The organism is Arthrobacter sp. ISL-85 (assembly GCF_018613675.1).
GTDB lineage: Bacteria > Actinomycetota > Actinomycetes > Actinomycetales > Micrococcaceae > Arthrobacter.
This window is the reverse complement of sequence record NZ_JAGGPQ010000034.1, coordinates 1-57,671: the sequence shown is the minus strand read 5'-3', so window position 1 is coordinate 57,671 and position 57,671 is coordinate 1. Positions and strand designations below refer to the sequence as shown.

At 62.6% G+C, this 57,671-nt stretch carries 53 protein-coding genes (1 of these 53 running past the window's edge); 39 read left to right on the top strand and 14 right to left on the bottom strand.

Annotated features, from left to right (window positions below; all coding sequences use genetic code 11):
* A protein-coding gene (locus tag J7I84_RS21095; protein ID WP_214946476.1) for a NosD domain-containing protein crosses the window boundary here: on the bottom strand, positions 1-287 show its beginning. Its footprint begins 1,060 nt before the window's first position; 287 of the gene's 1,347 nt are visible here — the first part of the coding sequence; it begins with the start codon at positions 285-287; the stop codon falls past the left edge of the window.
* 292 nt (positions 288-579) lie between these two features.
* Between J7I84_RS21095 and J7I84_RS21090 the strand changes: the two genes are divergently transcribed.
* The 7 genes from J7I84_RS21090 to J7I84_RS21060 all read left to right on the top strand — a co-directional run bounded on the left by J7I84_RS21090 (position 580) and on the right by J7I84_RS21060 (position 8,823).
* Positions 580-1,857: a sugar ABC transporter substrate-binding protein gene (locus J7I84_RS21090; protein ID WP_214946469.1), complete on the top strand. Its 1,278-nt coding sequence runs from the start codon at positions 580-582 to the stop codon at positions 1,855-1,857.
* A gap of 65 nt (positions 1,858-1,922) precedes the next feature.
* Positions 1,923-2,810, top strand: coding sequence for a carbohydrate ABC transporter permease (locus J7I84_RS21085; protein ID WP_214946468.1), 888 nt, complete (start codon positions 1,923-1,925; stop codon positions 2,808-2,810).
* Positions 2,810-3,742, top strand: a complete 933-nt coding sequence (locus tag J7I84_RS21080) for a carbohydrate ABC transporter permease (RefSeq protein ID WP_251046914.1) — start codon at positions 2,810-2,812, stop codon at positions 3,740-3,742. Before J7I84_RS21085 ends, J7I84_RS21080 begins: the two co-directional genes overlap by 1 nt.
* Before the next feature lie 70 nt (positions 3,743-3,812).
* Positions 3,813-4,856, top strand: a complete 1,044-nt coding sequence (locus tag J7I84_RS21075) for a LacI family DNA-binding transcriptional regulator (RefSeq protein WP_214946467.1) — start codon at positions 3,813-3,815, stop codon at positions 4,854-4,856.
* Positions 4,857-4,894: 38 nt separating this feature from the next.
* Positions 4,895-6,478: a glycoside hydrolase family 32 protein gene (locus tag J7I84_RS21070; RefSeq protein WP_214946466.1), complete on the top strand. Its 1,584-nt coding sequence runs from the start codon at positions 4,895-4,897 to the stop codon at positions 6,476-6,478.
* A 27-nt stretch (positions 6,479-6,505) separates the two neighbouring features.
* Positions 6,506-7,456: a carbohydrate kinase gene (locus J7I84_RS21065; protein ID WP_214946465.1), complete on the top strand. Its 951-nt coding sequence runs from the start codon at positions 6,506-6,508 to the stop codon at positions 7,454-7,456.
* 26 nt (positions 7,457-7,482) lie between these two features.
* Positions 7,483-8,823 (top strand): right-handed parallel beta-helix repeat-containing protein, encoded by a 1,341-nt coding sequence (locus J7I84_RS21060; RefSeq protein ID WP_214946464.1) that lies wholly within the window; start codon positions 7,483-7,485, stop codon positions 8,821-8,823.
* Positions 8,824-9,103: 280 nt separating this feature from the next.
* Here J7I84_RS21060 and J7I84_RS21055 read toward each other — a convergent pair whose 3' ends face one another.
* Positions 9,104-10,168, bottom strand: coding sequence for a medium chain dehydrogenase/reductase family protein (locus J7I84_RS21055; RefSeq protein WP_214946463.1), 1,065 nt, complete (start codon positions 10,166-10,168; stop codon positions 9,104-9,106).
* Positions 10,169-10,885: 717 nt separating this feature from the next.
* Here J7I84_RS21055 and J7I84_RS21050 point away from each other — a divergent pair.
* The 13 genes from J7I84_RS21050 to J7I84_RS20990 all read left to right on the top strand — a co-directional run bounded on the left by J7I84_RS21050 (position 10,886) and on the right by J7I84_RS20990 (position 26,694).
* A complete protein-coding gene (locus J7I84_RS21050; protein WP_214946462.1) occupies positions 10,886-12,397 on the top strand; it encodes a glycoside hydrolase family 32 protein in 1,512 nt (503 codons plus the stop codon).
* Positions 12,397-13,395 (top strand): aldo/keto reductase family protein, encoded by a 999-nt coding sequence (locus J7I84_RS21045; RefSeq protein WP_214946461.1) that lies wholly within the window; start codon positions 12,397-12,399, stop codon positions 13,393-13,395. The genes J7I84_RS21050 and J7I84_RS21045 overlap by 1 nt, the downstream gene beginning before the upstream one ends.
* A 263-nt stretch (positions 13,396-13,658) precedes the next feature.
* Complete coding sequence (locus tag J7I84_RS21040) at positions 13,659-14,729, top strand: LacI family DNA-binding transcriptional regulator (protein WP_214946460.1); 1,071 nt, start codon at positions 13,659-13,661, stop codon at positions 14,727-14,729.
* 77 nt (positions 14,730-14,806) lie between these two features.
* Positions 14,807-16,480 carry an ABC transporter substrate-binding protein gene (locus J7I84_RS21035; RefSeq protein ID WP_214946459.1) on the top strand — a complete coding sequence of 558 codons (1,674 nt, stop codon included), beginning with the start codon at positions 14,807-14,809 and terminating at the stop codon, positions 16,478-16,480.
* A 126-nt stretch (positions 16,481-16,606) separates the two neighbouring features.
* Complete coding sequence (locus tag J7I84_RS21030; RefSeq protein ID WP_214946458.1) at positions 16,607-17,584, top strand: ABC transporter permease; 978 nt, start codon at positions 16,607-16,609, stop codon at positions 17,582-17,584.
* Between the two features lie 32 nt (positions 17,585-17,616).
* Positions 17,617-18,543, top strand: coding sequence for an ABC transporter permease (locus J7I84_RS21025; protein ID WP_214946457.1), 927 nt, complete (start codon positions 17,617-17,619; stop codon positions 18,541-18,543).
* A complete protein-coding gene (locus tag J7I84_RS21020; RefSeq protein ID WP_214946456.1) occupies positions 18,540-19,493 on the top strand; it encodes an ABC transporter ATP-binding protein in 954 nt (317 codons plus the stop codon). The genes J7I84_RS21025 and J7I84_RS21020 overlap by 4 nt, the downstream gene beginning before the upstream one ends.
* Entirely contained in the window at positions 19,490-20,572 is a 1,083-nt protein-coding gene (locus J7I84_RS21015; RefSeq protein ID WP_214946455.1) for an ABC transporter ATP-binding protein, read from the top strand. Before J7I84_RS21020 ends, J7I84_RS21015 begins: the two co-directional genes overlap by 4 nt.
* A 272-nt stretch (positions 20,573-20,844) precedes the next feature.
* Positions 20,845-22,269: a glycoside hydrolase family 32 protein gene (locus J7I84_RS21010; protein WP_214946454.1), complete on the top strand. Its 1,425-nt coding sequence runs from the start codon at positions 20,845-20,847 to the stop codon at positions 22,267-22,269.
* Between the two features lie 96 nt (positions 22,270-22,365).
* Complete coding sequence (locus tag J7I84_RS21005; RefSeq protein WP_214946453.1) at positions 22,366-23,337, top strand: PfkB family carbohydrate kinase; 972 nt, start codon at positions 22,366-22,368, stop codon at positions 23,335-23,337.
* Between the two features lie 62 nt (positions 23,338-23,399).
* Positions 23,400-24,860, top strand: coding sequence for an extracellular solute-binding protein (locus J7I84_RS21000; RefSeq protein WP_214946452.1), 1,461 nt, complete (start codon positions 23,400-23,402; stop codon positions 24,858-24,860).
* Positions 24,857-25,786: a carbohydrate ABC transporter permease gene (locus J7I84_RS20995; RefSeq protein WP_214946451.1), complete on the top strand. Its 930-nt coding sequence runs from the start codon at positions 24,857-24,859 to the stop codon at positions 25,784-25,786. The genes J7I84_RS21000 and J7I84_RS20995 overlap by 4 nt, the downstream gene beginning before the upstream one ends.
* An 8-nt stretch (positions 25,787-25,794) precedes the next feature.
* Positions 25,795-26,694: a carbohydrate ABC transporter permease gene (locus tag J7I84_RS20990; RefSeq protein WP_214946450.1), complete on the top strand. Its 900-nt coding sequence runs from the start codon at positions 25,795-25,797 to the stop codon at positions 26,692-26,694.
* 505 nt (positions 26,695-27,199) lie between these two features.
* On the opposite strand, the gene J7I84_RS20985 is transcribed toward J7I84_RS20990, so the two are convergent.
* The 3 genes from J7I84_RS20985 to J7I84_RS20975 all read right to left on the bottom strand — a co-directional run bounded on the left by J7I84_RS20985 (position 27,200) and on the right by J7I84_RS20975 (position 28,627).
* Entirely contained in the window at positions 27,200-27,739 is a 540-nt protein-coding gene (locus tag J7I84_RS20985) for an SRPBCC domain-containing protein (protein ID WP_214946449.1), read from the bottom strand.
* A gap of 88 nt (positions 27,740-27,827) precedes the next feature.
* Positions 27,828-28,166 (bottom strand): helix-turn-helix domain-containing protein, encoded by a 339-nt coding sequence (locus tag J7I84_RS21840; RefSeq protein ID WP_214946448.1) that lies wholly within the window; start codon positions 28,164-28,166, stop codon positions 27,828-27,830.
* Positions 28,163-28,627 carry an SRPBCC domain-containing protein gene (locus J7I84_RS20975; RefSeq protein ID WP_214946447.1) on the bottom strand — a complete coding sequence of 155 codons (465 nt, stop codon included), beginning with the start codon at positions 28,625-28,627 and terminating at the stop codon, positions 28,163-28,165. The genes J7I84_RS21840 and J7I84_RS20975 overlap by 4 nt, the downstream gene beginning before the upstream one ends.
* 397 nt (positions 28,628-29,024) lie before the next feature.
* Between J7I84_RS20975 and J7I84_RS21690 the strand changes: the two genes are divergently transcribed.
* The 5 genes from J7I84_RS21690 to J7I84_RS20950 all read left to right on the top strand — a co-directional run bounded on the left by J7I84_RS21690 (position 29,025) and on the right by J7I84_RS20950 (position 32,539).
* The gene (locus tag J7I84_RS21690) at positions 29,025-29,219 is read left to right on the top strand and encodes a hypothetical protein (protein WP_251046913.1); all 195 of its coding nucleotides are present in this window, start codon (positions 29,025-29,027) and stop codon (positions 29,217-29,219) included.
* Between the two features lie 54 nt (positions 29,220-29,273).
* Entirely contained in the window at positions 29,274-30,272 is a 999-nt protein-coding gene (locus tag J7I84_RS20965) for an NADP-dependent oxidoreductase (RefSeq protein ID WP_214946446.1), read from the top strand.
* A 48-nt stretch (positions 30,273-30,320) separates the two neighbouring features.
* Positions 30,321-31,187, top strand: coding sequence for an alpha/beta fold hydrolase (locus J7I84_RS20960; protein WP_214946445.1), 867 nt, complete (start codon positions 30,321-30,323; stop codon positions 31,185-31,187).
* A 240-nt stretch (positions 31,188-31,427) separates the two neighbouring features.
* On the top strand, positions 31,428-31,610 hold the full coding sequence (locus J7I84_RS20955) for a hypothetical protein (protein ID WP_214946444.1): 183 nt from the start codon (positions 31,428-31,430) through the stop codon (positions 31,608-31,610).
* Positions 31,611-31,936: 326 nt separating this feature from the next.
* Complete coding sequence (locus J7I84_RS20950; RefSeq protein WP_214946443.1) at positions 31,937-32,539, top strand: TetR/AcrR family transcriptional regulator; 603 nt, start codon at positions 31,937-31,939, stop codon at positions 32,537-32,539.
* 587 nt (positions 32,540-33,126) lie between these two features.
* Here J7I84_RS20950 and J7I84_RS20945 read toward each other — a convergent pair.
* Positions 33,127-33,468 (bottom strand): ribbon-helix-helix protein, CopG family, encoded by a 342-nt coding sequence (locus J7I84_RS20945; protein WP_214946442.1) that lies wholly within the window; start codon positions 33,466-33,468, stop codon positions 33,127-33,129.
* A gap of 411 nt (positions 33,469-33,879) precedes the next feature.
* Here J7I84_RS20945 and J7I84_RS20940 point away from each other — a divergent pair, with 411 nt between their 5' ends.
* The 6 genes from J7I84_RS20940 (at position 33,880) to J7I84_RS20915 (ending at position 41,248) form a co-directional block, all read left to right on the top strand.
* Positions 33,880-34,935, top strand: coding sequence for a LacI family DNA-binding transcriptional regulator (locus tag J7I84_RS20940; RefSeq protein ID WP_214946441.1), 1,056 nt, complete (start codon positions 33,880-33,882; stop codon positions 34,933-34,935).
* A 121-nt stretch (positions 34,936-35,056) separates the two neighbouring features.
* Positions 35,057-36,427, top strand: coding sequence for an ABC transporter substrate-binding protein (locus tag J7I84_RS20935; RefSeq protein ID WP_214946440.1), 1,371 nt, complete (start codon positions 35,057-35,059; stop codon positions 36,425-36,427).
* A 91-nt stretch (positions 36,428-36,518) separates the two neighbouring features.
* Complete coding sequence (locus tag J7I84_RS20930) at positions 36,519-37,355, top strand: carbohydrate ABC transporter permease (RefSeq protein WP_251046912.1); 837 nt, start codon at positions 36,519-36,521, stop codon at positions 37,353-37,355.
* Positions 37,349-38,260 carry a carbohydrate ABC transporter permease gene (locus J7I84_RS20925; RefSeq protein WP_396020099.1) on the top strand — a complete coding sequence of 304 codons (912 nt, stop codon included), beginning with the start codon at positions 37,349-37,351 and terminating at the stop codon, positions 38,258-38,260. The genes J7I84_RS20930 and J7I84_RS20925 overlap by 7 nt, the downstream gene beginning before the upstream one ends.
* Before the next feature lie 32 nt (positions 38,261-38,292).
* Positions 38,293-40,419: a beta-galactosidase gene (locus J7I84_RS20920; RefSeq protein ID WP_214946439.1), complete on the top strand. Its 2,127-nt coding sequence runs from the start codon at positions 38,293-38,295 to the stop codon at positions 40,417-40,419.
* A gap of 502 nt (positions 40,420-40,921) precedes the next feature.
* Complete coding sequence (locus tag J7I84_RS20915; protein ID WP_214946472.1) at positions 40,922-41,248, top strand: ParB family protein; 327 nt, start codon at positions 40,922-40,924, stop codon at positions 41,246-41,248.
* A gap of 77 nt (positions 41,249-41,325) precedes the next feature.
* Here the strand turns inward: J7I84_RS20915 and J7I84_RS20910 are convergent, their stop codons facing one another.
* The gene (locus tag J7I84_RS20910; RefSeq protein ID WP_214946438.1) at positions 41,326-41,802 is read right to left on the bottom strand and encodes a helix-turn-helix domain-containing protein; all 477 of its coding nucleotides are present in this window, start codon (positions 41,800-41,802) and stop codon (positions 41,326-41,328) included.
* A 126-nt stretch (positions 41,803-41,928) separates the two neighbouring features.
* On the opposite strand from J7I84_RS20910, the gene J7I84_RS20905 reads away from it, so the two are divergent.
* The 3 genes from J7I84_RS20905 to J7I84_RS20895 are packed head-to-tail and all read left to right on the top strand — an operon-like array spanning position 41,929 to position 44,289.
* Positions 41,929-42,660 (top strand): SDR family oxidoreductase, encoded by a 732-nt coding sequence (locus J7I84_RS20905; protein WP_214946437.1) that lies wholly within the window; start codon positions 41,929-41,931, stop codon positions 42,658-42,660.
* Positions 42,661-42,691: 31 nt separating this feature from the next.
* Entirely contained in the window at positions 42,692-43,216 is a 525-nt protein-coding gene (locus J7I84_RS20900; RefSeq protein WP_214946436.1) for a PaaI family thioesterase, read from the top strand.
* Positions 43,213-44,289, top strand: coding sequence for a TDT family transporter (locus tag J7I84_RS20895; RefSeq protein WP_251046911.1), 1,077 nt, complete (start codon positions 43,213-43,215; stop codon positions 44,287-44,289). Before J7I84_RS20900 ends, J7I84_RS20895 begins: the two co-directional genes overlap by 4 nt.
* A gap of 282 nt (positions 44,290-44,571) precedes the next feature.
* Here the strand turns inward: J7I84_RS20895 and J7I84_RS20890 are convergent, their stop codons facing one another.
* Entirely contained in the window at positions 44,572-47,472 is a 2,901-nt protein-coding gene (locus J7I84_RS20890; RefSeq protein WP_311381189.1) for an alkaline phosphatase family protein, read from the bottom strand.
* A 637-nt stretch (positions 47,473-48,109) separates the two neighbouring features.
* Between J7I84_RS20890 and J7I84_RS20885 the strand changes: the two genes are divergently transcribed.
* Positions 48,110-49,771: a phosphodiester glycosidase family protein gene (locus J7I84_RS20885; protein ID WP_214946435.1), complete on the top strand. Its 1,662-nt coding sequence runs from the start codon at positions 48,110-48,112 to the stop codon at positions 49,769-49,771.
* 109 nt (positions 49,772-49,880) lie between these two features.
* Here the strand turns inward: J7I84_RS20885 and J7I84_RS20880 are convergent, their stop codons facing one another.
* Both J7I84_RS20880 and J7I84_RS20875 read right to left on the bottom strand, forming a co-directional pair.
* A complete protein-coding gene (locus J7I84_RS20880; protein WP_214946434.1) occupies positions 49,881-50,300 on the bottom strand; it encodes an STAS/SEC14 domain-containing protein in 420 nt (139 codons plus the stop codon).
* Positions 50,301-50,504: 204 nt separating this feature from the next.
* The gene (locus J7I84_RS20875; protein ID WP_214946433.1) at positions 50,505-52,067 is read right to left on the bottom strand and encodes a CehA/McbA family metallohydrolase; all 1,563 of its coding nucleotides are present in this window, start codon (positions 52,065-52,067) and stop codon (positions 50,505-50,507) included.
* Positions 52,068-52,283: 216 nt separating this feature from the next.
* Here J7I84_RS20875 and J7I84_RS20870 point away from each other — a divergent pair, with 216 nt between their 5' ends.
* On the top strand, positions 52,284-52,802 hold the full coding sequence (locus tag J7I84_RS20870; protein ID WP_214946432.1) for a DUF1772 domain-containing protein: 519 nt from the start codon (positions 52,284-52,286) through the stop codon (positions 52,800-52,802).
* Between the two features lie 200 nt (positions 52,803-53,002).
* Here the strand turns inward: J7I84_RS20870 and J7I84_RS20865 are convergent, their stop codons facing one another.
* Positions 53,003-53,308 carry a hypothetical protein gene (locus tag J7I84_RS20865; protein WP_214946431.1) on the bottom strand — a complete coding sequence of 102 codons (306 nt, stop codon included), beginning with the start codon at positions 53,306-53,308 and terminating at the stop codon, positions 53,003-53,005.
* A 553-nt stretch (positions 53,309-53,861) separates the two neighbouring features.
* Here J7I84_RS20865 and J7I84_RS20860 point away from each other — a divergent pair.
* From J7I84_RS20860 to J7I84_RS20850, 3 genes are all read left to right on the top strand, one after another.
* Positions 53,862-54,119, top strand: coding sequence for a hypothetical protein (locus tag J7I84_RS20860; protein WP_214946430.1), 258 nt, complete (start codon positions 53,862-53,864; stop codon positions 54,117-54,119).
* A 255-nt stretch (positions 54,120-54,374) separates the two neighbouring features.
* Positions 54,375-54,671 carry a hypothetical protein gene (locus J7I84_RS20855; RefSeq protein ID WP_214946429.1) on the top strand — a complete coding sequence of 99 codons (297 nt, stop codon included), beginning with the start codon at positions 54,375-54,377 and terminating at the stop codon, positions 54,669-54,671.
* A 653-nt stretch (positions 54,672-55,324) separates the two neighbouring features.
* Positions 55,325-55,588: a cupredoxin domain-containing protein gene (locus J7I84_RS20850; RefSeq protein WP_214946428.1), complete on the top strand. Its 264-nt coding sequence runs from the start codon at positions 55,325-55,327 to the stop codon at positions 55,586-55,588.
* A gap of 746 nt (positions 55,589-56,334) precedes the next feature.
* Here J7I84_RS20850 and J7I84_RS20845 read toward each other — a convergent pair.
* The 3 genes from J7I84_RS20845 to J7I84_RS20835 all read right to left on the bottom strand — a co-directional run bounded on the left by J7I84_RS20845 (position 56,335) and on the right by J7I84_RS20835 (position 57,667).
* Entirely contained in the window at positions 56,335-56,871 is a 537-nt protein-coding gene (locus tag J7I84_RS20845; protein WP_214946427.1) for a hypothetical protein, read from the bottom strand.
* A 90-nt stretch (positions 56,872-56,961) separates the two neighbouring features.
* Positions 56,962-57,192, bottom strand: coding sequence for a hypothetical protein (locus J7I84_RS20840; protein WP_214946426.1), 231 nt, complete (start codon positions 57,190-57,192; stop codon positions 56,962-56,964).
* Positions 57,193-57,547: 355 nt separating this feature from the next.
* Positions 57,548-57,667: an ATP-binding protein gene (locus J7I84_RS20835; RefSeq protein ID WP_285291259.1), complete on the bottom strand. Its 120-nt coding sequence runs from the start codon at positions 57,665-57,667 to the stop codon at positions 57,548-57,550.
* Between the last annotated feature and the right edge of the window lie 4 nt (positions 57,668-57,671).

Genomic DNA, 57,671 nt, shown 5'->3' with positions numbered 1-57,671 from the left:
GCTCCAGGTTTCGTTTGGGGGCTCGCCTGCCGCCGCTTGATGTCTCCGATGATGTCGTTGATGACGGCACCGATATCGGACTGGGCCGTGATCTCGGGATGGCCCTTGATTTTCCAGGCGGTCACATCGTAGGTGTTGGGCGCGTCTAAGAGCACTCCTTTGCCGGCGTCGTCGGCCTTCGCGTTTTGCTGGACTCCGAGCGTGAGTGCCGCCGCCAGCGTGCCTGCGGCACCGGCTCCGAGCATTCGACGGCGGCTCGGGTCAGCCGCGCGCAGGTTCTTTTCCATCGATCGTTCCACTGGTTCTCCTCCATGGGGTCAAAGATTGTTTCATTGGCTTCCAAGGCGCCACGGTGCAAAAACGATTTGCCTTCGAAGCCTCGCCCAACGCTATGAGGGGCCGCGCAGGACTGTCAACGCCAAAATAACTGCGCCGGATTTTGTCAAGCATTGGCGGATTGTGGCCCTTGACACCCCTCGCGGGGAGGTCCTAATCTGTTGCCAAGTCGTTTTAGCAAAACGGTTTTTCACCCCGTTCCAGTTCCCGCCTTTCCGTTCAAGAGAAAGGGAGTCGACAGCGATGTCCTCTCGAAAGACAACCTCCAAGCTCGCCGCCATCGGCGGCATTTGTACCGCCGTCGCCCTGGTCGCAACCGGCTGCGGCGCAGGGGGCCCCGCACCCGCAGAAAGCGGCGGCAGCTCCATCAACGTCCTGGTTGAGGCCGGTGGACATGCCGAATTGCAGCCCATCGCCGATCAGTGCAAGAAAGACACCGGCGTCAACGTCAACTTCGTCGAACTCCCTTACGACGGCCTGTTCAACCGCCTCTCCAGCGAGTTCTCCTCCGGCACCGTCTCATTCGATGTAGCCGCGCTCGACTCGGTCTGGCTGCCAAGCTTCAAGGATGCCCTGCAGCCCATCGATGAGCTCTTCACTGACGAGGCAAAGAAGGACATCTTCCCTTCGCTGGTCAGGGAAGCCAATGTCGACGGACACTTCATCGGGATGCCCGCATGGACAAACGCCGAGATTGTCCTTTACCGCAAGGACCTGTTCGAAGACGCCAAGAACAAGGCGGACTTCAAGGCCAAGTACGGCTACGACTTGGCCGCACCCAAGACCTGGCAGCAGTATCAGGACATCTCTGCCTTCTTCACCAAGGACGGCATGTACGGAACCGATGTGAAGGGCGGTGTTGAAACCGAGTACCTCGCACATGTGCTGCAGGCCGGCTCGCCGATGGTCCTCGACAGCAACAACAACGTCATCATCGACAACGCAGCCAGCAAACAAGCACTGGATTTCTACACCAGCCTTGTAAAGGATGCCCCTCCGGGCGCGGCGCAGGTTGACTGGGCCGCCGCCCAGAACCTCTTCAACCAGGGCAAGACGGCCATGACCCAGTTCTGGGCCCACGCGTACCGGCAGATCCCCAAGGACTCCCCTGTCTACGGCAAGGTGGGAACGGCTGCAATGATCGGCGGCTCCGCCGGCGTGGCCGGTGTTCCCGGCCCCTGGTACCTTTCCGTGCCAAAGGCAACCAAGAACACGGACGCTGCAAAGAAGTTCGTCAAGTGCGCCTTCGACCACAACGATCTGGCCATCCAGTCAAGCCTTGGCCTGGCGGCCAGGGTCTCAGCCTTCCAGAAGTACCAGGACCAGCCCGGCTACGAGAGCTTCAAGCCGCTTATCGAAACCCTTAACGCCCCTGCGACCGCGACGCGCCCTGCAACGGCAAAGTGGCAGCAAATCGTCGACACCGTTCTGGTGCCGATGCTCCAGAAGGCTGTGGCAGGCGGAGACAGCGCGGCCCTGCTGGCTGACGCCAAGACCAAAATCCAGGCCCTCCTCAAGTAAGACTCCGCGGCCGGCATCAGCAATGGCAGTGCCGGCCGCGGCCCCAACCAGTGGAAGAGAACCCCGTGCGTATCCCTGATCGCCGCTTTGCCCTCTACCTCATGACTCCGGCGGCGCTGTTCCTCGCAGTCTTTGTTGCTTATCCGCTGTTCCGCCTTATCTCGGACAGCTTCTTCAAGATCTCCCCCATCGTCGGTGGTCCCCGCGACTTCGTGGGCCTGGACAACTACGTCCACGCCTTCACATCCCCGGATTTCATCGGCGCCGGGTGGCGGACGCTCGCCTACACCCTCATGGTGGTGACACTTGAGTTCGCGCTTGGCCTGGGCATGGCGCTCCTGTTCACCATGCTTGGCAAGGCATCACAGGTCTGGCGGACCATGTTCCTGTATCCGCTGATGATCGCGCCCATCGTGGCCGGTTTGCTCTGGAAGTTCCTCATGATCGACAACTTCGGGCTGCTCGGCTCGCTGCTGAACCAGGCGGGCATCCTGCAGAACCCGAACCAGATCGGCTGGCTCTCGAATCCGGACATCGTCCTGTTCTCCGTTGCCATCCCGGACATCTGGCTCACCACCTCATTCATGTGCCTGGTGCTCTTCGCCGGACTGCAGAACATCCCGGGAGACCTCATCGAGGCGGCACGGCTCGACGGGGCGCGGGCACCCGCCCTGCTGTTCCGGATCATCCTTCCGCTGCTCCGGCCGGTGATCGCAGTGGCCCTGGTGGTCCGCGGCATTGACGCGGCCAGGGCTTTTGACACCATCCTGATCCAGACCAACGGCGGGCCACAGTCCGCCTCCGAAACCATGAGCCTGCTCATCTACCGGACCATGATCCGCTTCGGCGATCCCGGCCTCGCGAGCGCCATGGGCACCATTTACCTGTTGGCCATGCTCGCCATCGCCTTCGTCGCGGTCAGCACCATCTGGCGGCCAGGAAAGGACACCTGATGAGTACCATTCAAAGGCCAACAATCCCTGCACGGAAAACCAGCACGGGGTCCTCGCCGGCAGACATCGGCCGCAGGCGCCGGGGTGTCAACCGCGAAGGACTCGAGGCCGGGAGGCGCAGCACCAGGACCATACTGTGGATCCTGCTTACCGCCGCCTTGGTCCTTTACGGGTTCCCGTTCCTCTACCTGCTGTTCACGTCTTTCAAGACCCCCATCGACACGATCGCTGTCCCGCCCACCATCCTTCCCAAGGAATGGACCATGGCGAACTATGTAAATGCCCTCAGCCGAAGTGGCGTGCCGGCGTCGTTCATTAACAGCGTCCAGACGGCCGTGATCAGCACAGCCCTCTCGCTGGTCCTGGCCGTTCCCGCGGCGTACGGGATCACCCGGTACAAGACCCGCAGCGGCAGGGTTTTCATCATGGCCGCCCTGGTCACGCGCATGGTCCCGCCGGTGGCCATCGGTATCCCGCTGGCATCCATGATGGCCTCCGTGGGCCTGGCGGACACGCCCATCGCCCTGTCCATCGCACACACCACCATCTCCCTCCCGCTGTCCATCTGGCTGATGTCCAGCTTCTTCGAAGCGGTGCCGAAGGACTTGGAAGAGGCGGCGACCGTCGATGGCTGCAGCAGGCTCGGCGCATTGTGGCGTGTGGTGATCCCCGTAGTGTCCGGCGGCATCGCGGTCACCGCGATTTTCGCCTTCCTGGCCTCGTGGAACGAATTCCTGTTCGCGCTCCTCATGACCGCTGTCCGGTCCCAGACCACCCCCGTGGTGATCGCCAACTTCCAAACCCAGTTCGGCCTGGACTGGGGGTCGATGACTGCCCTAGCGGCTGTCTACTCAATCCCGGTCATCCTTCTCACCCTTCTCCTGCAGCGCAAAATTGTTGCAGGCATGACGCTCGGCGCCGTCAAGGGCTGAGCCCAAACGAACGAGTAGCCTACTGGTAACCCCCAGGGGCCATGACCATCCATAAGGACGTGGGAGACAAATGAGCAACAAGAACATCGGCATCAAGGACGTGGCCGCCGCCGCCGGGGTCTCCGTGACAACGGTCTCCCACGTCCTCAACGACGTCTCCTATGCCCGGATCAGCCCCGAAACCCGGGACAAGGTGCGGACCATCTCAGAGCAACTGGGCTATGGCCCCAACCGACTTGCGCAGGCGCTCCGCACCCAGCGGACCGGGATGCTTGGACTGGTCAGCGAGGACATCGCGACCACACCCCACGCGGGCCGGATCATCCTCGGCGCGGACGAAGCGGCTAAAGCCCGGGGATACAACCTCATGATCATCAACACCTCCGGCTCAGCAAACCTGGAAGCGCGGCGGGCCGACGTCGAAGCCCTCCTGGAACGGCGTGTGGATGGAATCCTCTATGCCACCATGTACCACCGCAACGTGGAGCTGCCCGCCAACCTCGGCAGCGTCCCCTCCGTCCTGGTGGACTCGGTGGCCACCGGCGGAAACATCACGGCCGTGATCCCGGACGAAGAAGGCGGTGCACGCGCCGCCGTGGGCGCGCTCCTTGAGGCCGGCCACACCCGGGTGGGCTTCATCAACAACACCGACGATGTCCCCGCAACCCGGCAACGGCTCCAGGCCTTCCGGGCCACGCTGATAGAAGCAGGGCTCGACGGCGACGCGGCACCTGTCGAGTCCGAGGTCTCCGAAGTGCAGGGCGGCTATGAAGCAGCCCGGCGGATGCTGGCTCGCGAGGACCGGCCGACCGGCCTGTTCTGCTACAACGACCGAATGGCCATGGGCGCCTACCGTGCCGCGGCCGAACTGGGACTCGCCATCCCTTCGGACCTATCAATCGTGGGCTTCGACGACCAGCAGCTGATCGCCGCCAACCTCCACCCGGCCCTTACAACCGTGGCCCTTCCGCACTACGAAATGGGCGCCTGGGCCACCGGGCACCTGATTGACGCCATCGAGGGCAAGACCGACCTTGCCCTTATGGCACTTCACCCGACCATCCTGGACTGCCCCCTGGTGAGCCGCGATTCCATCGCAGCTCCCAGGCGATAGCCAGCCAGACCCTTCCACAACCAAGAGGACCGCCAGACATGTCCAGCTGCCTTGATGCCGCACGCCCGGAAACAGCCCAAGCAGAAACAACCAGGTTCCGGCCTGCCATCCACTTCACGGCACGGGATACCTGGCTGAACGACCCCAACGGCCTTGTTTTCCACAACGGCCTCTACCACCTCTTCTTCCAGAACAACCCTCACGGAAGCGTCTGGGGCAACATGTCCTGGGGCCACGCCACCTCACGCGATCTGCTGCACTGGACGGAGCACCCTGTTGCCATTGCCTGCGACGAGGCTGAGGATATCTACTCCGGGAGCGTGGTGGTGGACCACGGCAACACGTCAGGTTTCGGCACGGCGGACGCACCTGCCCTCGTAGCCATCTACACCAGTGCCTACAAGGCGGCATCCCAACACAGCGGCACGCAGGCGCAGTCCCTGGCCTACAGCACCGACGCAGGAATGACGTGGAAAAAATACGACGGAAACCCAGTCCTCAGCAGGCACTCCCCTCACTTCCGCGATCCCAAAGTCTTCCGCTATCAAGGGGACCAGGGTGCCTGCTGGGTTATGGTCGCCGTCGAAGCGCAGCACCAAAAGGTGGTCTTTTACCGTTCGGATGACCTTAAGTCCTGGGTATTCCTCAGCGACTTCGGCCCGGCCAACGCCGACGCCGGCGAATGGGAGTGCCCGGATCTCTTCCCGTTGCCGGTGGACGGAGACCCGGACAACATCAAATGGGTGCTGATCGTCAACGTGAACCCAGGCGCCGTAGCGGGCGGTTCCGGCGGCCAGTACTTCATCGGGAGCTTCGACGGCATTCGGTTCTGTCCTGACGCCGGTTCACTCGCAGCACCCGCCGGAGTGAGCGCACTTGGTGACTCCGCCGCGGCTGCGACGGCCCTGCAGCAATGCCTGTGGCTGGACTGGGGACGCGACTGCTACGCCTCCGTGTCCTTCAGCGACGCCCCGGATGGCCGGCGCATCATCATCGGCTGGATGAACAACTGGGACTATGCCAACCAGTTGCCCACTGCACCCTGGCGGTCCTCGATGACCATCGCCCGCGAGGTGCGCCTCACGGCCAATAGCGGCTCCGCCCGCCTGATCCAGCAACCAGTCCTGGCCGGAGGCTGCGCGGGAGCAGATCTACCTGCTGCCAAGGACCACGTGAACGCAGACCCCTTTGAGCTGGAACATTCAGCCTTCCGCTTGCCGGATGCGGTGCCCGGCAGCGCGCACATTATCGAGGCGGAAATACTGCCGGGAAGCGCCGAACGAATTGAATTCCGGCTTTTCGGAAATGTTGATGGAAGTGCTGGAACGGTGCTGAGCTACAACGCCGCCGCCGCTGTGCTCCTCCTGGACCGCCGCCGGTCAGGCAGCACGGGCTTCCACGAAAAGTTTGCATCCGCGGAGTCGGCCCCGCTGGTCCTCGAGGATGGCCTGCTCAAGCTGCAAATCGTCGTCGACCATTGCTCGGTGGAGGTCTTTGCGCAGGGCGGCAAAGTGGTTCTGACCGACCTCATCTTCCCGGAAGTCGGCAACCGGGGGAACTGGCTCTCGGCGGGCAACGGCTCAGCAAGAATACTGAAGCTCACAACCTCAACACTCACCTGACCACACTGATTCCAGGAAAGGCCCAGAATGCCAACAGTCCAGCACCCCTACGCTGACCCCACACCGAGCAGTGATGTGCTTGTTGTGGGTGAAGCGCTGGTGGACATCGTTGTCTCTCCGCGAGGCACTGTGGAACACCCGGGTGGATCACCGGCAAATGTTGCCTACGGACTCGGGCGGCTGGGGGTCGACACAGCATTGCTGACCTCAATCGGCGACGACCACCATTCCACCGCCATCGAGGAGCACCTTCGGAGCGCCGGCGTCAAGCTCATTCCCGGTTCGAAGCTCAGCGGCCCAACGGCAACAGCCACTGCCATTCTGGCTTCCAACGGTTCGGCACAGTATGACTTCGACATCCACTGGGACCTTCAACGGATCGCTCCCCCGACCCTTCCCAAAGTCCTGCACACCGGCTCGATCGCCACCTTCCTGGCGCCCGGAGCGGCAGTGGTCAGGGAGCTTCTGGAGCAATCGCATAAGCGTTGTGTGGTCACCTACGATCCCAATATCCGCCCGGCGCTCCTTGGCAGCCATTTTGAGGCAAAGTCCATCTTCGAGGAACTCGTTCCGTTAACAGAGGTAGTGAAACTCAGCGACGAGGATGCACGGTGGCTTTATCCGGGGCTGTCCTTGGACGATATTTCGAAGCGGATCCTGCACCTTGGGGCCGGACTCGTTGCCGTCACCCTGGGGGCGGACGGATCGCTGCTTACCACGGGAGACGCGCAGGTAGCCGTGCCATCGGTGAAGTCTGCCGTGGTGGACACCATCGGGGCCGGCGACTCGTATATGTCGGCCCTGATCTACGGACTCCTCATGCGTGGGGCTGATGGGATGGCACCGTCGGTCCTGGAATCGCTGGGTTGCATGGCAGCCAAAGCAGCAGCCATCACCGTACGCCGCCCCGGCGCCCAACCTCCAACGTCTGAGGAACTGGCGGGGGAACTGCCGCAACATCAACCGGCCCAGGGCTGAAAACCACAACACAAAGGGAAAGACCTATGTCAAGCAACAACTACTACGACGTGACTGCCTGGCACGTCGGCAATCCCGCCAAGGACGTGGGAGAAGTCATCAACAGCATCATCGCTGACATCAAGGAACGGCAGTCCGCCAGCGATGTGGACAACGGCGGAAAGCCGGGAGCGGTGATCAACATACCGCCCGGGGATTACCACCTTCGCACGCAGGTGGTAATCGACGTCAGCTTCCTGCGGATCCAGGGATCGGGACACGGCTTCACGTCGTCCAGCATCCGGTTCAACGTTCCAGAAGGCGAATGGCCGGACCTGCATGAGCTGTGGCCCGGAGGCAGCCGCATTCTCGTCGACCTTTCGTCCGCGGCGGAAGGGGAGGAATCCAAGGGAGCCGCGTTCTACATTGAGCGGGACGGGAGCCCACGGATCAGCTCTATCGAGTTCTCGAACTTCTGCATCGACGGGCTGCACTTCAATCCGGACGGTTCGGATTTGTTCCAGGAGAACACCTACGTCAACGGCAAGACCGGCATCTATGTTGCCAGCGCCAATGACTCATTCCGTATCACCGGCATGGGGTTCGTCTACCTTGAGAACGCCCTCACCATCTACAACGCCGACGCGCTGTCCATCCACGGCAACTTCATCGCCGAATGCGGAAGCTGCATCGAACTGCGCGGCTGGGGACAGGCATCAAAAGTCACCGACAACCTGATCGGAGCAGGCTTCAAGGGCCACTCAATCTACGCCCAGAACCACGGCGGGCTCCTGATCACCGCGAACAACGTCTTCCCACGCGGTGCGAGCAGTGTGCATCTCGAGGGTGTCACGCGGTCAAGCGTCAGCAATAACCGGTTGCATTCGTTCTATCCCGGGATGGTGGTCCTCGCAGCGGACAGCTCCGAGAACCTCGTGGCAACCAACCATTTCCTGCGGGACCTTGAACCCTGGACGCCCTTCCTGGGAATAGACAATGGACTGGATGACCTTCACGGTCTTCTCTGCGTCAGCGGAAACAACAATTCGGTCATTGGCAACCACTTCTCCGAGGTCGTTGACTCGCAGGCTATCCGGCCGGCAGGCGCCACGCCCGTCATCATCCGGCTGCTGTCAGGGGTGGGCAACTTCGTCACCAACAACCATGTGGTGGCGACGGACGTTCAGGCCACGTCGAGCGACTCCTGCTTCGCGGCCCAGGTGGACGCCCTGCTGACCACTGAGGCTTCGGCCGGCCTTGCTGTTACGGCCGTCATGGTGGAGCCGGAATCGGCCCGGAATACCATCCTTGATTCCGGAACTGACCCGCAGGTGATCGCAGACAGGGCTGCCAATGCTATCCGGGCAACACCCGCTGTGGGGTCCTAGGCCGGAACGGGGCCGTGTGGCCCGCTTGAGGGCGGTGGTTGGGGGTGCTACGGGCCTGCACGCTGGCCATCACAGGGGGCAGCCTCAGCATCCTTGCCGAGGCCGCCCTTCGCCTGATCGACCGCCACAAATTCGGCACTTCCGCCGGGGGCGCCTCCCGGCCCTGCTCCACGATGCCTACAGGTCAGCCCCCGACGGACCTGAAGAGAGCCGCGTCGATGCTGCCCTCGCCCGGCTTTTGGCCTACTGCGTCCCAGGATGGCGCGCGGCGGAACTTTCGTCAGAGGCGCCGCCCGCCTTCCGGGATCAGCACCAGCTTGCCTTGCTCCGCTGAATGCTCAAGGAGTTCGTGCGCGTGCCGGGCTTCGGCAAGCGGCAGGCGACCGGCTACAACCGGATGGATCTGCCCACGGCGGAGCAGTTCGAGCAATACGCGGAAGTCCTCCCGGTACCACTCCGGAACCCGGGGTCCTCCTCCCACGGCCAGCGGTGGGGCTGGCTCATGCAGTTTCTGAACACGGTAGGCGAGGACGCGACGGCGGGGCGAAAGCAGGCCCCGGGCGGCAACAGCGGCCGTCGCAACGTACCACCTAAACCACCCCCGCATGCTCCTGCGCCCGTGGGACAGCGTTTCGTAGTGGCCGAACACTACGAGTCTGCCGCCCGGGCGTAGCGCGCGGAATGAGCGGACGGACAGCGGACCGCCGATCCCGTCCAGCACCACATCCACTCCTTTCCCGGGGAGGGCCCGCATGCGAGCCAGGAAGTCCTCGCTCCGGTAGTCGATCGCCACGGCGCCGAGCTTCTCGACGGTCGCGCGGTCCTTGGCGGAGACAGTGCCGTAAAGCTGGACTCCGGCCGCCGCTCCGAGTTCAAGAACGGCGACACCCACCCTGCCAGCTGCCCCATGCACCAGCACGGTCTCGCCGTGTTGCGCTTTCGCCACCCGATGAAGCACCTGATAAGCAGTCATGTACGGCAGCACCAGGCAGACAACCTCCGCCGGGTCAAGGTCCGCGGGCACCTCGGCTGCCTCTGCCTCCGGCACACAGACTCGTTCCGCGTAGGCACCCCAGACTGTCAACGCGGCCACCCGGTCACCTACCTGCAGCCGCGAGCATGCCGCGCCCAGCTCCTCCACAACCCCCACAAGTTCATAACCAGGGGTAAATGGCGGCGTAGGGACATGGAAGTAGGTACCGGCGCGAAGTTGCGAATCTGTGAAAGACACCCCGGCGGCCAATACCCGGACAGCGACCTCGCCGGGTGCAGGCCGAGGCTCCTTGTCCTCCACCACCTTGATGACCTCCGGGCCCCCGAATTGCTCGACAACGACGCGCTTCATAGCGTCAGCCTGACGCACATCCACCAGGTGAAACAGGGGCTTTCTACCCACGTGAAGATGATGACAATGGGGCACCTATGAACAACTTGGACACTTTGATAATCCTGGTGGCGGCGTAATTTCACACTGATGGCCGCAGTCGTGCTGCGAAGAAGAGCCTGATCCTTGCGGCCATCAGGAGGCAACGGCGATGGTGAACACCCAGTGGCCGGCTTCGGTTAAGGAGCGGTCATAACCCGGCTTTAGCGAGGGAGAGTCTGCGGATGTCTCCGATCACGGGTAAAAACCTTTTGACAGCGAGGAAGTAACGCGGGTAACTTAGATCACATACTCAAAGGTAACGCGAGTTACCACGAGTGCAGCTGCTGGCCGCATGCGTGCACCCAGGAGTCCCTGGTCGACGCGGGTCTGGCAAAAATTAGGACCCGGCGGTCCATTCGTCCCTGCAGCAGGACAGCCGGTCACTGCCAACCGGCAGTTGGTCGACTGTCCGCCGCTGGAACGCTCTTCGATCTGACCGCGAAATCAACGTCGAAGAGCAAATCCCCACCACTTTTCACCTTGCTGATGAAGACAGGAAGAGATAACCCATGATGACACAAACCAAATTCATTCTTCAGGTCGGCCCCGGCGTTCACGCAATGCAATGAACCCGTGCAAAGCACACGCCTCCTCTATAGGTCCTCGGACCTCACGCACGGCCATGAAAAGAGAACAATGAACAGCGTCACCTCCACCCTTGAGACCTACAGGCCGGCTATGCACTACGCCGCCAAGGATACTTGGCTCAACGATCCCAACGGGTTGGTCTTCCACGAGGGCATCTACCACCTGTACTACCAGAACAACCCCTTCGGAAACGTGCACAGCAACATGTCGTGGGGCCATGCCACCTCAACAGACCTGGTCAGCTGGAAGGAACAACCGGTAGCGATCCCCTGCGATGACGCCGAGGAAATCTACTCCGGCAGCATTGTGGTGGACACTGCCAACTCCAGCGGATTCGGCGTGGACGGGAAGGCTCCCCTGGTGGCCATCTACACCAGCGCTTACAAACCGGGTTCACCCCATGAGGGCACTCAGGCCCAGTCCATCGCGTGGAGCACCGACGGTGGCTACACCTGGACCAAGTACGCAGGCAACCCGGTCCTGACGAGGAACTCACCGGAATTCCGGGACCCCAAGGTCTTCCGCTACAACGGCCCGGCCGGCAGCTACTGGGTCATGGCGGCCGTGGAAGCACATGCCTTCACTGTCCTGCTCTACCGCTCCGAGGACCTCAAGAAGTGGGAATACCTCAGCACCTTCGGCCCTGCAAACGGAACCGGCGGAATCTGGGAATGCCCGGACCTCTTTGAGCTGCCTTTGAACGATGACGCGGCGGCCATGAAATGGGTTCTGACCGTGAACATGAACCCCGGGGGCCCGAACGGCGGGTCGGCAGGGCAGTACTTTGTGGGTGAGTTCGACGGCGTCACGTTCAGCTCCGAGACCACCCTCACCGAGGGGATGCAGGATCCGGAGCGCGTACCCGACTACCAGTGGCTTGACTGGGGCCGGGACTACTACGCCGCGGTCTCCTTCAGCAACGTTCCGGACGGACGGCGGTTGATGATCGGCTGGATGAACAACTGGCAGTACGCCAACCACATTCCTACCTCTCCCTGGCGCAGTCCCATGAGCCTGGTCCGGGATGTTTCCCTCGTTTCCGTGAACGGTCAACCCCGGCTCGTTCAGCAACCCGTGCCGGAAGTGAGAGCCGCTTCAATATTTACTGCTCCCCTGCAGCGGGTGACCGTAAACGGCCAGGTGCCAGTTGAGGGCGGCACAGCAGTGCAGCTCATTGACATCACCATCACACCCGGCAGTGCCGAGGAAGTCGGCCTTGTGGTCAGGGGGTCAGCCAATGGCACGGTCGGGACACGGATCGGGATCCGACCCGGCAACGGAGAACTCATCGTGGACCGCACCCGTTCCGGTGACACCCGGTTCCACGAAGCCTTCCCCTCCAGCAGTCGCGCCCCGATTGCCGCCGGGCAGGACGGCAGCTACACCCTCCAGATATTCGTCGACCACTGCTCAGTGGAAGTCTTCGCGAACGGTGGGCTCGTCACCGTGACCGAACTGATTTTCCCGGATCGCACCCAAACGTCCCTCGTCCTGTACTCCACTGGCGGCACAGCCGACGCTGCGCTCCAACTCACCAACATCGGAAAGAAAGAAGCCTGATGGAACACCGCAAGCTAGGCTCCTCTGGCCTGTACATCAGCGAAATCGCCTACGGAAACTGGTTCACCCACGGTGAGCAGATCGACCAGGCCGCTGCGACGCAATGCGTCAAGCAGGCGCTGGATTTGGGCATCACCACCTTCGACACCGCCGATGCATATGCTGGAACCCGGGCCGAGGAAGCCTTGGGTGAGGCGCTCAAAGGAACACGCCGTGAAAGCGTCGAGATTTTCACCAAGGCCTACTTCCCTACCGGGGATGGCTGGAACGACCGTGGCCTGTCCCGCAAACACGTCATGGAGTCCATCAACTCTTCGCTGCGCCGGCTCCAAACTGACTACGTCGATCTCTATCAGGCCCACAGGTACGACTACGAGACCCCGCTGGAAGAGACGGTGCAGGCCTTTGCCGATGTTGTCAGGGCGGGGAAAGCGCACTATATCGGGGTGTCTGAGTGGACGACGGACGAAATACGGTCCGGTGTCGCCCTTGCCAAGGAACTTGGCGTCCAACTCATCTCCAACCAGCCGCAGTATTCCATGCTCTGGCGCGTCATTGAACAGGAAATCGTTCCCCTGAGCGAGGAACTGGGCCTTGGCCAGATCTGCTGGTCTCCGCTCGCCCAAGGAGTGCTCACCGGCAAGTACACCCCTGGTGCGGCGGCCCCGCAAGGCTCCCGCTTCCGGGCCGGGGACGGCGGGCTCAAGAACGACCACCGCTTTCTCAACCAGGACATCCTCACCCGCGTCCAGCAACTGAAACCCCTGGCCGAAGAGACCGGACTGTCCATGGCAGCTTTCGCCGTCGCATGGGTACTGCAAAACCCCAACGTCTCGGCGGCCATCGTCGGAGCATCCCGGCCCGAGCAGCTCGTCGACAACGTCCAGGCATCGGGAGTCAAACTTGACCCGGAACTGCTCCTGAGAATCGATGACATCCTTGGCCCGGTGGTCGAAAGAGACCCGGGAAAGGTCGAATCCTTCAAGAACCGGCCCTGAACCACCCTTGGAGCCCAGCAGCAACGGCGGCGCTGGGCGTTCCGGCTTAGCCACGCGCCGTCCGGGGCGCTGCCGGCAGCATCATGGACGGAGCCGGAACTCCCGCCCAACAGCTCCGGAAGAACTTGTTGACACCCGGAAGTAACGCGGGTAACTTGGATCACAGCCTGAAGGTAACGCGAGTTACTACCCCGCGGAGCCTACAGACTGAATCCGCATCAGTACTGGCGTCCCCAGCTCAACGAAGACCTCTGGAGCATTCAATGGCGAAAAACGCCTCCTCAAGTAAGCCCGTCGCTGTCCGGCAGCGCGGCGTCACCATGAGTGACGTGGCCAAGCATGCCGGAGTTTCCCGGACGGCTGTTTCGTTCGTACTGAGCAACCGCGAGAACGCCAGCATCTCGGAAGAGACGCGGGCACGTATCGCAGAGGCGGTCCAGGCACTGGGCTACCGTCCAAATGCCGGAGCGAGGGCGCTGGCATCCCAGCGCAGTGATTGGTATGGAATCGTCACTGAGATTGTCACGGCCCCGTTCGCCGTCGACATCATCAAAGGGGCGCAGGACCAGGCTTGGCTTGACCGTCGGTTCCTGCTCATCGCGCCCTCCGACCAGGCCGATGCCCTAGGACCCAACCAAGGCATGGAAGATGCCGCCACTGAAAAACTGCTGGAACAACGCGTGGAAGGCCTTCTCTATGCGGCAACATACCACCGGGGCGTACACGTCCCGGAAAGCGCCAACGAAGTCCCCACCGTCCTGATCAACTGCTTCGATGCGGACGGAAGGCTGCCCTCCATTGTCCCTGACGAGCGAGCCGGCGGCCGCGTCGCCGTCGAACGTTTACTCCAAGCCGGCCACCGCCGGATCGGAGTAATCAACCTGGACCCGGATATTCCGGCAGCAGTCGGACGCGTGGCAGGTGCCCGGGAAGCACTTGCCGACGCAGGCCTGGAGCTGGATCCGGAGCTAGTGGTGGCCGGGTATGCAACGGCCGACGGCGGTTACGACGCCGCCTGCCAAATCCTCGACCGGTACCCGGCCAAGGAAAGGCCCACCGCCCTTTTTTGCCTCAACGACCGGATGGCCATGGGTGCTTACGACGCCATCAAGGAACGTGGCCTGGCCATCCCCGGTGACATCGCCGTGATCGGCTTCGACAACCAGGAACTCATCGCGGCCTACCTCAGGCCCAAGCTGACCACGGTGGCGTTGCCGTTCGAAAAGATGGGCGCTCTGGGAGTCCAGACGCTCGCCGCCCTCACAGCAGGACAGCCGATCACTGCCGACCAGCAGTTGGTCGACTGTCCGCTGCTAGAACGCTCTTCGGTCTGACCGCGAAATCAACGTCGAAGAGCAAATCCCCCACCCACCCTTCACCTTGCTGATGAAGACAGGAAGAGATAACCATCATGACACAAACCAGGTTCCTCAGGTCCGCCCGCGTTGCCGCGGCCGGACTGGCCGTAGGCGCAATGCTGCTGACCGGCTGCTCAGCCACCGCCAACAAGTCCGGCGGCACCGACGCCGCGGCTAACGCCAGCGCGTTCCTCACCATCCCCCGCGAAGACATGGGCACATTCGTTCAAAACTTCAACCCGTTCGCACCGACCGTCAACCCCATGGTCCAGCAGTCCATTTACGAGTCCCTGCTGGTCTTCAACCCGGCCCAGGGGAACACGGTGCCGTGGCTGGCCACCGATTGGAAGGCTGCAGACGACGGCAAGTCCATCACCTTCACCCTGCGTGATGGTGTGAAGTGGTCCGATGGCCAGCCGTTCGTTGCCGACGACGTGGCTTACACGTTCGAACTCCAGAAAAAACTTAAGGGCGGCTACGAGTACCTCGACGGCGTCACGGCACAAGGCAACAAGGTCACGTTCAACTTCAACAAGCCGTGGTCCCCCGCCCTGTACGACGTCGGCCAGCTAAGCATCCTCCCCAAGCACATCTGGTCCGCACTGGCGGATCCGGAAAAGGACGCCAACGCTAAGCCGGTGGGCACCGGACCGTACACCGAGGTGGACAACTTCCAGGCCCAGTCCTTCGTGCTGAAGAAAAACCCCAACTACTGGCAGCCCGAAAAGCAGAAGATCGCAGGCATCAAGATGCTCGCGTTCGCAGGGAACGACGGCGCAAACCTCGCCGCCGCCAACGGCGACGTGGACTGGGCCCCGCAGTACATCCCGAACATCGAAAAGACGTTCGTCTCGAAGGACAAAGACCACCGGCACTACTGGTTCCCCCCGACCGGTGCCATGATCAACTGGCAGCTCAACACCACCAAGGCGCCCTTCAACGATGTGGATGTCCGCAAGGCGCTAAGCATGGCCGTGGACCGGGACCAGGTCACCAAGATCGGCATGAGCGGATACGCCCAGCCGGCCGACTGCACCGGCCTCTCGGGCAACTACGAGACCTGGAAGAACACCCAGGTCAAGGACAACTGCACCTGGACCAATCATGACGTCCAGAAAGCCAACGACCTGTTGGATAAGGCCGGCTACCCCAAGGGTCCCGATGGCAAGCGCACGCTCAAGGACGGCAAGCCGTTCGAGTTCAAGATCTCCGTGGGTGCTACCTCGTCCGACTGGCTCTCCGTTGCCAACGTGATCTCGCAAAACCTCGCCGAGGTCGGCGTGACCGCGAAGGTGGACTCCCCGGACTGGGCTGCCGTGGTGGCAGGATACGAAACGGGTGACTTCGACTCCGGCATCGTCTGGAGCGCCAACGATCCGAGCCCGTACAAGTACTTCAACACCACCATGGGCAGCACATCGGTGAAGCCGGTCGGCACTAAGGCGTCCGACAACTACCACCGTTTCGGCGACCCCAAAGCCGATGCCCTGCTGACGGAGTTCGCTGCAGCCACGGACCAGTCCAAGCAGAAGGACGTTGCCAACAAGCTGCAGGAAGAATACAACGACGTCGCACCACTGGTGCCGCTCTTCTCCGGCCCGGAATGGGGGGCCTACAACGACACCCGCTTCACCGGCTGGCCCACCCAGGACAACCCCTACGCCACCCTCTCGGTGCGCGCACCCACCACGGTTCTCGTGCTGACGAGCCTGGAACCGCGCAAGTAAACGTCCCGCCGGGCATAAGGCCGAACCGCCCTCGTGCCACCCACGCCCGACGGCCTGGCCGATTCTATAAGCCGGCCGTCGGGCGTACCCCCGCAACTTTGAACACTCCCGAATTGGAGGGAAACCGTGCGCTTCATCCTGCGCCGCCTGGGTTTCTACCTGATCGCCTTTTGGGCATCCATTACCCTGAATTTCCTGCTCCCGCGCTTCATGCCCGGGGACCCCGTATCACGCATGTTCGCCCGCTCCCAGGACAGAATGCAGCCCGAACAGCTCGAGGCACTGCGCAAGCTGCTTGGCGTGGACAACCGGCCCATCTGGGAGCAGTACGCCGGCTACCTCCAGAACGTCCTCACTGGACAGATGGGGGTATCGATTACACGCTTTCCCACCCCCGTCACCGAAGTCATCTCGTCCCAAATCGGCTGGACCCTCCTGCTCGGCGGGACCGCACTGGTAATTGCCGCCGTCGTGGGTAACCTGCTGGGCATCCTGGCAGCATGGCGCCGCGGCGGGGCGATCGATTCGGCCCTGCCTCCCGTACTGGTCTTCATCGGATCGTTCCCCTACTTCTGGCTCGCGATGGGCGCCCTGTACCTGTTCGGCGTGGTGCTGGGCTGGTTCCCCATCCGCCACGCATTCACCGACGGCCTGGAGCCGGCGTTCACCACCGAGTTCATCGGCGATGTCGGCGCCCACCTGGTGCTGCCGGCGCTCACAATCGTGCTGGTCTCTATTGGCGGCTGGATGCTGGGCATGCGGAACACCATGATTGCCACCAACTCCGAGGACTACATCACCATGGCTGAAGCCAAGGGTCTCCGTCCCGGACGCATCATGCTCCGCTACGCCGCCCGGAACGCGATGCTTCCTTCTGTCACCAGTTTCGGCATGGGGCTGGGCTTTGTAGTGGGCGGTGCGCTGCTCACCGAGGTCGTGTTTGCGTACCCCGGCGTGGGCTACCAGCTCCTCAACGCCGTCCAGGGTCTTGACTACCCGCTCATGCAGGGCCTGTTCCTGACCATCACCGCCGCCGTGCTGCTGGCGAACTTCCTGGTGGACATCCTCTACGTCCGCCTCGACCCCCGCGTGCGCAGCAACTGAGCCTTGCGTACCCAGTAACCAAGGGACCGACCATGACCAGCGTTATCCTCCAGCAGCCAACCGAAGCAAAAGCTGCCCGCAAAACCAACCGCGGCTTCATCCACGGACTTATCACCAACAAGAAGGCCATGACAGGCATGGCCATCATGCTCGTCTTCATCGTCATGGCGCTGGCCGCGCCGGTACTGTTCCCGGGCGACCCCTCCCGGATCACCGGGATGGCCTCACTGGAACCGGACGGCGAGCACTGGCTCGGAACAACCGCCAAGGGCCAGGACGTGCTCGCCCTGACCATCTATGGCGCCCGAAGTTCCCTGCTGGTGGGCCTTACCGTCGGGTTCGCGTCCACCTTCGTCGGGATCCTCGTCGGGCTGGCATCGGCCTATTTCGGCAAATTCATCGACGAAGCACTGTCGCTGCTGACCAACGTCTTCCTCCTCCTTCCCGGCCTGCCATTGCTCGTCATCCTGGCGGCCTTCCTGCCACCTGGGCTGGGCACCGTTATCCTGGTCCTCACCGTTACCGGATGGGCCGGATCAGCGCGCGTACTCCGGTCACAGGCCCTGTCCATCCGCTCGAAGGATTTCGTGGCCGCCGCAGTCGTGTCCGGAGAGCGCGCCGGCCGCATCATGTTCCGCGAAATCCTGCCGAACATGGCATCGATCGTGATGGGAACACTGCTTGCCTGCGTCATCTACGGCATCGGGGCCCAGGCCGGCCTCGAATTCCTGGGGCTGGGCGACGTCAGCACCGTCTCCTGGGGCAACAACCTCTTCTGGGCCGGAAACGAAGGCGCCCTGCTCACCGGAAGCTGGTGGGTCTTCATCCCCTCCGGCCTCTGCATCGCCCTGGTCGCCTTCGCCCTGGCCCTCATCAACTACGCCGTCGACGAAGTAACCAACCCGCGGCTGCGGAAGATCCGCAAACCCGCCAACACCGAAAGGAGCGCCGCACAGTGACCGTCTCCCAAACCTCCTTCGGCTCCCACGAACCGGTCCTCGACGTCAAGAACCTCACCGTCAAGTACATCGGCGACACCCGCTCGACCACGGCCGTTGACAACGTCTCCTTCAGCATCGGTGCCGGCGAGGTGTTCGGGCTGGCCGGCGAATCCGGTTGCGGAAAATCAACCATTGCCAACTCAATAATGCGTCTGCTCAAGGACCCGGCGAAGATCGCCGCCGGCAGCATCTCCTTCGGCGGCAAGGACGTGCTGGCCATGAGCCAGGGCGAGCTGCGCCGTTTCCGCTGGCAGGATGTCGCCATGGTGTTCCAGTCCGCCATGAACTCGCTGAACCCCGTGCTGACCATCGGTGAACAGATGGCAGACATCTTCACCACTCACGCCGGCTACTCACGCAAAGAATCCCTTCGCCGGGCAGCACAGCTGCTGGAGCTGGTAAGGATCGATCCGGCCCGGCTGAAGTCATACCCGCATCAACTCTCCGGCGGGATGCGGCAACGCGCCGTGATCGCCATGGCCGTAGCACTGAAGCCATCACTGCTGATTCTGGACGAGCCCACCACCGCGCTGGACGTGGTGGTGCAGCAGGAAATCATGGCGCAGATCAAGGACCTCCAGCGCGAACTGGGCTTCTCCGTCCTGTTCATCACCCACGACATGTCCCTGATGGTGGAACTCTCCCACCGCATGGCCGTCATGTACGGCGGGCGGATCGTGGAGACCGCCAAAGCCCACGACGTCTACGCCACGCCCGGGCACCCCTACACCCAAGCCCTCATGGGCGCGTTCCCTCCGCTTACCGGCCCGCGGATTCCTCTGATGGGCCTGCCCGAAGGCGTGAAGTTCCAGAACATCCCAGACCTCGCCGAAGTTGCGCCGGGCCACTTCGTGGCCCCGTTTGATGCCGACGCCGAAACCGCCGTCTTTGAAGGAGCAGCACAATGAGCCACGCCGTCCACTCCCCTGCACGGCCAAATGTTTCGGCCCATACCCCGGCCCTTGAGGTGCGCGGACTGGGTAAGTCATTCCATACCGGCGGCCTGTTCTCCAGCCAGGCAGTCCGGGCGCTGCACCTTGTCGACCTGACCATCGGCCGTGGGGAGATCGTGGCACTGGTCGGGGAATCCGGTTCAGGCAAGAGCACCTTGGCCCGCTGTGTCGCCCGGCTCGAAAAACCCAGCGAAGGTGAAATCCTGCTCGACGGCGTCGACGTCCTCAAACGCGACCGTTTCCAGGCCTCACGGGCGTTCCGGTCCCAGTTGCAGATGGTCTTCCAGGACCCGTTTGGCTCCCTCAACCCCGTACACCGGGTCGAGCACTTCCTCCGACGGTCCCTCATGATTCACGGCAAAGGCGGCACCGGCCAAGGTTCCGAAGAGCAGACCAGGCACCGTCTCGAAGAGCTCATGACCACCGTCGGGCTTCAGGTCGACATGCTCAACTCCTACCCCCACGAACTCTCCGGCGGACAGCGTCAACGGGTCGCGATCGCGCGCGCCCTCGCCGTCGAACCAGAAGTCATCCTCGCCGACGAACCGACATCCATGCTGGACGTATCGGTCCGCATCGGCGTGCTGAACCTGATGCGGAAACTGCGCGATGAGCAGGGCATTTCCATGCTCTACATCACCCACGACCTCGCCTCCGCCCGGTACCTCGCGGACCGGACGGCCGTCATGTTCGCCGGTGAAATCGTGGAAGAGGGCGAATCCCTGGACCTGCTGGCCAATCCAGCCCACCCCTACACACAATTGCTGGTCTCAGCCGTCCCCGACCCGGCCCGGGCCGGATCCTACGACCCCGTTCACCGCGCCACGCTGAGGCAGGCCGTCATGGCTTCCACCACCTGCGCCTTCGAAAACGACCCGGACCAGCGCTGCTCATCTGGGGAACCCGTCCGTCATCAGGTGGGCGACCCCCTCAACCGCCACTGGGTCCGCTGCCACCTCTACCGCCCGCGCGCCGGTGCCGGGGGCCATGCACTGGCGACAGAACCCCTACCGGAACCTCAGCCTGCGGACTGAAGTTTCTGTTATTCACCCCAAAAGTGGCACTGCCCTGTGCTGCCCAAAAACATCAACATGCACCCGTAGCAGCACCGAGGCTGCCCACCGAAAGGTAACCGATGGAAGATTCACCCGCCGTCTCCCGGCGTGCCCTCCTGACCGGGAGTGGGGCCGTCGCCCTGACCGGATCGCTCGCACTTTCAACGTCATTCGCCCAGCCAGCGGCAGCAGCGCCCCCAAACACTCCTGACACCGCACCGGCCAAACCGCCCTCAAAAGGACCAACCCGCATGCGCCCGACCTATCACTTCAGCGTCCCGGACAACTGGAAGAACGACCCTCAGCGGCCCATCTTCATCGACGGCGAGTACCACTACTACTACCTCTACAACGCCGATTACCTTCAGGGCGGTGGAGGCACATCGTGGCGCCGTGCGACCACCACCGACCACGTCTCCTTCCGCGACCGCGGCGTCGCGATCCCCAAGTTCAGCAACGGCAACGGCGACTGCTGGTCAGGAAGCCTTGTCATTGATGAACGAAACACCGCCGGATACGGTGAGAACGCTGTTATCGCCCTCGTTACGCAGGCACCCCAGGGCCGCCAGGCCCAATACCTCTGGTACTCAACGGACCGTGGGCGCTCGTTCCAACCCGGTGACACCGCCCCGGTACTGCCAAACCCAGGCGTTCAGGACTTCCGCGACCCGAAAGTAATCTGGGACGCCGACCGGGGGAACTGGTTCATGGTCAACGCCGAAGGGCAAAAGCTCGGCTTCTACACATCTTCCAATCTGCGCTCCTGGCAGCGGGTAGGCGAATTCATCCGCACGGATTTAGGGGTGCTTGAGTGCCCGGATCTTTTCCTTATGACGGCCGACGACGGTACTTCGCACTGGATCCTTGGCACCAGCGCCAACGGCAAAGGCCGTGGCCTGCCGGCAACCTACGCATACTGGACAGGGGCCTTCAACGGCACCACATTTACTCCCGACCATGCCGAACCGGAATGGCTGGACTACGGCTATGACTTCTACGGAGCGGTGACCTACCCCCATCACGACTCCTCCGGCGCGGAGGATGCCACCCTGCGCAGGGCGCTTGGATGGGCGAACTTCTGGGACTACCCACACAACACTCCGACCCTGGCGACCGACGCGTACAACGGCGACGACATGATCGTGCGCGACATCCGCCTCAAGAAGGGAAGCGGAAACTACCACCTCGTCTCAACCCCCACCGCCGGCCTGGGCAACCACGTTAAGCGCACCCAGCGCCTTGGTGACGTGACTGTAACTGGCACCCATGACCTCGATATCAGTTCACTGGCCTACGACCTGAACTGTGAGCTGGCATGGGATCCGGCCAGCCCGCCGGCCAACATAGGTCTAGAGATCTGTCGTGCAGCCGGCGGAGGGCGGCACGTCGCCGCCGGGGCATTCCTCCGCGGCCCCTTCGCATACGTCAACCGGCGACCCACCATCAACCCCACCGGCGGGGAAAGCCAGACGCCCATCGACCCCTCGGCAGGGCGCCTCGCGCTCCGAATCCTCGTGGATCGGACAAGCGTCGAAATGTTCGTGGGAGACGGACGGGTGGTGCATTCACACCGGGTGTTCCCCCTTGAAGGGGACAACGGCATCCGGCTTTACGCACACGAAGGCACGGCCACTTTCGGCAACCTCACGATCAACGAGATGAACGCAGCGCCTTAGCCCAACCCGACACCCTTCCTTCAGGTCATTCTGCCGCCGCCCCGGGCGGCAGAATGACCTGCCCGCTCCCCTGCCAGCACTGCCCGAGAGACAAACATGGAAAACTTCAAAGCAGCACGGCATGAGGCCCAACAGCCCCTGGACGCCGTCGTTGTGGGTGAAGCGCTGATCGATGTGGTCACCACTCCAAACAGCCAGGTAGAGCACCCCGGGGGATCGCCCGCCAACGTTGCCTACGGCCTCGGGCTCCTGGGGGTCACCACGGGTCTGCTCACGGCCATCGCACCCGATGCCCGGGGAATATCAATAGAGAACCACCTCCGCCGGGCAGGAGTAACTCTCCTGCCCGGATCAAAATCCCTCACCCGCACGGCAACAGCCACAGCAGCCATGGGGCCCGACGGGTCCGCCACGTACGACTTCGACATCCACTGGGACCTGCCAACACCAACGCCGGCATACTTCCCCAAAGTCCTGCACACCGGTTCCATAGCCACCTTCCTGAACCCTGGGGCCGGTGCAGTCAAAGCCCTGCTCAAACGAGCCCACACGCAGTGCACCGTCACCTACGATCCGAACATCAGACCATCCCTGCTCGGCAGTCACACCGAAGCGAAAGCAACCTTCGAAGAACTCGTCTCCCTGACAGACGTCGTCAAACTCAGCGACGAGGACGCCCACTGGCTCTACCCTGGAAAAACACTGGAGGAAACCGCGGCCCACATCCTCCGGCTCGGCACCGGGCTGACAGTAATAACCAAGGGGGCCGAGGGCTCCCAACTCACCTCTGCCGACGCAAGCGTCAATATCCCCGCTGTCAGAGCCAGGGTCGCGGACACTATAGGTGCCGGAGACTCCTACATGGCCGCACTGATCCTGGGCCTGCTCACCCGCGGTACCGGAGGGTTCGCCCCTGCAGTCCTGGAGCAGCTGGGACGTACCGCAGCCACCGCAGCGGCCATCACCGTTCAGCGCGCAGGGGCAAACCCGCCAACCCTGGACGAGCTGACATCTGCAGTCGAAGCACCGACGTCCGCGCCTCGAGCTTTCGCGCACGATCAGGCATAAACAAACCAATTCTGTGGGCAAAAAACAACGGACCCCGTTTACCCTGTTAGGAGGAGCCGACAATGACGTCTGAAAAGACACCGGGGCAACAAGCCCTTTCGCATTCGCTGCAGTCCAACAGCAAGCTTTCACAACTCACCCGGCGTTCCTTGCTGGGCCTGGCCGGGATCGCGGTGGCGGGAGCCACCGTGGGGGCGTGGCCGCGACTGACTGGCGCTGATATTCCGGGCCGTGGCAGCAAGGCCCTGCATATCGCCATTTTGGGGACGGCAGCCGATGCCGCAGGACGCCAAGGCCTGATTCAGGCCTTTACCGCCGCGCACCCCGATATCCCAGTGCAGCTGCAGGCGATTCAGGGTGCGGACTGGAAGGACTTCTTTTCCAAGATTCTGACCATGGTTGCTGCTGGGACGCCCCCGGATGTCGTCTATGTCGCTACCGAGGGCGCCCAGCTCTTCGCCGACAAGCTGGCCGAGCCTCTGGATAGTTATGTCCGCCGTGACGCTGCGGCGATGAGCGATTACTTTGATGACGTTCATCCGAGCCTGTTGGAAGCCTTCATGTACCAGGGCAGCCTGTACCAGCTTCCGCTGGACTGGAACGCGGCGAACATGTACCTGAATACCACAACCTTCGCCCAGGCCGGGCTTGACCGGCCAAGGGAGGACTGGACGAAGGACGACTTTAGCGCCACCTTGAGGGCCCTCCGCAAGGCCCGCCCGGCGGATTTCACCCCGTACTACTGGACCAACCGGCTTTTTGGCGGAGTTGTGCCGTGGCTCTACGCCAATGACACCAGCTTCCTGTCCGAAACGAAGGCTCCCGGAGGGGACTGGCTTTGGGACCGCTTTTACCCTGACGACCCTGCCCGGGCGACCCGCGGCGGCGGGTATCAGTGGCTGAGCCCCAACGCCGAGGATGGGCGCGTGATCGAAACCTTCGACTATCTGCGAGAACTGGTAGCCGAAGGACTGGGCGTGCGTCCCGAATCCGGGGGCGGCAACGCCTTGGTCGGCCTGTTCGGCAACAACCGCATCGGCACCACTCCGGCAGGCGGCTACTGGGCGCAGGGCCTGCACGAGGCCGGGATGACCGCCGACCAGTTCGACGTGCAGTTCTTTCCCCGGTGGCGTACCCAGCGGCATCAGTTCGGAGCCGCCGGTTACGCAATCATGCGCACGGCGAAAGACAAGGACGCAGCATGGGAATGGGTCAAATTCTGCTCCAGGCGCGAAGCGATGCAGCTGGCCATTCCCAAGCCGAACACCACACCCACCCGCCGTTCGATGGTGAACGAGTCATTCTACGCCGCCACTGGGCCCCGGCACTGGAAAGTCTTCTACGACACCCTCGACAGGTTCCCCACCTCCGGGCCCATCCCCGCACCGCCCCAGCAGGCCGCCGTCGAAACTGCCCTGATGAAAAACGTTTCCACCGCTGTCAGCGGCAGCTCTGCTGATGTGCGGGCCGCGATGGGCACCCTGCAGCGCGATCTGGAACTGGCTCTGAGGAGGAACTCATGACCACCACGTCCACCGTTCCACGCCAAACCATAGAGCCATCGGCCGCGCGCCGCACGTTCGTCGAGCGATGGTTGGTGATGATTTTCCTTGCTCCCACAGTGCTGGGGATGGCCCTTTTCACCTTCCTGCCGATCATCGGCTCACTGGTCCTGGCCTTCTTCCGCTGGGACATCATTTCAGCGCCCCAGTTCGTCGGTTTCGCCAACTTCGCCTCCCTGGCACAGGACCCCACCGTCCGCGTGTCGTTCCTGAACACCATCGTGTTCGTCGTTGTCGCGGTAATCCTTCAACTGGGCATCGCACTCAGCCTGGCTTCCATGCTGCAGGCCAGGATGCCGGCCTGGCTCAGGGTATTCCTGCGTTCCACCTTTTTCTTTCCCCTGGTGCTGTCCGCCGCGTCGGTGTCCATTTTCATGCGGTACATGTTCAACGAACAGTTCGGCGTGGTGAACTGGCTCCTGTCGCTCGTCGGCATTCCCGCTGTGCCTTGGCTGACCAGCCCCACGGCGTCCGCCGCCGTCGTCGTCCTGGTCTATGTCTGGCAAAACTTCGGATTCTCCTTCCTACTGTTCCTCGGCGCCCTGACCAACATCCCGAAGGAACTGCACGAGGCAGCGAGCCTGGATGGCGCCACAGGCTGGAAACAGTTCAGCAATGTCACCCTTCCGCTGATCAGCCCAACGGTTCTCGTCGCCTCCGTCGTGGCAATCATCAGTGCACTGCAGGTCTTCGACCAGCCCTATGTCCTGACCAACGGCGGTCCGGGCGATTCCACCCGCACCGCCGTCATGGTGATCTTTGAATCCGCCTTCCAACAACTGGAGTTCGGCAAAGCCTCAGCCATTGGCCTGGTACTGACCGTGCTGATCCTTGCCGTCACCGCCCTGCAATTCCGCCTTAGCCGCCGCTTCGTCTTTTACCAGTGAGGTCCCTCATGTCCAGCCAGACCCTGCACACCGGGGCCGACAAGCATCCCGGATCCACCACCACCAGCAGGCCCTACCGTAGCCGCCGCCCGCCCGCTGCAGGGACCGTCGGCACGTACGCGGGGCTGGCCATGGCCGCGGCGCTGACCCTCGGCCCTGTGCTGTGGACCTTATCCACCTCGCTGCGAACGCCGTCGGAATCATTCAATCTGCCACCATCCTTCTTGCCCCTCAACCCTGACTTCACCGCTTACCAAGAAGTGTTCAAGCAAATAAACGTCGCTCTCCTTGTCCTGAACAGCGCCCTGGTCACCGGGCTGATTGCCCTTGGCCAAATGGCATCGGCCACACTGGCCGGCTACGCCTTCGCCCGCCTGGACTTCCGCGGCAAGAACGCCATCTTCTCGCTGGTGCTTGCCACCATGATGGTCCCAGTGCAGGTCACCATCGTCCCGGTGTTCATGCTGATCCGTGGGATGGGTCTATCCGACACCCTTCTGGCCCTGATCCTGCCAGCCATTCCCACAGCGTTCGGAACCTTCCTCATGCGCCAATACTTCCTGGGCCTGCCAAACGACTTCGCAGAAGCGGCCGCCCTGGACGGTGCCGGACCGTGGCGGATCTTCCGATCGGTGTACGTCCCCCTGGCGGTCCCCGGCATGGCTATCGTCGGGATCCTGGCCTTTAACTTCCACTGGAACGAGTTCTTCCGGCCACTGATCCTCACCATCAGCGAACAGAACTTCACCCTTCCCCTCGGCCTGGTGACACTCCAAGGCAACCTCGGCACAGGCAGCATATCCGTAGTGCTCGCCGGCGTGATCCTGTCCATGCTGCCAGCACTGGTCGTCTTCATCTTCGGCCAACGAACCCTGCGGGAAGGCCTCACGGCCGGCGCCAGTAAGTAACACAGATTTTGTAAAGGAATACGGACATGGGGCGGGGTGCAGTAGGGCACCCGTAGACGACGGCCCCTGGACGTGCGAACTATGGATGCTCCCAAGGCCTTTGAACTGCCTTGCATAAGCACGCGGCAACGAGCGGATACTTACCTCCACAGATGCGTCGCGTCCTGCCCTTAGGAAGTAGCGTCAAGCGCTCCAGAGACAAACACCGCGACCTTGGTCCTGCGTGCCATGTCAAGTTTCAGCAGCACCGACGAGACCATGTTCTTTACTGTCACAGGCTATTGTCGAAAAAAGCGACGGACTTGCCGACTCGCTTGCTAGCCCCGGAAGCAGCATCCGGACACCCGCCCGGGTTCCAATGCAGGACAGCACGTCGCTGCCAGCGCAGTCGACCTGGCAGCCAGAGAGGGCGTCCAGGGCCCCCGGCCGGGGTGCTGTGGGCCTGCCGGTTTGGGTCAGTGCCGGCTGGGCAACCAGGACACCATTGCCTCTAAGGGCGATCAGCTCAATCTTTCTCCTCCCCGGTGTCCGCCCGGCCGATGGCCGGACGGCTGCTCCCGCCGCGCAACTCAGCGGCCATGTGCTGGTGCGTGGGAGTGTTGCCAATTCCCTTCAGGTTGGGCTGCCCTTCCCCGGTGTTGATCAGGTTCCGCAGGCTGCCGCCCAGGTAGCCGCCCCACGCGTTGGAGCAGACCTCGAAACACTCATACTGCGGAACCAGGCCCACATGGGTAAAGTGGACCTCCGCTCCGCCCTCTATTTCAGAGATCTCGAAGACTACCCGGGTGTCCTTCCATTCGGCCTGGTCTTGAATGAAGTTGAAGTAGTTGTCCAGCACGAGCCATGCAACTTTCCGTCCGGGCACGAGTTCCGTGACCCGGATGCGGCAGTGGTGGACGTCCTGGTAGTGGTAATTGAACTCACCACCGACCTGGTCGGTGACGCCCTCGACCTCTTTCGACCACCAACCCCGGACGTTTGTGATGGCCTCAAATGTTTCCAGGGGAGTCCGCTCCACGGCGAAAGTGGCGGTGAAGTCCAACATCTTGTTACCTCATTCTCCTGTGCCCGCTCATATGTCGGGTATGTTCGACAGCACCGCCACGGATGTGGCGTCGTTCAGCCGTGAGACGTCAGCCTTCGCGACTATGCTGGATTGCTTCAGCGATTCCCTTGATGCGCTGCAGTCTGGCGTCCCAAGTGGCCCCGACCGACGACAGTTGCGCGACCGCTCGGGCGAGCTGGGCCTGGCTCACCTCGTAGATGCGCTCCCGTCCCAAACTCGTGACGTGGACCATTCCGACGCGGTGGAGTACCCCGAGGTGTTTCGCTACGGCCTGCCGAGTAATCGGCAGCTGCCTGCTCAGCGTGGTTGCGGTGCCTCCGCCGTCGTTCAACAGCAGGTCAAGCATCCGACGCCGGGTCGAATCCCCCACCGCCGACCAGAGCTCGTCGTCGATGGTCACGCTCACGGCGCCGATACCAGCCGCGCGACGTAGGTAACGAGTCGCGGCAGGAAGTAGTCCCAGCCGCGCACGTGATCCCGGTAATGCTCCTCGAGCACGGCCGACTCCCAACCCTTCTCCCGGAAACCCGTCTCGGTAAAGCGCAGGAGCGTGCCCCTACCCGACGGGATCAGGTCAAAGGTCACCAGGAGCGAGTTGGAGGACGTCGCGGTCGCACCGTCGTCGTACACCCACCGGAAGGAGAACCGGCGGGACGGACTGGCTTCCACCACCGTGAGAGTAACGATCTTTGCCTCCGGCGCAGACCTATCGCCAAACGAGATGACCCCGGTCGCCCCGGGCACCGGTTCGAACTCCGCCTCATCCGGCCACCATTCCTGCAGGTGCTCGGGCATGGTGATTACCTCGTACACCACCTCCGGCGTGGCCTCAATGTGGACCTCCCGCTCGATGCTGCCGTACTCCATCCTGAACCCCTAACTATTAGCAACCATTCGTTGCACAAACTATAGGGCACCACCCAAGGTATGTGCAACGATTGGTTGCTCTTTGATTTCGCAGGCATAGAGCCACTCTCCAAAGGCAACTGCAGCGTCTCCGTTCGAATGGCCAGACGATAGCTGGGCGGGCCGTCCGCAACCAGGCCCACTCGGCCCGACGAAGTTTCCGAACCCCGACGCCGGTTCCCCAAGTTGCACTCCATCCCCTCAGCCCGCAACTGGTCCCCTAAGGGCAACCCCGGGCATCCTTAATCCCGAACCAATGTCGAGACGAACTTCCTCGGCCCAATCTTCCTCGCCCGCCCGTTCGCACCGACCCTGTCCGCCAAGGACAAATCCGTGATCATCGATATCCACTCCGGTATTGGAAGCCGTCCAGGCCGGCGAGTACGAAGTTCTCGCCGACGAGGCGTCCGTGCAGCTCAAGGCCGGGCTCGGCGGCCCCATCGAGGCGCTCTACCCCAACTTGCGTCCGCCAAGTCTTAATACCATCTGCCCCGTTGTGGTGATGGATCCGACCCGTCGCCAAGGCGCCTTTTCATTAGCCCTTGACATTTAGCTGAGTACAGTCATAATTGATTGCAGTCACTTTAATTAGAGGGAGCATCACGGCATGCGGGCGTTCGTTATCAACAAGTACAAGGAACCACTGCGCGAAGCCGAGGTTGCTGAACCGACCGTCGGCGAACGGGACGTGCTGGTACAGGTGCAAGCCGCCGGCCTGAACCAACTGGACGAGAAGATCCGTTTGGGCGAGTTCAAGCAGATCCTTCCCTACAAGCTCCAGCTGGTCCTCGGCAACGACCTGGTCGGCACCGTGCTGAGCGTCGGGGGAAAAGTAACGGGGTTCAAACCCGGCGATGAGGTCTACGCCCGCCCCAACCAAGACCGCATCGGCACATTTGCTGAACGCATCGCCGTCGCGGAGGAGGACCTTGCGCTCAAGCCCGTATCGGCCAGCATGGAGGAGGCCGGCTCGCTGCCGCTGGTAGCGCTGACGGCATGGCAGGCCCTCGTGGAGCAGGGCAATGTGCACCCCGGGCAAAAAGTCCTTATTCATGCCGGTGCAGGCGGGGTCGGCTCCATCGCCATCCAGCTCGCCAAGCATCTGGGCGCGACCGTTGCAACTACCGCCAGCAGCTCCAACGCCGGATTTGTCCGGGACCTGGGCGCTGACACAGTTATCGACTACCGCACCCAGGACTTCGAACAGCTTCTGAGCGGATACGATCTGGTGCTCGACAGCCTCGGAGGGGAAAACCTGCAGAAATCACTGCGCATCCTCAAGCCAGGTGGGAAGGCGATTGGGATCGCAGGCCCGCCCGACTCGGCCTTCGCCCGCACAGCAGGCCTCAACCCCGTGCTGCGCCTGGCGCTCACCGGGCTCAGCAGCAAGATTCGGTGGCAAGCCAGGAAACTCGGCGTCAGCTATGAGTTCCTCTTCATGCGTGCCAACGGAGACCAGCTACGTCAGATCAGCGCACTGGTGGACGCTGGAGTACTGCGCCCCATCGTCGGGAAGATCTTCAGCTTCGGCCAGGCTCCAGAGGCACTGCAATCCCTGGCCGCAGGAGGCTTCCGGGGCAAAGCAGTGCTCACCATCACCAACTGACCCAGCGCCAGCCACCGTTCAATCAGGGAATCCAGGAGGAGAACAATCATGGACACAACCGACGCCCGGAACGAACCAGTCGTCACCTCATACGCAAAAGCACCAGCCAGTACTGTCACCGCCGGAGGTGTCAGGTACGCATATCGCGAGCTTGGGCCGAAAGGCGGCATCCCCGTGGTGTTCTTCGTGCACTTGACAGGAACCCTTGATAACTGGGACCCCCGTATCATCGACCCCATCGCCAAGAACCGCCACGTGATCACCTTCGACCAGCCCGGAGTCGGCGGTTCCACGGGACAAGTTCCCAACAACATCGAAGCAATGGCCGATGACGCCTATACCTTCATCAGGGCACTCGGGTTCGAAAAGATAGATGTATTCTCCTTCTCGTCGGGCGGAATGGTTGCCCAGGACCTGGTCATCAAACATCCCAATCTCGTCCGAAAGCTCGTACTCACCGGAACCGGCCCGCGAGGAGGCAAAGACATCGACAAGGTTATCGGCACCACCTATTGGGACATCCTCAGGGCAACCCTCACCCGGTCCGACCCCAAGGAATTCCTGTTCTTCAACCGCAACCCCACCGGCAAACCAGCTGCTAAAGCCTTCATTAAGCGCCTTCAGGAACGGACTGAGAACCGTGACAAGCCAATCAGCACCCGAGCATTCCAGACGCAGCTGAAAGCAATCAAGAACTACGGCCGGTCGGCCCCGTCGAACCTGTCCACCCTCACTCAATCCACTCTGATCGTCAACGGCGACAACGACCGCATGGTGCCATCGGCTCTCTCCGAGGACCTGCACCGCCGCATCAAGGGATCCGAATTGATCGTCTACCCCGACTCCGGCCACGGCGGTATCTTCCAGTACCACACCCAGTTCGCACCCGCCGTCGTCGACTTCCTCGCCCCTTGACCACCATGTCCGCGTGAAGAAGGCAGCCATGGGCACCCCACCTGCAACAACCGGGCCGCACCTGGAAAAACACCTGACTTCCTCAGTCCTGCTATGGGTACGACGGGATCAGCCCCGCCAAACCGGCATGGACTACTGGAAGGGCCCGCACTCGGGCATCATCGCCGCCACACCGGGACGGAAGAGTACCGGCAGATCCATCTCGCCGAACACCGCCGCCTATGGCCCCCAACCACAGACGTGGAAACCGCCATCCCGGCAGATCGGAAGATCGACGGCGTCGCGGAAGTCACCTTCCAATCGGCCCTTTCGCCGCTCAAGGGTCGCAAGCAGACAGCATTGGCCTACAAGGACGAGGTCAAGGTGTTCCGCGCACCCTTCTCTATGCCGGCCCGCCCAACACCTCGCGCTGGTACGACATAGCCTCCCCGGCAGAGGCTGTCTGGGCCCGCGCAATCATTTACCTCCGGCGCCGCCCCAATGTTCGCCATGGCGAGTTCCGGCGGAGCGTGAAGAAAGGGCTCGTTCCCGCCCTGGTTGACACTGGAATTCTGACGGAACTCCCTCATCGGCCGACCCCACTTGTTTCGGCCATCCACGCCTATGAAGTTGAAGCAGCCCTGACGTATGTCAAGCGAGGCCGGATCCTCCCGCTACCAAGAGTAGGGCGCCGACTGAAGAGCGTGACTCTCCGCGGCGTCGATATACTCATTATTGAGCCCAGTCAGTTTACGTACCGAGGGAACCATATGCCTGTCACATCCCAGCCGCTCGGACGGCGCGAGCGGAACAAGCAGGAAAAGCTGGACCGCATCACGGCCGCAGCCTCTGAACTGTTCGCCAAATACGGGGTCCAGGACGTCACCACCCAGCAGATCGCCGACAAAGCCGACATCGGCACCGGAACCCTTTTCCTCTACGCCAAGACCAAGGGAGAACTCCTCCTCCTCGTTCAGAACGCCCACTACGCCGACGCTCTGGAGCGGGGCAGGGCTGATGCGGAAACCATCCCGGACGCCCTGGATGCGGTGATGGCCATCGTGCGGCCAATTGTGGAGTGCAATCGAATCCAGATCGATAACGGGCGCTTCTATCTACGGGAAATGGTCTTCGGTGACCCCACGGAACCACACCACAGCGTTGCCCTATCCATCGTGGGGCAAACCGAGGAAGCCATTGCCGCCATCCTGGACCGGAAAGAACTGGCTGGTGAGTTTCACGCCGCGATGACGGCGCGCATTGTCTCGGCGATAATGTTTGTGAGTATGGCGGCAAGTGTGAACGCTGGATTGGACATTGAGGCACTGGTGACGGACATCAGAACACAAATCAGCCTCCTGATACCCCGCTGAGGCCGCCGGCAAAACTCAACCCGACCGGTAGCCGGTGTTGGAGTACTTGCGTCCGTTCTGCAAACTGCGCCGAGCAGTCCAGGCGGGTTGGTTGTCATCATGCTGCGTTTCAGCCCACGGGCCCGGATTCCCCGCGCCCAAGCGAGGACGCTAGTGAAGGTGTGTACTTCGTACCCGAGAAAGGGCCAGTCGCTGCCGAATACGAGTCCTTCTGCGCAGGAGCTCTGTGAACATCATTCCGCCTCGTATGTCAGTTTCAGGAGCCGGGTACCTACGGGATAAAGACGGGCGACGGGCGGGCTCTGCCCCTTTTCGAGACGAGACGGGGCAGAACCGATTGGGTAACGCCAACCTGACGTTGGGCTGAAGCGTCGGCGCGTCAGCTCGGCTCAGTTTCTTCCGATTCTGACCCCGCCAGCAGGAACCCAAGATATGAACCTGACGTTCGACAGCGTCGCCTACCGCCCCCTCTGGTAAAGCAGACGTACACAGCCAACACCCTCTTTCACGGGACAAACATCGGCACACCGCTTCCACGCCGGCCTTGTAACAGCTCACCAGAAAGCCCTGCATTCATTCCGCAACGGTCATGTCGTTCCTGCTGCCCTGAACCATGAACTGGTGTTGGCCAACCGGGGCAACCCGACCGCACCGGAATGAGGTACCGGCATACCCGCGCCGGTCAACGACCTGCAACGCGTCCTCAATCTCAAGGTACGCGGTCGCGCATCCTCAAGGCGCGTCAAAAGCTCAGCATCATGGCTCATCACGAATCCAAGCCCCTCGCCGATCTCGTGGCTTCGGCGGTGGCGCTGCAGTACAAGCTCTGCACCTTGGAGCAGCAACGCCGATTTGGAGGTGTGTTCCTCGGCCGCGAGCTGGTCCAAACGACGATCCACGTCCTCGGGGACGCGCAAATTCTTATCCATGACCCCAAGGTTCCAAAACAGTTCCAGGCACCCATGCGGGCCGCCGTGGTGGCCAAAGGCACGCCCTGGTCAACGGAGACGACAAAATATCAATTATCGGCGCTGAGAGTAACTGATATGCGTCCCATTCTTGTGGTGGAGTCGTCGATTGACGTGAGGTCGGCGTACAGCGAGCTCCCCACCGAGACGTGGCTGAACGTTGCCTATAGGCTTGCTCGGCGCGCTGTGCCCGTCGCGAACAGACCGTCAGCTCGCCCCCGACGCGGCTATGGACGAGTGGTTGGTGGAGGTGAAGCCCCAGGCTGGCGCAGGAACGGGTGTGTCCGCGGCAACAACGCACTGTAACGGATTGGTCACGAATGCCAACCACGTGGTTGACAGCGCTGTCAGTAAGCGAGTTAGATCACATTCATGAATGACAGCGCTGTCGGAACATCCTCCAAAGAAGCATCGAAACAGGCGTTGCCCCGACTTGCGGACGTCGCAGCTCATGCCGGGGTTTCGTCCAAGACGGTGTCCCGCGTCGTAAACAACGAAGCGAATGTGCGGCCACAAGTCCGGGCCCAGGTCCTTCGTTCGGTGGCGGCCTTGGGGTATCGCCCGAACGCAGCCGCTCGCGCCCTAGTTACGCAACGGACCCATCAGATCGGACTAGTCGCAACCGCGAGCTCGCTTTACGGTCCGACCGCGGGGTTGTTCAGCCTGGAGCAGGCCGCTTGGAAGGCTGGCTACGGCCTGACACTCACCACGGTCAGAGAGGCATCCGAGGCGCAACTTGAAGAAGCCATCCATTACCTGATGGTGCGTGGCGTCGAGGGAGTGATCGTTTCCGGCGTGGCGGGAATTCTCCATCTCGAAACGTCGGCCCTGGCCGAGATGCCTCTGGTCAGCACCAGCCCCATTACGACGGAGTCGGTAAAGCACGTGCTGGTCGACTCTGATCAGGTAGCTGGCACAAGAGCTGCCGTGCGCCATCTTTACGATTCTGGGCACCGTCGGATTGCGCACCTCGCTGGCCCGTTGAGCTGGGACTCGGCAGCCAGGCGCCGCGACGGATGGCTGCTAGAGCTGGAGGACCTGGGACTCCACCCTGGACCCCTCCTTGTGGGTGACTGGTCCCCCAAGTCGGGATATGAAGCGGCGCTCACCCTCGATCCAACAACTGCGACTGCAATCGTAGTCGCGAACGACCACATGGCGATGGGCGCTATCCGCGCCTTCACCGAGCAGGGCCTCCACATCCCGGATGACATGTCAGTGGCCGGCTTCGACGACGTCCCCGAGGCTGCCTATCAGATGGTTCCCCTTACGACGGTTCGCCAAAACTTTTCATCCGTCGCCGAGCGTTCCGTCCGCGAATTGATTCACTTGATTGAAGGACGCGCGGCGGAAAAGACGAGCATTCATCTTCCTACTGAGCTGATCGTGCGGGCATCCACGGCACCTTGTCTCGGCAACCCGCGCTGAGTGATCAGCTTCTTAAACTCCCGTAAGAACGAACATCATCCACGTTCCCCGGCGCAGCGGCGCGCCGACCTTACGGGCGAATTGCCGCATCCACATCACCTCCCATTCGAAAGCAGAAGCCATGTCACGAGATATTTCACGTCGCTCCATCCTGGCCGCGTTTCCTCTTGCTGCCTTAAGTGTTAGCGCTCTCACTGCCTGTGGCGGCGGGACGTCCTCGGCGTCGGGCGGCGCCTCCTCCCCCGTCTCGCAGGCTGATATTGACGCGGCCATGAAAAAGGACACCAAGCTGACTTTCTGGACATGGGTGCCAGACATCCAGAAAGAAGTCGACTTGTTCCAAGCCAAGTACCCTGCCATGAAGGTCGAGGTGGTGAACGTCGGCCAGGGCGGGGCCCACTACCAGAAGCTCCGGGCGGCAATCCAGGCCGGAAAGGGAGCCCCGGATGTGGTGCAGATGGAGTTCGACAAACTGCCATCGTTCACCCTTACGGACAACCTCCTGGACCTCACGGCTTACGGTATTGGCGACTTGAAGTCCGACTACCCGGCCTGGGTTTGGGACGGGGTGTCGCCCGGTGGCAAGGGTATCTACGGAGTACCGCAGGACACAGGCCCGATGGGCATGCTGTACCGCGAAGACCTGTTCACGGCCGCCGGACTCACCGTCCCCAAAACGTGGGACGACTTCGCGGCCGCGGTCTCCACATATCGGGGCAAGAACCCCTCAAGCATGCTTGTCAACTGGGCCCCCAGCTCGGAAGCGAACATGCTCGGTCTCTTCTGGCAGGCCGGCGGCCGACCCTTCTCCTACGACGGAACCAAGAACGTCAAGATCAACCTCACCGGAGACGCCGCCTGCAAGAAGGTCACCTCCTTCTGGAACGATCTCTTCCGGTCCGGGAACATAGGGAACGAACCCGACTTCGCCGACGCCTGGTACCAGGGCCTGAACAGCGGAAAGTACGCGTCGTGGCTGACAGGTGCATGGGGGCCGGTCTTCCTCCAAGGAACAGCAAAGAGCACGGCTGGCAAATGGCGTGCCGCACCACTGCCCCAGTGGGACCCCTCCAAGCCGGCCAGCGGCAACTACGGCGGTTCCACCGACGCCGTCCTGAAGTCCAGCGAGAACCCCATTGCCGCGGCAATGCTGGCCCGCTTCGTCAATACCGATGACAAGGCCGCGCTGACCCTTGCCAACGAACAGTTCCTCTTCCCGCCATCGACGAAAACCCTCAAGAACCCCGCTTTCGCTGACGCCCCGTCAAGCTTTTATGGTGGCCAGAAGGTCAACCAGCAGTTCACCGACATCTCCTCGACTGTCCAGGAGGGCTTCCAGTTCCTGCCCTTCAACGACTACGCCGCCAGCAGCTACGACAAGACCATGGGCAAAGCCATCGGTGACCGCGGGGATCTCAACGCCGCATTGTCGGCCTGGCAGGATGACCTGGTGCAGTACGCCAAGGGACAGGGCTTCACCGTTGCAAGCTGAGACTTCTTCCCGACAAGCACAGCGGACCCCGCCCAGGAAGACAGCGAACATCGCGCGGCGGCGCCAGTACGTGGCGGCCTATGCATTGTCCATGCCGTTTATGATCGCCTTCACATTGATGATTGCTGTACCTCTCGCCTACGCCGGCTATCTCTCCCTCTTCAAGAAGCAGCTCATCGGCGGCGTCTCATTTGTCGGGATGGACAACTACGCGCGTGCCCTGACCGACGCATCGTTCCTCGGTGGGGTCGGCCGTATGGCCCTCTTCCTTGTCATCCAGGTTCCGGTCATGCTTGGCCTGTCTCTACTCTTCGCCCTCATTCTGGACAGCGGAATGCTGCGCCTGCAAAAGTTCATCCGTCTTGGCGTGTTCCTGCCGTACGCAATCCCAAGCGTGATCGCCACCTTAATGTGGGGCTACCTGTACGGAAAAGACTTCGGCCCGTTCGCACAACTGGCCAAGTCACTTGGGCTTCCGGCGCCCGACTTCCTCGCCGGGGGCAACGTCCTCTTCTCGATCATGAACATCGTGACCTGGGGATTCGTCGGCTACAACATGATCGTTATGTACGCGGCCCTCAGGTCCATACCCGCCGAACTGTACGAGGCGGCGCGGGTCGACGGGGCTGGCGAATGGAGGGTGGCATGGTCAATCAAGATACCCGCCATCAAAGGCGCCTTGTTGCTGACCACAATCTTCTCTGTCATCGGGTCATTCCAGCTCTTCAACGAACCGAACCTCCTGCGCGTCATCGCCCCAGCAGCCATTGGTCAGGACTACACACCGAACATGTACGCCTTTCAGCTCTCCTTCGTCAACCAGGACGCCAACTACGCCGCGGCCATTGCCTTCCTTCTCGGGATCGTCATCATGGCCGTCAGCTATGGCGTCCAGCTGACCGCAAACAGAAAGGAAAAGGCATCGTGACCGCCACAGTCGCTGACCGCCTCACACTAGGAAGCCAGGCCACAACGCCACCGCGGCGCAAACGTTCGGGCCGCAGCACGCTTCTCACCGTTGCCATGCTGCTGTGCCTTGTCTATTTCCTCCTGCCTATCTTCTGGCTCATCGTTGCCTCCACCAAGGCAAACGAGGACTTGTTCAGCAGCTTCGGTCTCTGGTTCTCGAACATGAACCTGGCCGAGAATCTGAACAACGTTTTCACCTTCCAGAACGGCGTCTTCGTCCATTGGATGGTCAACAGCATCATCTACGCCGTCGTTAGTGGCCTGGGCGCGTCAGTCCTAGCCACCGCTGCTGGCTACGCCTTCGCAAAATACAGGTTCCCTGGCGGGAACGCGATGTTCACCGTAGTGCTGGGCGCAGTGATGATCCCGTTGACGGCCCTGGCCATCCCCACGTATCTGCTTTTCGCTGGCGCGAACCTGACCAACACTCCCTGGGCAGTGATCCTGCCCTCGTTGGTGAGCCCCTTCGGCGTGTACCTCATGAGGGTCTACGCAGCCGACGCAGTCCCGGACTCACTCATCGAAGCGGCACGCGTCGACGGCGCCAGCGAAATGCGCATCTTCCTTCAAATCGTTCTTCGGCTCCTCGTACCCGGCTCCATCACAGTGCTGCTTTTCGCGCTCGTGGCGTCCTGGAACAACTACTTCCTGCCCCTCATCATGCTCAACAGTCCCGAACTGTTCCCGCTTCCGGTCGGCCTTGCCCAATGGCAGGCGGCATCAGCAGCAGGGTCTGGCTCCCAGGCACTGTTCTCCACGGTCATCACCGGGTCACTGGTATCGGTGCTACCCCTCATGGCCGCGTTCCTGTTCCTCCAGCGCTACTGGCAGTCCGGCCTCGGCACCGGTGCCGTCAAAGCTTGACCCCACCCTTCCCACAACGAAAGTACGAATTCATGTCTGAACGACCCCGCAAAGTGCTCTTCGGCGCCGCCTACTACCACGAATACCAACCCTCCCCCCGCCTTGAGCAGGATCTCGATCTCATGGCAGCGGCCAACATGACCGTCATCCGCGTCGGCGAATCCACCTGGTCCCAGTGGGAGCCCGAGGACGGCAAATTTGACCTGGAATGGATGACCCCGGTCCTGGACGGCGCCCACAAACGCGGCATCTCCGTGATCCTGGGCACCCCGACCTACGCCATTCCCATGTGGCTCGCCCGCCGCTACCCGGAAATCGCCGGAGAGCCGAAAACCGGCCAGCCCCTGGGATGGGGAGCCCGCCAGGAAGTGGACTACACCCACCCGGCCTTCAAATTCCACGCCGAACGCATCATCCGCAAAATCGTCCAACGCTTCGCAACCCACCCAGCCGTGATCGGCTACCAAGTCGATAACGAGCCGGGCCTGCTCGCCTTCCACAATCGCGGCGTCTTCCAGCGCTTCACGGACGAACTTAGGCACCAGTACGGAACAGTGGAGAACCTCAACAAGGAATGGGGCCTGGTTTACTGGTCCCATCAGCTCTCCACCTGGGCCGACCTCTGGACACCGGACAACAACGCCCAGCCGCAATACGACCTCGCCTGGCGCCGTTTCCAGGCCCGGCTCACCACCGAATTCCTTCAATGGCAGGCCGCTCTCGTCCGGGAATACTCCACCCCCGAGCAGTTCGTCACCACCTGCATCGCCTACGACCGGCCTTCCCAGCACGACCAGGACATGACCCGGGATTTCGACGTCACTGCAGGCAACCCTTACTACGCCATGCAGGACGCTTTCGCCATCCCGCCGTCCAGCAGCACACCCCAGGGGTGGGCAACCAGCGGCGCCTGGACGCTCTTCCAAAGCGGTGACCGTATGTACTCATCCAAACAGGCACCGTTCCTGGTCACCGAAACCAATGCAGGAGCCATCGGCGGATCAGCCATGCAATATCCGGCGTTTGATGGACAATGGCGGCAGGCCGCATACGCGTTCATCTCCCGCGGCGCCGAGATGATCGAATACTGGCATTGGGCGACCAACCACTACGGCACAGAAACCTATTGGGTTGGTGTCCTCCCGCACGACCAGAAACCCGGACGCGTCTACCATGAGCTGGCGCAACTCGGGGCGGAACTCAAGACGGCCGACAAAGCACTGGTCGGCCTCACCCCGGACGCAAGCATAGGGATGATCTACTCGAACGACTCCAAATGGGGCCTGGCAGGCCAGCCCTGTTTCCTGTCCGAGGCGCCAATGACAGGAGACGAACGCTCCTATCAGAAGATTTTCGAAGCCTTCTACCAAGGTGCCTTCCGGGCGGGAGCCCCCGTCCGGATCCTGCATGACCGCCAGATCACCGGCAATGCGGGCCAGAGGCTGGATCCTGCCCAAGTAGCCAGGGAACTGCCCGTCTTGATCGCCGCCGGCCTGTACATCGCCGATGACGAACTGCTGGACTGGCTCCGGGCCTACGCGGAAGCTGGCGGACACCTCGTACTGGGCATGCGCACCGCGTACGCAGACCACGAGGCACGGGCCCGGCTCGAAACCAAACCTTCCCGCCTCGCCAAACAAGCAGGAGTCAGCTACCAGGAATTCTCCCAGCTCACCGACCCGCTCGAACTGGAGGCAGCAGAAGGATTCCAGCTTTCGACGGGAAGCCTCGCGACCCGCTGGGTCGACTACCTCGAGCAGCACGATGGCACCGCCGTGGCCAGCTACATCCATCCGCAGTTCGGCCGCTACCCCGCCATCACAACCTCGCCGCCGCGGGCCGGGAGCGGCAGGATCACCACGATCGGCACGCTTCCAAATACCGAACTGGCAGCAGACCTGATTCGCTGGCTCGCCCCGGACCACAACGCAGGCTGGGAAGACCTGCCCGAAGCGGTCACCGTACACTCGGCGACAAACGCCGACGGTCGCCGTCTACACTTCGTGCACAACTGGGGGTGGGAACCCGTCACGATTGCCGCGCCGGTTTTCGTGGACGACCTTCTCCACCCCGAGCAGAACAATTTCACCAAGATTGAGCTCGCGGCCTGGGACGTGCGAGTCCTAATCGAAACTTCCAAGCAGGAAGCCGATAGCTAACTGGCTGGAGCGCAGGGAGGAGGGCGGGACACTCCGGTCCTCCTCCCTACCTTCCCGTCCGCCTTCGAAGCTGGCGCCACGACAGGGCCGCAGGATGAATGGGGTCAGACTCTGGCTGACGGGCGAATCAACGACTCGCAACGACAGGGAAGTGCGCCTCGTAGCTCCACCTGGCAGGTCTCACGAACCGTCGCGTGGCTCCCATCCGCGGACCACCGTTTTACAGCCGCTCAACATCAAGAGCGCACACGGGAGACCAATTGCTAACTGCCGCACGCATGGCAGATGTCGCAGTGGCAGCAGGCGTCCCAGTGGCGACCGTTTTCAGTGTTCTCAACCACCGGTCATTGTCACTCCCGGTACGGGCAAGAAAGTACGGGAGGCGATACGCGCCCTGTAATATACGCGGTCCCACAGGTGGGACGTCGTTTGGAGGAAACCCAGCGGACAAAACCAGCCCAAACCTAACCCCGCCCCGGCGAGGGAGTGGGAAAGGCGCGAAATTCCAAAGACGAAATCGGCTGCTCACATCAACCCATATTGCACGGCCGATCATGCTACCCAAGTCCGCGCGGCACTTCAGGCCGCCGGGCCGGGGGAAAGGTATGCCTCGCTCTCGGATCTGGTGGTTGCCGCGACAATGGATGAAGTCAAGACCTCCCACTCCCCATTTAACCGGCGAAAAGCGCCGTGGCCTATGGCTTCACCGACAGCATTGATTACCAGCACATTGGCAATGACGTTTTGCCGTGGCAGAGACAAGACTTTTCTCGGCGCTTCGAAGAGCTGGTTTTTCCGTGGCGTACCTGGCGAGAAGCTCGTCGGTTAACAGATCCCGCAGACGGGCTGCCCTGGATCATCAAAGTCAACCAATTCGAGTGTCACTGCCGCTCTTCGACCTTGCCGTTACTGGTCCGCCGGGATCGCATCGCCCTTAGACACAAGCGGTCCCAGCATCAGGCTGCCCAGTCGGAATTCCTCGCCGCATTCCGCGCACGTCATCACCGGTTTCAGCTCAGCCCCGCAACTGTGCCGGTACGAGGCGCGGGGTGTCTCGTCGCGCATCCAGGTACTGCTCCACGCCGCGAGTGAAATCAGAATAGGAGCGACCTCGGCCCCAGAGGTTGTGAGGTGGTACTCATAGCGCGGGGGGCGCTCCGAATATTGGACGCGCTCAATAACGCCGTGGTCTTCCAAGGTCCGCAGTCGGCTTGTCAGGATGTCCCGGGAGGCGCCGGTATTACGGGCTATCTGGTCGAAACGATGAACGCCCAGGGACATCTCCCGAAGGGCCAGCAGCGCCCACCGCTCACCCAGCACCTCGAGCCCTGCTGCGATGAAGCACGCCCTGGGCGCATCCCTGGCTGTATCGGTTGGTGTCATGACTTCCCTGCTTTCAGTGCTTTCTACAAGCATACAAGTTAGTTGGAAAAACCAACCCAGTCCGCTAATCTGACTTTCGAGGGCTGCACAACCGGGTCGCCGCCTTGTCTGAGCTCAGGAGAATCCATGCCACAGCTGTCTGAGGCCGTCGTCCTTGTCACGGGTGCGAATGGAGGGCTGGGCCGCGAGTTCGTGGAACAGTCCCTGGCCAGGGGCGCCGCCAAAGTGTATGCGACGGCCCGACGTCCCCAGGAGTGGCACGATTCCCGGATCGTCCCTCTCACTCTCGATGTCACCAGCCCCGCCTCGATCCGGGCCGCCGTCGCGCAGGCTCCGGACGTCAGTGTCCTGATCAACAACGCCGGCATTTCCGTTGAATCCGACACTCTGGTGGGACTCTCCGAGGAGGAATTCCGTAGGGTCATGGAGACTAATTTCTTCGGGCCGGTCGCACTGACCCGGGCCTTCGCCCCGGCGCTCGCCGCCAACGGGACTTCAGCGGTCCTCAACATCCACTCGGTGCTCAGCTGGATCGCGCTCACCGGTGCCTACAGCGCATCAAAGGCCGCGCTGTGGTCGGCAACCAACTCTTTCCGGATGGAACTGGCCCCTCAAGGCACGCACGTTACCGGTGTCCACGTCGGCTACATCGACACCGCAATGACTCGAGGTATCGACGCCCCAAAAATATCTCCGGAGGAAGTCGTACGGAAGTCCTTCGATGGGCTCGAGCAGGCAGAGTACGAGGTCATCGTGGACGACACCACGGCAGGCGTGAAGCTTGGCCTCTCTGGTCCGATCACGGATCTCTACCCGGCGCTGGCCGGCAACGCCGCGGCGTCAGCCGGCAAAGCCTGATGACACCTTCAGAACTCAGAGAGATACATTCATGACAACCAACACCTCCGCCGAGCGCTCGGAGACCTTCACGTGGACGGATCCGGCGATCGCCCTCCAACAACTGCCACTACTATCCGGCATGGACTACTTATCCAGCCTCCGCGACGGCAGCATTGCGCCGCCACCGATCGCGTCCCTGATGAAATTCGATCTCACCGAAGCTACACACGGACACGTCGAATTCGAGTGCCGGCCGGGAGAAGCCCACTACAACCCCTTAGGTATGGTGCACGGCGGCCTGGCCTGCACACTCCTTGACACAGCCCTCGGCTGCGCAGCACACACCACCCTGGCAGTTGGCCTCGGCTATACCTCCATCGACCTGGCGGTGAAGTATCTGCGGCCCGTCACGCTCCGGAAGGGCGCCCTTCGAGCAGAGGGGTCAGTGGTAAAAACCGGTTCCCGGCTGATTTTCACCGAGGGCCGCCTGTGCGCCGCCGACGGTGAACTCCTCGCCACCGCCACAAGCACACTCCTCGTTTTTCCCCACCAACCGGATGCGCTGGCACCATGACACACAGTGCCACCGCTGTTGCCCTGGCACCCGCCACCCAGGAAGCTGTGCAGCCTCCAAACGCTAAGCCGGGTATGCATGAGTTGAGCCGGTTCGGCGTACCGTTGGGGCTCGCAGGACTGGGCGGCGGCTGGTCCTCCGCGAGGAGCTATCTCGGAGCCCCGGTCTGGCCGGAGGAAATTCTCTACGGAGCGGCTGCCGCCGTGTGGCTTGTCCTGACCGCCATGTACGTGTTCCGGGGCCTGCGACGGAAAGGAACATTCCGCTCTGATCTCAAGCACGAGGTGGCAGGGCCTTTCGCCTCCTTTATTCCACTGGTCGGGATCCTGCTTTCCTCCCACTACAGCCAGTACCTGCCGACCTGGGGCGCCTGGCTGTGTGGCGTGTTCATCGCAGCGCTGGCTATCGTCGCCGCACAGCTCTTCGCCCACTGGGTCACCGGTGGGGTATCAATGCAGTCCATCCACCCCGGCTACCTGCTGCCTGTCGTAGCTGGATCCTTCGTCGCCAGCATCGGCTTATCAATCATTCACGCCCATGATGCCGCCATAGCCACATTTGGGGCCGGCATGTTCTTTTGGCTTCTCGTTGGAACTGTCGTCACCGTCCGGCTCATGACCGGAGGCGAACTGGCACCAGCAGCCAAGCCCGGCCTGTCCGCATATCTGGCTGCGCCTGCAACAGCAAACATCGCCTGGATGGTGTCACACCCCGGCCCAATGGGGGCCGTGCAACTCGGCCTCACCGGCGTCCTGGCAATCATGACGCTACTGCAGGTCACACTCCTCGCCGAGTATCGGAAGCTCCCCTTTACATCAGGGTTCTGGGTGTTCACCTTTCCCGCCGGTGCAACCACCAACTACTCCATCCGTTGGCTGGCGGCAACCAACCCCCCGGGCTGGGAAATCTACTCCTGGTCGATACTCGGCCTCGCAACAGCCTTCACCCTCGCCATTGCCACCCGCACCGCGACCACCGCAATGCGCCCAGACATGGCGAGACGAATCGGACGAAGAGAAAAGGCGACTGATCATGATGAAGGCCGCAGAGTTCAAATTCCTGCCCGGAATTGAGGACACCTCAATTCGAGCTGTACGGCCGTGACGGCGAGGCCGTCTGCAGCGCCCGTGGTCAGTAGGGCGTCCACTTGGGCCTCGAAGCAGGAGGCACTCCACGTGGCATTAACCGACGTGGCCTTAACATCGAGGGTAACCACATGGTTGTTGAAGACAAAGTTGCCGGCCCCTTCCATCAGCCGGATGATGACCGAAGCTGCTGCGCGGGCTGGTTTTCCGCCCAGCCCGCGCAGGCGTGCTGTGGGTTCCTGTGGTCGTCTGGCGCGGTTGGGGGCCCGGTCAGTCGTCCTCGTGGTTGGTTGAACCGGCAGGGATGCCGGGCACCTCGTCAGGGCCGTAGATCTTGGCGTCACCGGGGTACGGGCTCTCCCATTTGTGGGTCTGGTACCAGGTCCAGCGGTTGAACAGGTTGGGGTCCGCGTAGTCTTCCTTCGCGCCGTTGCCTGTCAGATGCTGCTGCTCGGACCAGTCCTCCCACTTTTCGGCGGTTTCCTTCATCGGGGCGGGGACGGCGGCGGCTTGGGCTGCGGCGTCGTTTACCGCGGCGGCTGCCGCTCCGGTCTGGCCCAGGGTGTCGGGGCCGCAGGCGGGTGCGGTCTTGACCCCCTCCGTGAGCGGGACCTGGTTCGGGACCGCAGCGTATGGTGTCAGGTCGGCCTTGTTGGTGAAGGCGTCGAACATCGGCGTGGCGGCGGCCACCTTCTGGTTCAGCGGCTGGGCGCCGAGGATCTGTTCAATGGTCCGGACCATGTTGATCTGGGAGTAGTACGTGCTGACGGTCTTGCCGTGCGCCGCGTAGGGGCTGATGACCTGGACCGGGGCGCGGTGGCCGTCGACGTGGTCGGTGCCGTTCTGGCTGTCGTCCTCGGCGATGAAGATCGCGGAGTCCTTCCAGTACTGCGAGTGCGAAATCTCATCGACGATCTTGCCCACCGCGAGGTCGTTGTCGGCGACCTGCGCCTCCGGGTCGGCCGTGCCGCCGGTGTGGTCGCTGGAGAGCCATGTCATCTGGAAGTTCTTCGGCCCGTTCTTTTCGAAGTCCTGCTTCCAGGTCTCATAGCGGTAGATGTCCGGCACCGAGGTGTCGAAGGGCGCCGCGTTCGGGTCCGTGATGTCGTTGAGTGAGGGGATGGCCGAGCTGGCATGCATCTGCAGTGCCGGGGTGAAGAGCTGGGCCGGATCACCGCCGGCCATTGTGCTGGTAGCGGCGCAGTAATACTGCTGCCACGTCGCGCCGGCCGGCTTGCCCTCGTCGGAGTCGAACTCGCCGTAGTTCCTTGCCGTGTTGCCTGCTGCCTGGATCGCGGTCCAAAGGAAGCCTGAGCGCTGGTGGCCCAGGACGTCGTCCTCGGTATCGTAGGACCGTTTGTACTCGCCTGCGCTGGTCTCTGTGTAGGCCGGGTCGTCGCCCTGCATCATCCAGTTGTGCCCCTCGGCCGAGTTGGTGCCGATGTCATACGTGTTGTCGTACAAGCCGAACTGGCCGGCAAGGGCGTGCTGGTTCGGGGTGACTTTTGCCCCGAACTGGGCGAGGGAAGCGTCGCCGTTGCCCTGCTTCATGTCGCCGTAGACCTGGTCGTAAGTGCGGTTTTCCTTGACGATCAGGAAGACGTGCTTGATCGTCGAGGGCTCCCCAATCCGTTTGGGTACGGCGACCGCCGGGATCTTGGCGGCCTCTGCCGCCGTCGCTTCCTTCACCGAGTTGCCATTCCAGCCGTTCTGTTCGAACACCGTTTCTGTGGTCTTTTGGATCTCTTCGTCATTGGGCAGGGTGAATCTGGTGAGCGAGGCCGTGGTGGAGTGGGTGCCGTGACCGGTCGCAGTTGTAGTGTTCGGGCCCTCGTTGATGGTCACCGCCGGGCCGCGCGCGTCGATGCCGCGGATGTTAGTGACAACAATCTGGCCGTTCACCGCGGTGACGTTCCCGGGGTAGTAGTCCGTGGGCAGCAGGCCGATGTAGCTGGCCGGGTCCTTCGGGTCCTGCTTGTTGACCTTGTAGACCGCGACCGCGTTGGCGCGGCCGAGCGAGATCAGCAGGTGGTCACCCTGCATGGTGATGGCGGTGGGTTCGTAGCCGATCTGGGAGGAAGCCCACGGCTGGGTGGCGATGGTCTGAAGGACCTTGTTGCTCGCCGTGTCCACGACCGAAACGGTGTCACTGTTGGTGTTCGCCACATACAGCGTGGACCCGTCCAGGAACATGGCGGTCGGGTGCAGCTGGACGTCGATCGAGGAAACTGCCGCCGCGGCGTTGGCCGTGTCGATGACGCTGAGCGTGCCCGTCGTCGAGGTGCCGAGGGTGGTGTCGGCCGGAACGTCCGTACCGTAGGAATTCATGGTCGGCTCCCCAGGGAGCGCCGGGCGGCCGCCCTCGTTGGAGACGTAAAGTCTGGTGCCGACGAACTTCAGCTGGCGCGGGGCGATACCCGTGCCGAAAGTCTGCTTGATTGTGCCGGCGACGGGGTCGATGGCGACGACGGTGTTCTGGCCGTTCACGGCAGCGTAGAGGGTCGACCCGTCGGGGGAAAACGCCATGCCGGCGGTCAGGGCTTGTTTGTCCCCTGCGTTCGGGATGTTGATTTTCGTGCCCCCGCCGAGGGAGCCGTCAGGGTTGAAGGGGTAGCGGACGATCCCGGTCGCAATTGGCTCGTAGAGGAACTTGCCGTCGGGCGAAAAGACGGGGCCGTCCTGGCCCACGGAACCATCGGTGATGTGCTGGTAGGCCATGTTGGCGTAGCCGGCGTTTCCTGCCGCGGCGGTGAAGGAGGTGGCCGCCAGAGTGCCTGCCGCGGCTACGGGCTTGTACGTGGTGAGGTCGAAGACCTGCAAATCGACGGAGCGGTCAGTGCTCGTCCCGACGAGGTAGCGGCCATCCGGACTGACGCTCGAGCCCATGATCTTGCCGAAGGGCGTCATCAGCCGGTCACCTATGGGCTTGATGACCTGGTTCGAGGAGACCTGCTCCCCCTTGTCGTCCTCGGAGCCGACCTGTTGCTGGCCAAAGGCAATGGTGGAGGCGGCGGCGATGCCCGCGCCACCCAGGACGGCGAGGGTGCAGCTGGCGGCAACAATCGCAAGTGGCTTACGGCCCCGGGTATACCGGGGCAGCTTTCCCGGCCCGAAGCCACTTAATTGGTGCCCGCTGGTGGATGTACTGACGGATTTGGAAGGTCTTTTCACGCATACGAACCTACGGAGCGCAGCTTAAATCCAGGTGACGGTTTTGGTTACTTCAGGCAACGATTCAACGCCTAGGGCGTGCCACTGTGCTGTTCGCGAAGGCTGTCATCTCGTGTTCATGAACCCGTCCCCGGTGGTTTAACGACCAGTTAGTAGCAATTGGAGAGCGCGCTTTACAAGCCACCCCCTTCACGCACGAAAGACTGGATCCCTCCATGCCTCATCTCCAGGCATAACGCAGGTTCACCCGCAAAGGCGCCTGGGCCACCGGCGCAGCCGTCCTCGCAGCTTCGTCAGTGGCGGCCGGACTGGCGGGCTCCGGCACCATCGCAACCATCACCCACAACGGGCATGGCAATGCCGGCGGCTAATCGTGCCTTGCCGCCCTGCCCTGGGCAGCCCTAAGCCACAACAACACGACACGCGCTGTCCGGCATACCGCCTGGCAGTGCGTGTCCGCTTATCCCACCGGCAGCAGATGAAATTCTGTGCGGTAATGGCCCCGCGCATCTGCCACGATCGCGGGGAACATCCGGACATGGGTATCCGAACGCCCGGTGAACAGTTCCCTAAAGCGGGCTAAACGTCGGTGTGGGGGTTCCAATTCCGCTCCCGCAGCGCCCTAGTGTCGGTAACCATGATCAACCCCAATCATCGCCATCGGCGCCCCGTTATCGCCGCGCTGGCCGTGTCCCTCCCCTTCGCGTTCCTCACCACAGCGGGCGCTTCGGACGCGGTGGCGCCGGCCCCGGACCGGCAGACTGCCGCACCATCGCAGCCTTCCCACTTGGATCTCGGCGCGCAGGACCTGCCCGAGACCCGGGATGTGACCACTCTGGCCCCGGGCCTGACCCGAACCACGATCACCCGCGGCACCCCTAACCAGGACTTCTTTTGGACCGCCGAAGTGGCGGTCCCGTCAGCGTCGCCCGACCCCGACGCCCCAGCCTCGGCTCTGTCCACCCAGGCGCAGGCACAGGCGGTGACCGACAAGCTCGATGCCGCAGGTGTTACCGCCAGGGTTGAGCACGTCCAGTCACCCCAGCTGGCTGATGCCGGCGGGGACCTCGGCCACCGGGTGCGTGTGGGCCAGTTCGGGTCCAAGGCCGACGGCTCCCCCACCCTCGATCAGATCAAAGCCGCCGGCTACAAAGCATCGGTGATTTACACCGGCTGGGATGGCGACGCCGGCTCCAGCGACGATGACCGCGGTCCTTGGATCCTGCAGGTGCTGACCATTGACCCGAAGGACTTCCGCGGCAGTCTCACCTCTTCCTTCGGCCCCAGCCTGGAAAACCGCGAAACCACAAGCCAGCTTTCCGCCGCAGCCGGCGCCCTGGCAGCCGTGAACGGCGGCTTCTTCACCATGGACCCAGCAGCAGGCGCCCCGGGGGACCCCGCCGGAACCGCAGTGCACGATGGGAAGGTCCTCAGCGAACCCGTCGGCGACCGCCCCTCCCTGGTTCTCGATAAGAACAGCACCTCCATCCAGCGGCTGCACTGGCACGGCACCGTCTCCGCACCAGGCTCGGCAGAACTCCCCCTGGACGGGATTGACCGCGTGCCCGGGCTCATCCGCAACTGCGGCGGCACCGACGACACCCCAACGAATCTGCCGCTGCACGACTTCACCTGCACCGACGCTGACGAAATCGTCGCCTTCACCCCCGAGTTCGGCCCCACGACCCCGGCCGGGCCCGGACTCGAAGTGGCCTTGGACGCTCAAGGGACCGTCACCGCGGTCAACCACACCCGCGGCACCGCGGTCCCTGCGGGAGGGCGCACCCTCCAGGCCATCGGAGAGGACACCGACAAGCTCGCGGCGCTGGCCGTCCCGGGCTCCAAGCTGAAGGTCGACACTGATCTGCTCAATGAAAAAGGCAAGACCCTGAAGAGCAGCCCTACTACCGACGTCGTCAATGGCGGCCCAACCCTAATCCAGAACGGCCAGCTGGACGTCACGGCCAAGCGCGACGGTATGGTCCGGACCAACGACAGCAACAGCTTCTTCTACGGGTGGGTCCACAAGCGCAACCCCCGCACCTTCGCGGGTGTCGACGCCCAGGGCCGCACCCTGTTGGTCACCGCCGACGGACGCCAAACCACGTCCCTTGGCCTGAGCCTGAACGAAGAAGCACACGTTGCCCGCTCTCTCGGCATGGTCAACGCCATCAATCTGGACGGCGGCGGATCCACCACCATGGTTCAGAACGGCCAGGTCGTCAACTCCCCGTCGGATGCCACGGGCGAACGCCCCGTCGGCGATGCGCTCCTGCTGCTGCCGGGCCGAAAAGACTAGGCGCACGGGAAACCCGGCTTCTGGCGGCGCCCGTCGGGAGCCGGGCACTTCGATGCCTGAACAGTGGCACGTAACCAGTCATACCCAAGGAAAGTCGCTGCCTCAACGGCTAGCAAAATCCCGCTAGCCAGGTAAGGGCTTCCTGCTCGTCCGCGAAATACCTGACGGGGCAATTAGGCCAAGCGAGTCCACGGAGGCTATGGGCGATAACCTTATCCACCGGTGAGCGGCCGAGAAGGGCAAAGGCAGCAACGGTGGACGCCTCACTGTAGCCCGCGACGGCTTCCTTGCTGACCGATTCGACACCGGTGATAACCAGGAGAACGCCCACAGGTTTTCCGTCCGCCAGGGCCAGCAGCCGGGTGCTCGCCAAAGTCCCATCGGCGGGGCTGATTCGTGACTGAGGCTGGAGAACTATCCGGAGGATACCTGGCCGAACGCAGGTAATGGCGACATGCGGGGTCGGCTCGTCCACGGTCGGCTCAACTTCCCCGATGCTGTCCCTATCGCTGAAGACCGCAGACGCCATGCCACTTGCTTTCACATTGCCAGCCGTGCAGCTAATGAAGTAACGGCTGTGCTCCCCTCGCCCGGCTTCTTCAGGCCTCCCGTCACGCTACGGGAAACACGCGGCAAGGTCGAGCACAAGACGCTGTGCCGGCACCGGTTACGCGTAGACACAACCGGGGCCGGCATCCAGAAGATGCCGGCCCCGGGTTTCATCGTCCGGCTGCTAGTTCTTTCCGAGGAAGATGGGATTGGTTAGTGCTGCCATGGGTCCGAGCAGCAGGGTTGCGCCCATGTTGGTGCCGTTGCTGGGCGTCCCGTCGGCCATGGGGTGGCGCACTTCGGCACGCACGTAGGCGGAGAGCTGTGTGGTGGTGATCCAGGTGTGGGTGCCCTTGCCGGAGGCCGGGAGGCTGACCTGCTGGGTCTGCCCCTCGTCGGTGATGATCCGGACGACGCCGTTGGGGACACCGCTGACGTTGATGCTGACCGTCACGGGGGTATCGGCTTTGACGTCGAGCCGCTCCCCCACGCCTGCCTTCTTGCCGCCTGCGGTGGCGGTGAAGTCCAGGGAGATGTTGGCGGATTCAGCGATCCAGGTGCGGCCGTTGCGGATACCGTCCAGGAGGGCGTCGTGAGAAAGGGCAGCGGCGTTGACGACGTTGTGCGGCAGGCCGATGACCTGCGGCTCACTGTGTGCGTCGCTGTTGCCCATCGCAGGGACCCAGCGGTCGCCGGTGCGCACCGAGTGGGCGAGCATCCCGTCCCACATGTTGATGGCGTACTCATCGTCCGCGGTCCACGGGCCCGTCCAGACCTCTACGGCGTCTGCGTCGTCATAGCCAAACTTCCAGCGGCACGCGACATACGGGCAGAACGGGTGGGCGGGCACGACCAGGGCGCCGGAGGCGTGGATGTGCTGTGCCTCCTGCTCGAACCCCTTGTCGCGGGCCCGGTAGCGCCAGTCGATCCAGTCCCCCGGTTCGATGCCGAGGGCCAGGTAGTGGCCGTTGCGCGTGGTGACTTCCTCACCCGTGAGGATGAGCAGGTCATCGCCCGCCAATGGACCCCAGACTCCGTGAGAGGCTGGGGTGTTGTGGTCAGTGCTGATCATGAAGTCCAGCTTCGCGGTCCTCGCGCCGGCGGCGACCTCCGCCGGGGTGCGCTTGCCGTCGGAGTAGATGGTGTGCAGGTGCGCGTCCCCCCGGTACCAGCCCGCACCCTTGCCGTTGACCTGTTTCGGCGGGTACTGGGGGCGGAACGGAGCGCCGTCGGGCCCGTAGTCCAGGGTGACGTTCACGGTGTAGTCCATGCCCTGTTCGGCCACCTGGTAGGGTCCCAGGGCGATGTTCCAGGTGCCCTTCCCGACCGGGCCGGGCAGGTAACCTGGGGTTGCTTCGGTTGCACTGATGAAGAACTCGGTCCGGAAACCGCCCGACCAGCCGCGAAACCCCTTGCCGGCGAGGTCGGTGCCCTTTTCGTCGAACACACCGATGTCACAGGAGTTGGACAGGAGCCCCGGCGTGACCGTGGGTTTGCTGTAGCTGTAGGACACGCTGATCTTGTTTACGCCCGCGGGAACCTCGACCGGCAGGTATACAAAGTCCGCCGCACCAGGATCCAGGTGCCCGGTGATGGTCTTGGTCCTACTGGTGCCCGTATCGGCAGCAGCGAAAGACATCGGCGCCAGCGTCACGGCAGCACCGGCCAGCGCGGCGGCGAGGAAACCCCGGCGGGAAGGGGACAGGAAAACATTTTCAGCCTCGTGGGCTTTACATGGTGAAGTCACCGCCCGAGTCTCACCATACGGACTGAACGGCAAGCGACGTGGTGGCGAACACGACCTGAACCGGAGCGATTAATTGGGAGCGGCGTTGCAGTTCACGCACCGCTGCGGGGTCTCAGCCGGCAGTCGACCGAGTACCCCGGCTGGCACGTGGCCTGTTAGCTCCCTCCCGGCTGCCCGGGCGGTCACCAAAGCGGACCCGGGGCGTAGATTGTGGGCATGAGAGAGAATTTTCGTCGCGACGTCCTCGCCGATCGGCTCCTGGACGCCGCAGAGTTCACCCACGCGCACTGGTTCTTCGGGAACCTTTACGAACTCCTTGCCAAAGTCCCGCACCGGGTGGCCGCATCGGAGGCAAGCCGTGAACTCTCCAGGTCCCCCTTTGGAGCAGGCAGCCCTGGCCGGTACTACGCCCCGGTCGCCCCGCTCAACGCCCCGGCCGCCATTGGCGCACTCGCGGCGGGGTGGAACCGTCCCGGGACTAGGGCATCACTGATTGTGGGGGCTGTAAGTTCGGCCATCGGCGCCGCTGCTACCGCGTATGTGCTCCGTTCCCTCAACCCGAGATTGTTCTTCAGCCCACAGCCTCTCAGGGAGGACCAGCGCCGGCCTTTGCTGACCCGGTGGTACCGAATCCACGCCGTTAGGCTCACAGCCAGCGCCGTTGCCCTGGTGGCCATCCATCACGCCCGGACCATCCGGCTCAGGGACCGCCGAATGGCTGCCGACACCCGGTGACGGTGGCCACGGCCGAACGTGCCTGACGTCGATTTCGCGCTGCGGCTGCTCGCCGTGGCCCGGAAGGTCTCCACCAGTGCCGAACTTCGACGAATACCAGGCCTTGACCTCGCTGATCCTCGGCACCAGTGAAGCCGCAGACCGGCAGGGCATTTGCACGTCCCTCACTCCGGTCTGTTACACCTACCGGACATAGCCGCTCAGCCCATGCCCTGACCTTCGCGGGCCACCTCCTCCAGAATCCTGGTTGTCGGGGCTGCCGTCATCAGTTTCCCCATCACATCGGGCTTATCCAGCACCTCGCTGTGCAGCCGTTCCAGAAAAACACTCGCTGCCTCCTTAGTATCGAAGTCAAGGTGCACGGCCACGCTGCTCTGGTCGTCCGTGTCCCGGAACAGGCGGACAGACCGGGCGCCCGAAGCTGCGCGGCCCGCCGGATCACTATCGAATACCTCTTTAAAAGCCGCGTAGTCACGGACTGGATAGCTGACCTGCAGAGTGAACATCGTCGTTCCTTTCCTTCTGGCTGTGTCAGGACCACAATAGGCCGGTCCACCGTCAGTCTGGTAGGGCCTGGAAGCCCTTCGCCCATCCACTACGCGTACTGGTGCCAGGCGGGGAGCGATCCGCGGCCGCCCATACACATAGGGCGGGGTCGGGGCTTCGCACCTCGTCCTTGGCGTGATCCGATTCGTTCATCGTCCCCGCCATCGTTTTGTTCTCCCCGTTGTAATTCCTCTTTGCGTTCTTCCTGGGCCTGGCGGCCCGAGCCCCCTGCCTGGCGGCCGTGAGCTCCGCGGCACGTTTTTCGCCACGGCTTGCATTTCGTTGTTCGTGCTTCGCCCCGCTCCGCGTCCGCGCTGCGCCGCCCGTCGTGGTTGTATCCCCGTCTCCCGCCTCGGTATTCTTTTGTGGTTCTGGCCGCTGCGCGGCCTGGGCCTTGGTCTTCCCGCTCCCCTGGGTCTTCGTCTTCGCTGCGCTCCGCCTGCGGCCCCGGCGTCGCTTCTTTCTCAGCGGAGCTCATGATGTTTCCCTGGAGCAACATGTTTTCCGGCTGGCATGAGCCGGCGGCATCGACACAAACCTCACAACCTTCACGCAGCGGGCAGGAGAACCTTCGCCTGCGCCGCGACCAACACCGGCCACGCCACCTTCCTGACCCGGCGCGAGAAGACCGGGCCCAACGGCTACCTGATCCTGCCGGCCGCCGCGCTCGGAACGAATGCCCCGCTGCACCTGGCCCACACTGTCGGTGCCCGCGCCGAGGAAGCGCAGATGCCCGACGATCGGGGCGACACCCGGCCATCGGAACGCTGAACTACAAGGTTTCCAAGTAATTCCCTGCCGGTAGCGATGTGAAGGAAGCCAAAGACCCGGAGTAGGCCAGGAAGTACTACGCCCTACTCACAGCGGGCCTTCCATTCGATGAACTCTTTGGAGAACCTGTGATGCAGGCCGGCGCGTGAAGTGCCAAAGGACCGTTGACGGCGCCGCGCGCGAAGCGTAAACCGGGGACTGTCAGTTCGATCGCGGGTCGCAATTTGCGTGCCTGCAAGTGCAAAGGAGCACGAAATGGCCGTCGCAATCATCATGGAATTCAAAGGTGCCACCCTGGCGCAATACAAAGAAGTCAACCAGAAAATGGGCCTCACCCCAGGCGGACCAGGCCCGGCAGGATCCATCTCCCACTGGGCCGCCGAGACGGACGGCAAGCTGCTCATCACCGACGTATGGGAATCCCGCGAACAATACGACAAGTTCGCTCAGGAGAAGATCGGGCCGCTAAGCATGGAGGCCGGCTTCCCCGCACCCCCGACAACCACGTACTACGAGGTCGCCAACTACTTCATCCCCAACACGGCCGTATGACGCAACACTGTCAGGCCGTCACGAAAGGAACCGAGAACGCCACGACAGGTATGATCCGCAAAGCCTCGACAGCGTTCCCGCCGTGGTCGCCCGAGCCATCGCAGGGTCAGCCGGGTTAACCCCAACGGCGATAGGTTACACCGCAGTTGTGATGGCCCTGGCCCTTTCCGTCCTCCTCGGCCTGCAGCTGCAGTCCCGCCGGCCTGCGACCAAAAACACCCCCTAGCCAGACCTTCAATCCAGCAATTCTTCGTTCAGCCCAGGCCCGACCGGCGCAAGCTGGGGGTTCTGCCTCCCCGGCTGCTTTCCCTTCAACTTCCCAGTGCGGCCAGGCTCCGCGCCAAGTACTGCGTCGCGGCCGACTCGGTTCCGACGGTGTGCTACCCCTCGACGGTTTCGGGTGTCATTCCGCGGCGCCCAGGAGCAGAATTGCCTTCAGAAGATTTCATCGCCAGCTATCCCCCGGGGACCGAGGACGGTACGCCATGAACACTGGGAAATTAAGGATTTCGCTGTTTTTGGCAGCGCTGCTGACAGGGACCGCCGGATGCGCTTCCGGCGGCGGGTCACCAGCCCCAACGTCGGCGCCGACCAGCGCATCCCCGAGCATGCCGATGGAATCGTCGTCCGCCACGCCCGCAACTACACAAGGGATGCCTGGCTCTGCGGCGACCGCCATCACCATAAAGGACTTTGCCTTTGGGGCTCCGATCACCGTATCTCCAGGCGCCACTGTGACGGTGACCAACGAGGACACGGCGGCGCATACCGTGACTGCGGATCAGGGCCAGGCGTTCGACGCCAAGGTCAAAGGCGGCGGGGGTACTGCCACTTTCACGGCTCCATCAAAGCCGGGGAGCTATGCGTTCCACTGCACATATCACCCGGACATGCACGGGACGCTGACGGTCAAGTGAGCGTTTAGAACATTCAGCAGTCTTTCGGGCGTGGGACAAAGCGTTCTCGCCCTGCAGGCGGCTCCGCATCCGTAAGCGAAGCCCAGTACATGCTCTCCTCGGAAGCCCGGTCCCTCGGGCTTTGGAAGATCGAGGCGCAGAATCTACGCCCACCGGCACGATCTACGCATCACATGTCGGGCCCTTAGCCCCTGCTTGGCGCCGGACGAGGAGCTCCTGGTTCCGGTGGTTTCCCGCGACCTTGGCGGGTCGATTGCAACGGCGGACTCGATCACCCTCGCGGAAGAACGGCACCTTCTTGTGGCTGTAGCCTCGGGACGAACAAGGTCGGCGGCATACAGGTCGAGATCCTTGGAGCTAGTGCTCGCTGGATGAGGGCCAGTTCGGCATTGGCGCATTGGCGACCGCTGGTCAGGGGCGCAGGCCGATTTGGCGTTCGGATGGCTAGGCGTCATAACGGGAGTCCGGGCATCCAGGGGTTAGGCACTCGAGTAACGCCAGTTTCCACTTCTCAGTTGACCCCGGGTCGGTTTCATCGTAGAGGCGCTGCCAGGTCGGGTACGCCGTCACAGAACGGACAGATGGCGGTGAAGCTCCGCCGTTCTTCCGCCGGGTATTCCCGATCGTCTTCCACCCATTAATGCTAGAGCGCAACGGCGGATGGCGGTCCAAGCGCTGTTCAACTACGCAGCCAGCAGGCAACCGGTTGACAGGAACCTGCGCCAGGCGGGAGTCAACGGGAGCGCTCATATCTCACGTCCAACACCAGCATCGCCGGGGTCCGGCCTGCGCCGCTGGAAGAGAAATGCCGTGACAGCGTACCCCGCGCCGAGAACCAACATGCTGGTAAACCATCCAGCCGTCAAGATGAGCTGGGTCGCTTTATCGCTGCTTTCGAACAGGGTGAGGGATTGCCCCGCAACGACGACTTTGCCCGAAACCTGCCGGGTGACGACGGCCATCCGCAGGGCAGGCTCCGGCTGCCAAGTCACGGCGTCCGCACCTGCGGTGCGCGTCGTATCCAGGACACCGACCGGCAGGTTCGGCGCTTCCCCGTGCAGAGTCACCGTGGTGAAGACCGGTTTGTTGTCCTCCCCGTAGACGATGATGAAGGTGCCGCTGTCCTTGGTCAGTTCCAAACGCGGACCGGGCGGGTACGAGTCGATCTGCTGAATCTGCGCCGCCGCAGCCGCCGCCGGCGCATCGTTGACCGCCTGTCGGCCAGTGTGCTGCAAGGTCAGGTACACAGTCCCGAAGACAATCGTGACGATGACGACGGCCACCAACCAGCCCGAAATTCTCTGCATACGACAATCATCCACCCCGCCGTGGACCGTGGACGGGCTTCTTATTGCCTGGGTGATCGTTGCCTTCTACTTTGGGTTTTCGTCGTTGGCGGTCTCTTCGATCCAGTCGATGGCTTCGTCAGGGAAGACTGGTCCCTCGGCTTCCATGCTGTCGCCCCACCATGGGTCGCCGGTTGGCGGACCACCGGCCGCAACAATTTCCGAAACAATGCCGCCAGGAATGACATCACCGTTGTTGTCCATCAACCATCGCTGCGTGGAGGGCTGAAGCTTTGGCCACCACTGTCGGATACTCATGCCCACAGTTTCCCACCCAGGAGTATCCCAGGGCCATCTCCCCTCCGGTCAAGGCATTGAGCGATCCTTCTTCAACCTCGTCTCCGCTGGCAGGAGCGTACCCGTTCCCCGAGGACACCTGACACCTGCCTGGCAACGAATCTGCGAAGCCGTCCGCCTCACCACCTGCAAACAAACAGCCAACACGGATTTGACGACTTTAGGAGCATCCCCGGATCAAGCAGCGGAGCGAGCCAGCGGACGCCCAGCTGGCTTTGAGCGCAGCGGACAACAGGACGAGGCAGCTGTGCACTGTCAGCGATGGTCGAAAACTGAGCCGTTTCGCGGGCTGAAAAGTGAGCCACTTTGACGCTGGTTATTCTGCCGTATTTTCCGGTCTTGTCGAGGGCAGCGAGTCGACCTGAGTGTGTTTGAGCCGGTAGCTGGAGCCCTTGAGGGTGATGACTTCGGCGTGGTGGACGATGCGGTCGATCATGGCC

Bases quoted from the DNA above. Each gene is read 5' to 3' on its own strand.
- J7I84_RS20895 (WP_251046911.1), top strand. From the start codon at position 43,213: ATGACACACAGTGCCACCGCTGTTGCCCTGGCACCCGCCACCCAGGAA.
- J7I84_RS20910 (WP_214946438.1), bottom strand. From the start codon at position 41,802: ATGACACCAACCGATACAGCCAGGGATGCGCCCAGGGCGTGCTTCATC.
- J7I84_RS20945 (WP_214946442.1), bottom strand. From the start codon at position 33,468: ATGGATAAGAATTTGCGCGTCCCCGAGGACGTGGATCGTCGTTTGGAC.
- J7I84_RS21050 (WP_214946462.1), top strand. From the start codon at position 10,886: ATGAACAGCGTCACCTCCACCCTTGAGACCTACAGGCCGGCTATGCAC.
- J7I84_RS20885 (WP_214946435.1), top strand. From the start codon at position 48,110: ATGATCAACCCCAATCATCGCCATCGGCGCCCCGTTATCGCCGCGCTG.
- J7I84_RS20855 (WP_214946429.1), top strand. From the start codon at position 54,375: ATGGCCGTCGCAATCATCATGGAATTCAAAGGTGCCACCCTGGCGCAA.
- J7I84_RS21065 (WP_214946465.1), top strand. From the start codon at position 6,506: ATGCCAACAGTCCAGCACCCCTACGCTGACCCCACACCGAGCAGTGAT.
- J7I84_RS21025 (WP_214946457.1), top strand. From the start codon at position 17,617: ATGACCAGCGTTATCCTCCAGCAGCCAACCGAAGCAAAAGCTGCCCGC.
- J7I84_RS20985 (WP_214946449.1), bottom strand. From the start codon at position 27,739: ATGTTGGACTTCACCGCCACTTTCGCCGTGGAGCGGACTCCCCTGGAA.
- J7I84_RS20990 (WP_214946450.1), top strand. From the start codon at position 25,795: ATGTCCAGCCAGACCCTGCACACCGGGGCCGACAAGCATCCCGGATCC.
- J7I84_RS21005 (WP_214946453.1), top strand. From the start codon at position 22,366: ATGGAAAACTTCAAAGCAGCACGGCATGAGGCCCAACAGCCCCTGGAC.
- J7I84_RS21070 (WP_214946466.1), top strand. From the start codon at position 4,895: ATGTCCAGCTGCCTTGATGCCGCACGCCCGGAAACAGCCCAAGCAGAA.
- J7I84_RS20840 (WP_214946426.1), bottom strand. From the start codon at position 57,192: ATGAGTATCCGACAGTGGTGGCCAAAGCTTCAGCCCTCCACGCAGCGA.
- J7I84_RS20975 (WP_214946447.1), bottom strand. From the start codon at position 28,627: ATGGAGTACGGCAGCATCGAGCGGGAGGTCCACATTGAGGCCACGCCG.
- J7I84_RS20965 (WP_214946446.1), top strand. From the start codon at position 29,274: ATGCGGGCGTTCGTTATCAACAAGTACAAGGAACCACTGCGCGAAGCC.
- J7I84_RS21080 (WP_251046914.1), top strand. From the start codon at position 2,810: ATGAGTACCATTCAAAGGCCAACAATCCCTGCACGGAAAACCAGCACG.
- J7I84_RS20865 (WP_214946431.1), bottom strand. From the start codon at position 53,308: ATGTTCACTCTGCAGGTCAGCTATCCAGTCCGTGACTACGCGGCTTTT.
- J7I84_RS20995 (WP_214946451.1), top strand. From the start codon at position 24,857: ATGACCACCACGTCCACCGTTCCACGCCAAACCATAGAGCCATCGGCC.
- J7I84_RS21075 (WP_214946467.1), top strand. From the start codon at position 3,813: ATGAGCAACAAGAACATCGGCATCAAGGACGTGGCCGCCGCCGCCGGG.
- J7I84_RS20935 (WP_214946440.1), top strand. From the start codon at position 35,057: ATGTCACGAGATATTTCACGTCGCTCCATCCTGGCCGCGTTTCCTCTT.
- J7I84_RS21060 (WP_214946464.1), top strand. From the start codon at position 7,483: ATGTCAAGCAACAACTACTACGACGTGACTGCCTGGCACGTCGGCAAT.
- J7I84_RS20950 (WP_214946443.1), top strand. From the start codon at position 31,937: ATGCCTGTCACATCCCAGCCGCTCGGACGGCGCGAGCGGAACAAGCAG.
- J7I84_RS21040 (WP_214946460.1), top strand. From the start codon at position 13,659: ATGGCGAAAAACGCCTCCTCAAGTAAGCCCGTCGCTGTCCGGCAGCGC.
- J7I84_RS20850 (WP_214946428.1), top strand. From the start codon at position 55,325: ATGCCTGGCTCTGCGGCGACCGCCATCACCATAAAGGACTTTGCCTTT.
- J7I84_RS20835 (WP_285291259.1), bottom strand. From the start codon at position 57,667: ATGATCGACCGCATCGTCCACCACGCCGAAGTCATCACCCTCAAGGGC.
- J7I84_RS21015 (WP_214946455.1), top strand. From the start codon at position 19,490: ATGAGCCACGCCGTCCACTCCCCTGCACGGCCAAATGTTTCGGCCCAT.
- J7I84_RS21090 (WP_214946469.1), top strand. From the start codon at position 580: ATGTCCTCTCGAAAGACAACCTCCAAGCTCGCCGCCATCGGCGGCATT.
- J7I84_RS21010 (WP_214946454.1), top strand. From the start codon at position 20,845: ATGCGCCCGACCTATCACTTCAGCGTCCCGGACAACTGGAAGAACGAC.
- J7I84_RS21055 (WP_214946463.1), bottom strand. From the start codon at position 10,168: ATGAAGCGCGTCGTTGTCGAGCAATTCGGGGGCCCGGAGGTCATCAAG.
- J7I84_RS20860 (WP_214946430.1), top strand. From the start codon at position 53,862: ATGAGCCGGCGGCATCGACACAAACCTCACAACCTTCACGCAGCGGGC.
- J7I84_RS20920 (WP_214946439.1), top strand. From the start codon at position 38,293: ATGTCTGAACGACCCCGCAAAGTGCTCTTCGGCGCCGCCTACTACCAC.
- J7I84_RS20905 (WP_214946437.1), top strand. From the start codon at position 41,929: ATGCCACAGCTGTCTGAGGCCGTCGTCCTTGTCACGGGTGCGAATGGA.
- J7I84_RS20930 (WP_251046912.1), top strand. From the start codon at position 36,519: ATGCCGTTTATGATCGCCTTCACATTGATGATTGCTGTACCTCTCGCC.
- J7I84_RS20880 (WP_214946434.1), bottom strand. From the start codon at position 50,300: ATGGCGTCTGCGGTCTTCAGCGATAGGGACAGCATCGGGGAAGTTGAG.
- J7I84_RS20940 (WP_214946441.1), top strand. From the start codon at position 33,880: ATGAATGACAGCGCTGTCGGAACATCCTCCAAAGAAGCATCGAAACAG.
- J7I84_RS20900 (WP_214946436.1), top strand. From the start codon at position 42,692: ATGACAACCAACACCTCCGCCGAGCGCTCGGAGACCTTCACGTGGACG.
- J7I84_RS21035 (WP_214946459.1), top strand. From the start codon at position 14,807: ATGACACAAACCAGGTTCCTCAGGTCCGCCCGCGTTGCCGCGGCCGGA.
- J7I84_RS21000 (WP_214946452.1), top strand. From the start codon at position 23,400: ATGACGTCTGAAAAGACACCGGGGCAACAAGCCCTTTCGCATTCGCTG.
- J7I84_RS21045 (WP_214946461.1), top strand. From the start codon at position 12,397: ATGGAACACCGCAAGCTAGGCTCCTCTGGCCTGTACATCAGCGAAATC.
- J7I84_RS20870 (WP_214946432.1), top strand. From the start codon at position 52,284: ATGAGAGAGAATTTTCGTCGCGACGTCCTCGCCGATCGGCTCCTGGAC.
- J7I84_RS20960 (WP_214946445.1), top strand. From the start codon at position 30,321: ATGGACACAACCGACGCCCGGAACGAACCAGTCGTCACCTCATACGCA.